Annotated in this window: 45 protein-coding genes, 1 tRNA gene and 1 pseudogene (1 of these 47 running past the window's edge); 18 read left to right on the top strand and 29 right to left on the bottom strand. The window is 63.4% G+C overall.

Features of this window, described 5'->3' with window-relative positions; translation table 11 throughout:
• The 5 genes from DM374_RS20195 to DM374_RS20215 all read right to left on the bottom strand — a co-directional run.
• On the bottom strand, positions 1 to 2,088 hold a 2,088-nt coding region (locus tag DM374_RS20195), incomplete at its 3' end, for a TonB-dependent receptor (protein WP_110971490.1).
• Positions 2,089 to 2,286: 198 nt separating this feature from the next.
• The gene (locus DM374_RS20200; RefSeq protein ID WP_110971491.1) at positions 2,287 to 3,264 is read right to left on the bottom strand and encodes a FecR domain-containing protein; all 978 of its coding nucleotides are present in this window, start codon (positions 3,262 to 3,264) and stop codon (positions 2,287 to 2,289) included.
• The gene (locus DM374_RS20205; protein WP_110971492.1) at positions 3,261 to 3,779 is read right to left on the bottom strand and encodes an RNA polymerase sigma factor; all 519 of its coding nucleotides are present in this window, start codon (positions 3,777 to 3,779) and stop codon (positions 3,261 to 3,263) included. Before DM374_RS20205 ends, DM374_RS20200 begins: the two co-directional genes overlap by 4 nt.
• A gap of 116 nt (positions 3,780 to 3,895) precedes the next feature.
• Entirely contained in the window at positions 3,896 to 4,606 is a 711-nt protein-coding gene (locus tag DM374_RS20210) for a 3'-5' exonuclease (protein ID WP_110971493.1), read from the bottom strand.
• A 10-nt stretch (positions 4,607 to 4,616) separates the two neighbouring features.
• On the bottom strand, positions 4,617 to 6,554 hold the full coding sequence (locus DM374_RS20215) for a DUF294 nucleotidyltransferase-like domain-containing protein (RefSeq protein WP_110971494.1): 1,938 nt from the start codon (positions 6,552 to 6,554) through the stop codon (positions 4,617 to 4,619).
• 199 nt (positions 6,555 to 6,753) lie between these two features.
• Between DM374_RS20215 and DM374_RS20220 the strand changes: the two genes are divergently transcribed.
• Positions 6,754 to 7,203, top strand: a complete 450-nt coding sequence (locus tag DM374_RS20220; RefSeq protein ID WP_110971495.1) for a response regulator — start codon at positions 6,754 to 6,756, stop codon at positions 7,201 to 7,203.
• 120 nt (positions 7,204 to 7,323) lie between these two features.
• Here DM374_RS20220 and DM374_RS20225 read toward each other — a convergent pair whose 3' ends face one another.
• The gene (locus DM374_RS20225; protein ID WP_110971496.1) at positions 7,324 to 9,501 is read right to left on the bottom strand and encodes a malate synthase G; all 2,178 of its coding nucleotides are present in this window, start codon (positions 9,499 to 9,501) and stop codon (positions 7,324 to 7,326) included.
• 442 nt (positions 9,502 to 9,943) lie between these two features.
• Here DM374_RS20225 and DM374_RS20230 point away from each other — a divergent pair, with 442 nt between their 5' ends.
• Positions 9,944 to 10,462, top strand: coding sequence for a glycine cleavage system protein R (locus DM374_RS20230; protein ID WP_110971497.1), 519 nt, complete (start codon positions 9,944 to 9,946; stop codon positions 10,460 to 10,462).
• A gap of 237 nt (positions 10,463 to 10,699) precedes the next feature.
• Here DM374_RS20230 and rarD read toward each other — a convergent pair whose 3' ends face one another.
• From rarD to DM374_RS20255, 5 genes are all read right to left on the bottom strand, one after another.
• A complete protein-coding gene (gene rarD, locus DM374_RS20235) occupies positions 10,700 to 11,587 on the bottom strand; it encodes an EamA family transporter RarD (RefSeq protein WP_110971498.1) in 888 nt (295 codons plus the stop codon).
• 60 nt (positions 11,588 to 11,647) lie between these two features.
• Positions 11,648 to 12,622, bottom strand: coding sequence for a serine/threonine protein kinase (locus tag DM374_RS20240; protein WP_110971499.1), 975 nt, complete (start codon positions 12,620 to 12,622; stop codon positions 11,648 to 11,650).
• 203 nt (positions 12,623 to 12,825) lie between these two features.
• Positions 12,826 to 14,727 (bottom strand): PhoX family protein, encoded by a 1,902-nt coding sequence (locus DM374_RS20245; protein WP_110971500.1) that lies wholly within the window; start codon positions 14,725 to 14,727, stop codon positions 12,826 to 12,828.
• A 64-nt stretch (positions 14,728 to 14,791) separates the two neighbouring features.
• Entirely contained in the window at positions 14,792 to 15,556 is a 765-nt protein-coding gene (locus tag DM374_RS20250; RefSeq protein WP_110971563.1) for a TOBE domain-containing protein, read from the bottom strand.
• Between the two features lie 59 nt (positions 15,557 to 15,615).
• On the bottom strand, positions 15,616 to 16,353 hold the full coding sequence (locus DM374_RS20255) for a ComF family protein (protein WP_110971501.1): 738 nt from the start codon (positions 16,351 to 16,353) through the stop codon (positions 15,616 to 15,618).
• Between the two features lie 90 nt (positions 16,354 to 16,443).
• Here DM374_RS20255 and bioB point away from each other — a divergent pair, with 90 nt between their 5' ends.
• From bioB to DM374_RS20300, 9 genes are all read left to right on the top strand, one after another.
• Entirely contained in the window at positions 16,444 to 17,502 is a 1,059-nt protein-coding gene (gene bioB / locus DM374_RS20260; RefSeq protein ID WP_110971502.1) for a biotin synthase BioB, read from the top strand.
• A 7-nt stretch (positions 17,503 to 17,509) separates the two neighbouring features.
• On the top strand, positions 17,510 to 18,682 hold the full coding sequence (bioF, locus tag DM374_RS20265) for an 8-amino-7-oxononanoate synthase (RefSeq protein WP_110971503.1): 1,173 nt from the start codon (positions 17,510 to 17,512) through the stop codon (positions 18,680 to 18,682).
• Positions 18,675 to 19,406, top strand: a complete 732-nt coding sequence (locus DM374_RS20270) for an alpha/beta fold hydrolase (protein ID WP_110971504.1) — start codon at positions 18,675 to 18,677, stop codon at positions 19,404 to 19,406. The genes bioF and DM374_RS20270 overlap by 8 nt, the downstream gene beginning before the upstream one ends.
• Complete coding sequence (gene bioC / locus DM374_RS20275; RefSeq protein ID WP_110971505.1) at positions 19,399 to 20,223, top strand: malonyl-ACP O-methyltransferase BioC; 825 nt, start codon at positions 19,399 to 19,401, stop codon at positions 20,221 to 20,223. The genes DM374_RS20270 and bioC overlap by 8 nt, the downstream gene beginning before the upstream one ends.
• Position 20,224: 1 nt before the next feature.
• The gene (gene bioD, locus DM374_RS20280; RefSeq protein ID WP_110971506.1) at positions 20,225 to 20,905 is read left to right on the top strand and encodes a dethiobiotin synthase; all 681 of its coding nucleotides are present in this window, start codon (positions 20,225 to 20,227) and stop codon (positions 20,903 to 20,905) included.
• 150 nt (positions 20,906 to 21,055) lie between these two features.
• Positions 21,056 to 21,352 carry a pyrroloquinoline quinone biosynthesis protein PqqE gene (locus tag DM374_RS20285; protein ID WP_110971507.1) on the top strand — a complete coding sequence of 99 codons (297 nt, stop codon included), beginning with the start codon at positions 21,056 to 21,058 and terminating at the stop codon, positions 21,350 to 21,352.
• Positions 21,353 to 21,626: 274 nt separating this feature from the next.
• Positions 21,627 to 23,432 (top strand): phenylacyl-CoA dehydrogenase, encoded by a 1,806-nt coding sequence (locus DM374_RS20290; RefSeq protein WP_110971508.1) that lies wholly within the window; start codon positions 21,627 to 21,629, stop codon positions 23,430 to 23,432.
• Between the two features lie 301 nt (positions 23,433 to 23,733).
• Positions 23,734 to 25,017 (top strand): GGDEF domain-containing protein, encoded by a 1,284-nt coding sequence (locus DM374_RS20295; protein ID WP_110971509.1) that lies wholly within the window; start codon positions 23,734 to 23,736, stop codon positions 25,015 to 25,017.
• A 130-nt stretch (positions 25,018 to 25,147) separates the two neighbouring features.
• Positions 25,148 to 26,926 carry an acyl-CoA dehydrogenase C-terminal domain-containing protein gene (locus DM374_RS20300; protein ID WP_110971510.1) on the top strand — a complete coding sequence of 593 codons (1,779 nt, stop codon included), beginning with the start codon at positions 25,148 to 25,150 and terminating at the stop codon, positions 26,924 to 26,926.
• 228 nt (positions 26,927 to 27,154) lie between these two features.
• On the opposite strand, the gene DM374_RS20305 is transcribed toward DM374_RS20300, so the two are convergent.
• Entirely contained in the window at positions 27,155 to 28,075 is a 921-nt protein-coding gene (locus DM374_RS20305) for a LysR family transcriptional regulator (RefSeq protein WP_110971511.1), read from the bottom strand.
• A 103-nt stretch (positions 28,076 to 28,178) separates the two neighbouring features.
• Here DM374_RS20305 and DM374_RS20310 point away from each other — a divergent pair, with 103 nt between their 5' ends.
• From DM374_RS20310 to DM374_RS20320, 3 genes are all read left to right on the top strand, one after another.
• The gene (locus DM374_RS20310) at positions 28,179 to 28,877 is read left to right on the top strand and encodes an MOSC domain-containing protein (RefSeq protein ID WP_095156182.1); all 699 of its coding nucleotides are present in this window, start codon (positions 28,179 to 28,181) and stop codon (positions 28,875 to 28,877) included.
• On the top strand, positions 28,874 to 30,154 hold the full coding sequence (locus tag DM374_RS20315) for an aspartate aminotransferase family protein (RefSeq protein ID WP_110971512.1): 1,281 nt from the start codon (positions 28,874 to 28,876) through the stop codon (positions 30,152 to 30,154). The genes DM374_RS20310 and DM374_RS20315 overlap by 4 nt, the downstream gene beginning before the upstream one ends.
• Before the next feature lie 172 nt (positions 30,155 to 30,326).
• Positions 30,327 to 30,485 (top strand): YqaE/Pmp3 family membrane protein, encoded by a 159-nt coding sequence (locus DM374_RS20320; protein WP_003177654.1) that lies wholly within the window; start codon positions 30,327 to 30,329, stop codon positions 30,483 to 30,485.
• A 117-nt stretch (positions 30,486 to 30,602) separates the two neighbouring features.
• Here the strand turns inward: DM374_RS20320 and DM374_RS20325 are convergent, their stop codons facing one another.
• The 12 genes and pseudogenes from DM374_RS20325 to DM374_RS34400 form a co-directional block, all read right to left on the bottom strand.
• The gene (locus DM374_RS20325; RefSeq protein WP_110971513.1) at positions 30,603 to 32,423 is read right to left on the bottom strand and encodes a S9 family peptidase; all 1,821 of its coding nucleotides are present in this window, start codon (positions 32,421 to 32,423) and stop codon (positions 30,603 to 30,605) included.
• Complete coding sequence (pqqE, locus tag DM374_RS20330) at positions 32,389 to 33,549, bottom strand: pyrroloquinoline quinone biosynthesis protein PqqE (protein WP_110971514.1); 1,161 nt, start codon at positions 33,547 to 33,549, stop codon at positions 32,389 to 32,391. Before pqqE ends, DM374_RS20325 begins: the two co-directional genes overlap by 35 nt.
• Entirely contained in the window at positions 33,521 to 33,796 is a 276-nt protein-coding gene (pqqD, locus tag DM374_RS20335) for a pyrroloquinoline quinone biosynthesis peptide chaperone PqqD (protein ID WP_110971515.1), read from the bottom strand. The genes pqqE and pqqD overlap by 29 nt, the downstream gene beginning before the upstream one ends.
• The gene (gene pqqC, locus DM374_RS20340; RefSeq protein ID WP_110971516.1) at positions 33,793 to 34,548 is read right to left on the bottom strand and encodes a pyrroloquinoline-quinone synthase PqqC; all 756 of its coding nucleotides are present in this window, start codon (positions 34,546 to 34,548) and stop codon (positions 33,793 to 33,795) included. Before pqqC ends, pqqD begins: the two co-directional genes overlap by 4 nt.
• A 14-nt stretch (positions 34,549 to 34,562) precedes the next feature.
• Complete coding sequence (gene pqqB / locus DM374_RS20345) at positions 34,563 to 35,474, bottom strand: pyrroloquinoline quinone biosynthesis protein PqqB (RefSeq protein ID WP_095156176.1); 912 nt, start codon at positions 35,472 to 35,474, stop codon at positions 34,563 to 34,565.
• A 139-nt stretch (positions 35,475 to 35,613) separates the two neighbouring features.
• Positions 35,614 to 35,685: a pyrroloquinoline quinone precursor peptide PqqA gene (gene pqqA, locus DM374_RS20350; protein ID WP_003243383.1), complete on the bottom strand. Its 72-nt coding sequence runs from the start codon at positions 35,683 to 35,685 to the stop codon at positions 35,614 to 35,616.
• 161 nt (positions 35,686 to 35,846) lie between these two features.
• Positions 35,847 to 38,057: a pyrroloquinoline quinone biosynthesis protein PqqF gene (pqqF, locus tag DM374_RS20355; protein WP_110971517.1), complete on the bottom strand. Its 2,211-nt coding sequence runs from the start codon at positions 38,055 to 38,057 to the stop codon at positions 35,847 to 35,849.
• A gap of 41 nt (positions 38,058 to 38,098) precedes the next feature.
• A complete protein-coding gene (locus DM374_RS20360; RefSeq protein ID WP_110971518.1) occupies positions 38,099 to 38,899 on the bottom strand; it encodes a carbon-nitrogen hydrolase family protein in 801 nt (266 codons plus the stop codon).
• Between the two features lie 13 nt (positions 38,900 to 38,912).
• Positions 38,913 to 40,595: a flavin monoamine oxidase family protein gene (locus DM374_RS20365; protein ID WP_110971519.1), complete on the bottom strand. Its 1,683-nt coding sequence runs from the start codon at positions 40,593 to 40,595 to the stop codon at positions 38,913 to 38,915.
• A 207-nt stretch (positions 40,596 to 40,802) separates the two neighbouring features.
• On the bottom strand, positions 40,803 to 41,261 hold the full coding sequence (locus DM374_RS20370; protein ID WP_095156172.1) for an Lrp/AsnC family transcriptional regulator: 459 nt from the start codon (positions 41,259 to 41,261) through the stop codon (positions 40,803 to 40,805).
• Positions 41,262 to 41,340: 79 nt separating this feature from the next.
• Positions 41,341 to 42,204 carry a methyl-accepting chemotaxis protein gene (locus DM374_RS34395; RefSeq protein WP_404821350.1) on the bottom strand — a complete coding sequence of 288 codons (864 nt, stop codon included), beginning with the start codon at positions 42,202 to 42,204 and terminating at the stop codon, positions 41,341 to 41,343.
• Positions 42,199 to 42,966, bottom strand: a pseudogene (locus DM374_RS34400) (MCP four helix bundle domain-containing protein); the annotation flags it as partial. The pseudogene DM374_RS34400 and the gene DM374_RS34395, both read right to left, overlap by 6 nt.
• A gap of 256 nt (positions 42,967 to 43,222) precedes the next feature.
• On the opposite strand from DM374_RS34400, the gene kdgD reads away from it, so the two are divergent.
• The 4 genes from kdgD (at position 43,223) to DM374_RS20395 (ending at position 48,914) form a co-directional block, all read left to right on the top strand.
• Positions 43,223 to 44,134 carry a 5-dehydro-4-deoxyglucarate dehydratase gene (gene kdgD / locus DM374_RS20380; protein ID WP_110971521.1) on the top strand — a complete coding sequence of 304 codons (912 nt, stop codon included), beginning with the start codon at positions 43,223 to 43,225 and terminating at the stop codon, positions 44,132 to 44,134.
• Positions 44,135 to 44,231: 97 nt separating this feature from the next.
• Positions 44,232 to 45,599, top strand: a complete 1,368-nt coding sequence (locus DM374_RS20385) for an MFS transporter (protein ID WP_110971522.1) — start codon at positions 44,232 to 44,234, stop codon at positions 45,597 to 45,599.
• A gap of 78 nt (positions 45,600 to 45,677) precedes the next feature.
• On the top strand, positions 45,678 to 47,231 hold the full coding sequence (gene garD / locus DM374_RS20390; protein ID WP_110971523.1) for a galactarate dehydratase: 1,554 nt from the start codon (positions 45,678 to 45,680) through the stop codon (positions 47,229 to 47,231).
• A gap of 99 nt (positions 47,232 to 47,330) precedes the next feature.
• Positions 47,331 to 48,914, top strand: coding sequence for an aldehyde dehydrogenase (NADP(+)) (locus DM374_RS20395; RefSeq protein WP_110971524.1), 1,584 nt, complete (start codon positions 47,331 to 47,333; stop codon positions 48,912 to 48,914).
• 52 nt (positions 48,915 to 48,966) lie between these two features.
• On the opposite strand, the gene DM374_RS20400 is transcribed toward DM374_RS20395, so the two are convergent.
• From DM374_RS20400 to dnaG, 5 genes are all read right to left on the bottom strand, one after another.
• Positions 48,967 to 49,746, bottom strand: a complete 780-nt coding sequence (locus tag DM374_RS20400) for a FadR/GntR family transcriptional regulator (protein WP_110971525.1) — start codon at positions 49,744 to 49,746, stop codon at positions 48,967 to 48,969.
• 200 nt (positions 49,747 to 49,946) lie between these two features.
• A tRNA-Ile gene (locus tag DM374_RS20405) sits at positions 49,947 to 50,023 on the bottom strand.
• A 13-nt stretch (positions 50,024 to 50,036) separates the two neighbouring features.
• Positions 50,037 to 53,780 carry a bifunctional diguanylate cyclase/phosphodiesterase gene (locus tag DM374_RS20410; RefSeq protein WP_110971526.1) on the bottom strand — a complete coding sequence of 1,248 codons (3,744 nt, stop codon included), beginning with the start codon at positions 53,778 to 53,780 and terminating at the stop codon, positions 50,037 to 50,039.
• A 124-nt stretch (positions 53,781 to 53,904) separates the two neighbouring features.
• Positions 53,905 to 55,755: an RNA polymerase sigma factor RpoD gene (gene rpoD / locus DM374_RS20415; RefSeq protein ID WP_110971527.1), complete on the bottom strand. Its 1,851-nt coding sequence runs from the start codon at positions 55,753 to 55,755 to the stop codon at positions 53,905 to 53,907.
• Between the two features lie 67 nt (positions 55,756 to 55,822).
• A protein-coding gene (gene dnaG, locus DM374_RS20420; RefSeq protein WP_110971528.1) for a DNA primase crosses the window boundary here: on the bottom strand, positions 55,823 to 57,671 show its 3' portion. It continues 128 nt past the right edge of the window; 1,849 of the gene's 1,977 nt are visible here — the last part of the coding sequence; the start codon falls outside the window, past its right edge — the gene reads right to left on this strand; the stop codon is at positions 55,823 to 55,825.

Genomic DNA, 57,671 nt, shown 5'->3' on the forward strand with positions numbered 1-57,671 from the left:
CTTGACCTGTGGATCCAGCAGCGTGATACCGCCGACCACGGTCAGCTCAGGCATCACTTTGCCGGTCACGCTGAACTCCAGGCCGTTGTTTTCCTGGCGACCGTCCTGGGTGTAGAGCCCGGCGCTGTTCTTGTAGTTGTTCGGCTTGTCGATATTGAAGAAGGCCAGGGTGAGCAGGGTGTCGCCCACGGTCGCCTTCGCGCCGATTTCATACTGTTCGCTGATCTGCGGGGCCAGCGCCTGACCGGCGTTGATCGCATCGCTTGGTGCTACGCCGCCGGCCTGCAGGCCTTCGATGTAGGTGGCGTAGGTGGTCAGCCAAGGCACTGGCTTGTAGATAAGCGAGATGTTTGGCGACGTCTTGCTCTTGTTGTACTTGGTCTCGGTCTCCGGTGTGCCGAAGGCCTTGGCATAGACGAACTCGTTGGTGTAACTCTTGATTTGGGTCTGGGTCACGCCAAGGATGGTCGACCACTGCTCGTTGAAGGTGATGATGTCGCCGAGCAGGAAGTTGTTGGTTTCCGCGCTGTTGGCCAGACGCTGGTCGCCATGACCGATGGACCAGCCAGGCTTGGTCACTTGCGGCTGCTCGCTCAGCGGAATGTCACCTACAGGCGACTTGTACTGCCAGCTCGGGTACGGGATGTGATCTTCGTACTGCTTCACCCGGGTGGTGTTGCCCTGGTAGCCCACGGTCAGTTTGTGATCCAGCGGGCCGGTGGCGAAGGCGGCGTCGAGGAACAGCGAGCCGGATTTTTCTTCGCTTTCGATCGGGGCAAAGGCGTAGATCGGCTGGCTGTAGGTGGTGGCGCTGGTCAGCGTCGGACCGGTGTAGGTGAACTCATCGGTGTACTGCTGGGCCGCAAAGGCCGCACGCACGGTGAAGGTGTCGTTCAGGCGCCAGTTGGCGCGCACGCCGGCCTTGTCGGTTTCGTTGTCGGAGAACGACCATTTCTGGCTGTACAGCTTGTCGTTTTTCAGCGACGAGGCATCAGGTCGCTCGATGCCCGGTGCGACGTACCAATAGCTGCTCAGACCGCGCACCTGATTCTTGCGATGGGACGCATCGAACTGGATCTGCAGGTCGTCGTTGACGTTCCAGTCCAGTGCCGCGCTGATCATCTGGCGACGGTGCTTTTGCAGGTCGATGGCGGTCTCGCCGTCCTGGGTCAGCACGTTCAGGCGATAGGCGAACACGCCGGTGTCGTCGATCTTGCCGCCGAAGTCGCCATGCATGTAGTAGTTTTCGCCGCCGGCGTTGCCGAGAGTGACGCTGTTGTAGCGCTCGTAGGTCGGGCGCTTGAGCACGTAGTTGACCAGGCCGCCGGGCGTGCCCGGGCCATACAGGAAGCCGGTCAGGCCAGTGATGATTTCCAGTTGCTCGGTGTCTTCGATGAAGTTGCCGGCATCGGCGCCGTTGCTGAAGCGCAGGCCGTCGTTGGCGATGTTCATGTTGCCGGAGCCGCTGAAGCCGCGGATCGCGACGGCGCTGGCATAACCGGCGGAGCGTGGCCCGTAGAGCTGGGTCGCGGGGTTGCGCTTGAACACGTCGTCGAGGCTGGTGGTCTGGGTGTTCTTGAGGAATTCCTGGGACACCACGCTCATGGAGTACGGCGTGTCTTGTAGCTTCATGGCGCCGAGGGCGCCGACGTTCTTGACGGTTTCTGCGCGATAGCCGGCGGCGGCGCTGCCGTCAGCGCTGGCGACCTTGGCGTTGATATCGGTGTTGGGCAGGGCGATTGCGTTTTCTTCCACGGCTACCAGGCTGTAAGTCCCGGCACTGCTCTGTTGCAGTTGCAGGCCGCTGCCGCGCAGGGCCTGTTGCAGCGCGCCGACGGCGTCGTACTGGCCTTTGACCGGGGCCGAGGTGCGGCCGCTGGCCAGCGCCGGGTCCAGGGTCAGGGCGATGCCGGCCTGGCTGGCGATCTGGTTCAGGGTGGTGGCCAGTGGCGCGGCCGGCAGGTTGTAGCTGCGCAGGTTGCCGGCCTGTTCGGCGGCGATCAGCGGGGTGCTGGCCAACGGTGCGGCGATGGCAATGGCCACGGCCAGCAGACTTGGACGCAGGAAGCTTTCGATTGAGCGGGTCATGCGGGTCCTCGACGGGATATGTGCTAACTAGCCTCCTTGCCGAGCGAGAATTGAAAAGTGATAGGGCTGGATGAAAATATTTTTGATTTAGATTTCGGGGCCTCAATCGCTGCGGTTCGGCGCCCCGACAAGCCAGCTCCCACAGGTACGGTGGATGCCGACCCTGTGGGAGCTGGCTTGCCAGCAATGAGGACGCGTTTACTTGTCGCCGCGCGCCATCACCGTTACCCACCAAGGCGTCCGTTGCTGTACCTGCACCGGCAGGGTCGGCAACAGCGATTTCAGCGCCAGATCGGTGTCATGCAGCGGGAAGCTGCCGGTGATGCGCAAATCGGCGACTTCGGGTGCAACGCCCAGGTAACCGGCGCGATAACGCCCCAGCTCGCCCAGCAGGTCCGCCAGTCGCACGTTGTCGACCACCAGCATGCCGCGGGTCCAGGCGTCGGCGCCGGGCTTGAGGGTGTTGATGCGACCCAACTGGTCGTGGCTCATCAACACTTCCTGGCCTTCATGCACGATCTGCTCGTCGCCGCTGTCCTGCGGTTTGGCGGCCACGGCCGACTGCAACACGCTCAGGCGCGTGCCATCGCCTTCCAGGCGAACCAGGAAGCGCGTGCCCAACGCCCGCATGCGGCCATCATCGGTGGCGACGACGAACGGACGGGTGTCGTTGGCTTTGTGCCCGGTCTCGATGGAAATCTCGCCGTCGTGCAGCACGATCAGACGTTCGTTCTCGGTAAAGCGGATGTCCACCGCCGAATGGGTGTTCAGGCTGATCAGCGTGCCGTCGTCCAGGCGCAGGCTGCGTTGCTCGCCCGTGGCGGTACGCTGGTCGGCGAGCCAGTAACCCAGCGTCTGATGAGCATTGACCCAACTGAGCAAACCACCCACCAGCAACAGGCTGGCCAGCCCGCTGCCGAGCTTGCGCACGCGCTGGCGCAGGCTGACCCGGGATTGCATCAGGGCCTTGCGCGCCGGGCCTGCCGCGGCGGCGAAGCGCTGGTCGAGCATGCCCAGTTGCAGCCAGGCGCGGGCGTGTTCTTCGCTGGCGGCATGCCAGCGCTCGAAGTCGGCGCGTTCCTGGGCGTTGCCGCTGCCGGCATCCAGGCAGAGTTGCCAGGCAATGGCGGCATCGAGCACACCGGCCGATACCGGTCTGGCGTTAAACGCGCTCATGTCGGTTCGCCGTACAGCGCGATGTAGCACTGGCGCATGCCCTGGGCCAGGTACTGACGCACTCGCGGCACGGAAACGCCGAGCTTTTCGGCGATCTCGGCATGGTTCATGCCGTCCAGGCGGTTGTACAGGAACGCGGCGCGGGCCTTGCTCGACAGTTTGCCGAGCAGGCGGTCAATGGCCTTGAGGTCTTCGAGGATCAGCAGCAATGCTTCGGGAGACGGTTGCTCGGCCTCGGGCACCAGCAGCAGTTCTTCCAGATACGCCTGCTCCAGCGCCGAACGACGGAAATGGTCGAACAGCAGGCCCTTGGCCACGGCCATGAGGAACGCCCGCGGCTGGCGCGGCGCCGGCAATGCGTCGCGACCGAGCAGGCGCACGAAAGTGTCCTGACTCAGGTCTTCGGCGCGCTCTGCGCTGGCAAGGTTGCGGCGCAACCAGGCGAGCAGCCAACTGCGGTGGTCGCGGTACAGCGCACCGACCAGCTCGTGGTGAGGGCTAGGCACGGACGACAAGGCGTTCCCCGGGAAAAAGAATGCGTTAACTAACGAGAATTATTCGCGATTGTGTCAGAGCCAGTGGCAGTGTGCAATTAACGCTCATCGGATTCAGCGCGGTCGGGGAGCAGCGATTACATCCCGTGGCTTTGCTGGCGCTTGCGCCGCCAGCCCTGGAGACGTTGCTCCAGAGCTTTCGGGCTGTCCAGTTGCTGGCGCCGGGCCTGACTGAACAGAATCAGCGCCAGTTCTGCGGTGACCTGGGCGTCGGCGCTGGCGTTATGACGTTCCTCGACCAGCAGCTTGAAGTGCGCCACCCAGTCGTCCAGGCCGGCGTCGCGCATCACCACATCCGGGTTGAGCAGCGGCGCCAGTTCCGCCACGTCCATGAACGGGTGCACGAGCTTGTAGCCGAGGCTGTCCTTGAGCGCGCGGCTGAGCATGCGCTGGTCGAAACCGGCGTGGAAGGCCAGCAGCGGGCTGTCGCCGATGAAGTCCATCAGGTCCAGCAGCGCTTCCACCGGGTCGCAGCCGGCGGCGATGGCGCTGGGCGCCAGGCCGTGGATCAGCACGCTGGGGGCGAGTTTGTGGTCGTGGCGGTGCAGGGTGCGTTCGAACTGCTGGCTGAAATCGATGGCGCCGTCTTCGATCACCACGGCGCCGATGGACAGCACCTGATCGCGGTTGACGTTCAGGCCGCTGGTTTCCAGGTCCAGCACCACCCAGCGCTGCTTGCCCAGCGGCGTCTCGCCAAGCACCGGCGGCGTACCCAGCCCGGCCAGGCGCTGGCGCTGCACGTCGTCGAGGGTGGGTTGGCTGGGACGCAGCCAGGCAAACAAACTCATAGCTGGGAACTCACAATTGGTAACGCAGGGCCAGACTGCTTTGCAGGCGCTGGGCCTGACGCAGCGATTCACGCAGGATGCGCCGGTCCAGGTCGTTGAGGCTGTCCGGGTCGACGCGGTTGGAGTAGGGCAGGTTCTGCCGGGTCTGCAACTGGTGCTGCTGCATGCGGGTCTGCTGGATGAAATGGTAGGCCTCTTCGAAGGCGCCGCCGTCCAGCGGGTCGATGACTTCCTTTTCCACCAGTTGGCGCAGGCGCTCCAGGGTGTTGTTGGCGCTGATGCCGTTGGCCAGGGCCAGCAAGCGCGCGCCGTCGACGAAGGGCGTCAGGCCCTGGACCTTGAGATCGAGGGTGGCGGCCTTGTCGTTGCCGCTGCGGGTCAGGACGAACTCGCGGAAGCGCCCCACAGGCGGTTTCTGGCGCAGCGCGTTGTCCGCCATCATGCGCTGGAACAGGCGATTGTCGGCGACCTGATCGAGGACGCTCTGGCGCAGTTGTTCACAACTGTCGTCATTGCCCCAGACCACCCGCAGGTCGAAATAGATGCTCGATGCCAGCAGGTTTTCCGGGGTCGCCTCACGGATGAAGGCGGAGAAGCGCCGCGCCCATTCGGCCCGCGACAGGCACAGCTCGGGGTTGCCGGCCATGATGTTGCCTTTGCACAGGCTGAAGCCGCATTGCGCCAGGCCCTGGTTGATGTGTTGCGCCAGCGGCAACAGGCGCCCGCGAATCTCCGCGGCTTCGGCCGCGTCGCGGGCGTCGAACAGGATGCCGTTGTCCTGGTCGGTGTGCAGGGTCTGTTCGCGGCGGCCTTCGCTGCCGAAGCAGAGCCAGGTGAACGGTACGCCCGGGTCGCCCTTTTCCTCGATCGCCAGTTCGATCACCCGGCACACGGTGTGGTCGTTGAGCAGGGTGATGATGTGGGTGATCTGGGTCGAGGACGCGCCGTGGGCCAGCATGCGCTCGACAAGCTGGCCGATTTCGCCGCGCATGGCCACCAGGCTTTCCAGGCGCGGGGCGCTGCGGATGGTGCGGGCCAGGTGGACCAGATCGACCCGTTGCAGGGAAAACAGGTCGCGCTCGGAAACTACGCCGCACAGGCGGCGGTCTTCCACCAGGCAGACGTGGGCGATATGCCGCTCGGTCATGGCGATGGCGGCGTCGAAAGCGCTGGCCTGGGGCGTGAGGTAGAACGGCGAGACGGTCATGTGGCCGGACACCGCCGAGTCGAAGTCGGTCTCGGCCCGGGCCACGACCTGGCGCAGGTCGCGCAGGGTGAAGATGCCAACCGGGAAGCGTGCGTCATCGATGATCACGATGCTGCCGACCTGGGTTTCATCCATCAGCCGCACGGCTTCGCGCAGGCTGGTCTGCGGCGTACAGGCCACCGGGTGGCGCATGGCGAGTTCGCCGAGGCGGGTGTTCAGCGAATACTGGTTGCCGAGGGTTTCCACCGCGCGGCGCTGCACCTGCTGGTTGACCTGGTCGAGCAGGCTGCTGACCCCGCGCAGAGCGAAATCGCGGAATACCTCGGAGAGGGCGAACAGGCGGATGAACGCTGCCTTGTTCAGTTGCAGGCAGAAGGTGTCCTCGCCGGCCACGTGCTCGGTACGGGTGGCGCGCTCACCCAACAGGGCAGCCAGCGGGAAGCATTCGCCGCGCGCGATTTCGAAGGTGGTTTCAGTGTCGCCCTTGACCACATGGGTGCGTTCGCCGACCACGCGGCCCTGCTTGACGATATAAAAATGCTCGACCGGGCCGTCGGCGGGCTTGATGATGCTGTCGCCGGCTGCGTAGAAACGCAGTTGGCACTGCTCGACCAGATAGGCCAGATGGGCATTTTCCATCTGATTGAACGGCGGGAAGCGTTGCAGGAACTGCATGGTGCCCTGGATGTTCTGCATGACTGCAGTTTTCCCGGCTTGGGTGAAAGCGTCCATTTTGCTCATCGGCGTGACCGTTCCAGGGTTTCGTCCAGGGAAACCGTTTTGTTGTTATTGCCTTCATGGTCGGCTGCGGGTTACCCGGTGCCCATTGGACGTAAGTCTAAGGGGCTGATGCTCGACGAAATACAGGTTGCACGCACCGCGAATGCGGTCTGAACTTGGTTTACGGGACATTTTGCAGGTCACCGACGATGAGACACCCATGCCCGATCACGATGATTTACTGAGCGACGCCGAGCGTGCGGCGTTGGCGGAGCTTACGGCGCCGCCGCCCAGCCCGCAGAAAGTGCTGATCGTCGACGACGACGACGATGACGCCCGCGCGCTGCTGGCCGAGATCCTCGCGTTTCACGGTGTCGAGTGTGTGACGTTGACGGCGGCTGACGATGCGCTGCAGGTCATTGCGAGCGACCGGCGCATTGGTTTGTTGATCACGGATTTGCGGATGGGGCCGTTTGATGGCCTGGAGCTGATTCGCAAGGTGCGCGAGTCGGAGCGGGCGGCGCTGCCGATCATCATCATTTCTGGCGATGCGGAGGTTCAGGATGTGATTACGGCGATGCATTTGAGCGTGGTGGATTTTCTGCTCAAGCCGATTGATGTGGATAAGTTGATGGAGTTGGTGCGCAGTGAGTTGGGGATTCAGGAATGAGCTGGGGCCGCTTTGCAGCCCATCGCTGGCAAGCCAGCTCCCACAGACATTTCACCGAACCCGTGGGAGCTGGCTTGCCAGCGATGGGCCGCAAGCGGCCCCAGATCTTACCGACGCAAATTACAGGCCGTTACGCGCCTTATACTCACGACGACGACGATGCAGCACCGGCTCGGTGTAGCCGTTCGGCTGCTTGGTGCCTTCAACGACCAGCTCGACAGCCGCCTGGAAGGCGATGTTGTTGTCGAAGTCCGGCGCCAGCGGGCGGTACAGCGGGTCGTTGGCGTTCTGCTTGTCCACCACCGGCGCCATGCGCTTGAGGCTTTCCAGCACCTGCGCTTCGCTCACCACGCCATGACGCAGCCAGTTGGCCAGCAACTGCGCGGAGATACGCAGGGTGGCGCGGTCTTCCATCAGGCCGACATCGTTGATGTCCGGCACTTTCGAGCAACCTACACCCTGGTCGATCCAGCGAACCACGTAGCCGAGGATGCCCTGGGCGTTGTTGTCCAGTTCGTTGCGGATTTCGTCCGCCGACCAGTTGGTGTCCGGCGCCAGCGGGATGGTCAGGATGTCATCGACCGAAGCCGGTGCACGCTTGGCCAGTTCAGCCTGACGGGCGAACACATCGACCTTGTGGTAGTGCAGCACGTGCAGTGCGGCGGCAGTCGGCGACGGCACCCAGGCGGTGTTGGCACCGGCCAGCGGATGAGCGATCTTCTGCTCGAGCATGTCGGCCATCAGGTCCGGCATGGCCCACATGCCTTTGCCGATCTGTGCGCGACCTTGAAGGCCAGCGGCCAGGCCGATATCGACGTTGGAGTTCTCGTAGGCGCCGATCCACTTCTGGGTCTTCATGGCGCCCTTGCGCACCATGGCGCCGGCTTCCATCGAGGTGTGGATTTCGTCACCGGTACGGTCGAGGAAGCCGGTGTTGATGAACACCACGCGCTCGCTGGCAGCCTTGATACAGGCCTTGAGGTTGACCGTGGTGCGGCGCTCCTCGTCCATGATCCCGACTTTCAGGGTGTTGTGCGGCAGGCCCAGCATGTCTTCGATGCGGCCGAACAGCTCGTTGGTGAACGCCGCTTCTTCCGGGCCGTGCATCTTCGGTTTGACGATGTAGACCGAGCCGGTGCGGCTGTTCTTGCGGCTGGCGCTGCCGTTGAGGTTGTGGATCGCCGCGAGGTTGGTGACCAGGCCGTCGAGGATGCCTTCCGGCACTTCGTTACCGTCCTTGTCGAGGATCGCGTCGATGGTCATCAGGTGACCGACGTTACGCACGAACAGCAGCGAACGGCCATGCAGGGTGACGGTGCCACCATTGGGCGCGGTGTATTCGCGGTCCGGGTTCATGGTGCGGGTGAAGGTCTGGCCACCCTTGCTCACGCTTTCCGACAGGTCGCCCTTCATCAGGCCGAGCCAGTTGCGGTAGACCACGACCTTGTCGTCGGCATCGACGGCGGCCACGGAGTCTTCGCAGTCCATGATGGTGGTCAGTGCGGCTTCGATCAGGACGTCCTTCACACCGGCGGCGTCGGTCTGGCCGACTGGAGTGGTTGGGTCGATCTGGATTTCGAAGTGCAGGCCGTTGTGCTTGAGCAGGATGCCGGTTGGCTCGGAAGCCTGGCCCTGGAAGCCGATCAGTTGCGCGTCGTCACGCAGGCCGCTGTTGCTGCCGCCTTTGAGGGCGACGATCAGCTTGCCGCCGTCGATGCTGTAGCGGGTAGCGTCGACATGGGAGCCGGCAGCCAGTGGCGCGGACTCGTCGAGGAAGGCGCGGGCGAAGGCGATGACCTTGTCGCCGCGAACCTTGTTGTAGCCTTTGCCTTTTTCCGCGCCATCGGCTTCGCTGATTACGTCGGTGCCGTAGAGCGCGTCATACAGCGAGCCCCAGCGAGCGTTGGAGGCGTTCAGGGCGAAGCGGGCGTTCATCACCGGGACGACCAGTTGCGGGCCGGCCATGCGGGCGATTTCGTCGTCCACGTTCTGGGTGGAGAGCTGGAAATCCGATGCTTCTGGCAGCAGATAACCAATTTCCTGAAGGAATGCTTTGTAAGCCACGGCGTCGTGGGCCTGGCCTTTGCGCGCCTGGTGCCAGGCATCGATCTGCGCTTGCAGGGTGTCGCGTTTGCTCAGCAGGGCTTTGTTCTTTGGAGCGAGGTCGTGGATGATCTTTTCCGCACCTGCCCAGAACTTCTCGGCGCTGACGCCGGTTCCGGGAATGGCTTCGTTATTCACGAAGTCGAACAGGACTTTGGCGACCTGAAGGCCACCGACTTGAACGTGTTCAGTCATTGCTTGCCTCACTCTGCTCAGCTATTACGCTTTTCTATTTATGCCTTACGCGCTTCTCTAAACACGGCACCAGGACATGCCCTTGCGGGCGACTGGATGCGGCCTTCCAGACGGGCTGGCGGGCGGTTGCGCATTTTCACAGGCGCTTGGCAGACATCGGATCGGAACGTTTTGTAGTCCGCGCTGCGGCATACTACATGATGCGCTGCGCTTGTGAAAATTAGACTAAATACGTCGTTCTGCGACCGTTTGGTCGCATGGGGTCACGCTGGGAAAGCGTATGTTCGCAAAATTTGTGTGGATTGTTCCAGATAAATCTTAAAACAGTACACGATTTGATTTTCGAAGGGCCTGCGGCAGGTTGCCGCGCCTTGCCTATACTTTCTCGGCGCGCCGTTGCCAATGGGCGTTTCCACGGGTTTTCCAGCAGAGGGTCGTCCGCGTGAATCATCTTGTACTCACTGTCATCGCCGCCGACAAGGCCGGCCAGGTGGAGCGTATCGCTCAATGCATCGCCGAGCATAATGGCAATTGGCTGGAAAGCCGCATGTCACGGATGGCCGGGCAGTTCGCCGGGATCCTGCGGGTGGCGGTGCCGGCCGAATCCCACGAAGAACTGGTCGATGCTTTGCAAGCCTTGGGCGAGCGCGGCATTCGCGTGTTGATCGCCGAAAGCGGCATCGAGCCGTCCTGTACCTGGAAGCCCATTGCCATGACCCTGGTGGGCAACGACCGTCCCGGTATCGTCCGCGACATCACCCGCCTGCTGGCCGAGCAGGGCGTCAACGTCGAGCGCTTGAGCACGGATGTACGGCCGGCGCCGATGAGCAGCGAGCCGCTGTTTCACGCCGATGCATTGCTTGCCGTGCCCCTGACCCTGTCGCTGGATGACTTGCAGTCGCGCCTCGAAGCGCTCGCCGACGACCTGATGGTGGATCTGGAACTGCGCCCGGAAGAGTAGTTATCCCCAATTCTCTGCTGTTTCACTTATCCCGTTTTATCGGGGACCCGCCTGTGGATAAGCTGGGGAGTCACGGCGCCAGGCCATACGGACCGTGGCTTTCCGGCGTTTGAGCAAAAAATCACCAGAATTCAGGGGCTTGTGCACAAAGCACGGGGATGAGGGTGTGGATAACCTTGGGAGAGGTTGCTGGAGGCCACGAACGGCGTGGCCTCCGGAGGTTTGTACGTTTTTTGATCAGGCGCGGCGGCGCAAACTCATCCAGGCATCGACGCTGTAGAGCGCCAGACCGGCCCAGATAAACATGAACGCCACCAGCGTGCTGCTGGACAGATGTTCATCGAACAACAGCACCGCCTGTAGCAGCACCAGGGTTGGCGCGAGGTATTGCAGGAAGCCCAGTGTGGTGTACGGCAGGTGCCGCGCGGCGGCGTTGAAACACACCAGCGGGACCAGCGTTACCGGGCCGGCCGCCATCAGCCACAGCGCTTCGCTGCTCATGTAGAACGCCGGTTGGGCGCTGTGTGCGTCCGGGTGCAGCACTAGCCAGCCGAGGGCCAGCGGCACCAGCATCCAGGTTTCCACGACCAGGCCGGGCAGGGCGGCGACCGGCGCCTGTTTGCGGATCAGCCCGTAGAAGCCGAAGGTCAGCGCCAGCGCCAGTGACACCCAGGGCAGGCTGCCCACCTGCCAGACCTGCTGCGCCACGCCCAGCGCCGCAAGGCCCACCGCGACCCATTGCAAGCGCCGCAGTCGCTCGCCAAGCAACAGCATCCCCAGCAGCACGTTCACCAGCGGATTGATGTAGTAGCCGAGGCTGGCTTCGAGCATGCGCCCGTTGTTCACCGACCAGACGTAGGTCAGCCAGTTGGCCGCGATCAGCACGCCGCTGACCGCCAGCACCGCCAGGCGCCGCGGATTCTCGCGCAGCTCGCGCCACCAGCCCGGATGCTTCCAGACCAGCAGCAGCAAGGAGCCGAACAGCGCCGACCAGAGCGCCCGGTGGACGATGATTTCCAGTGACGGAACGCTTTGCAGCGCTTTGAAGTAGAGCGGGAACAAGCCCCAGATGATGTAGGCGGTAAGGCCCAGGATGTACCCGCGGCGCGGGTTTGCGGCAGTCATGCAGGTTCCTTGCTTAGCTAGCTAAATACGCCGCCATTGTAGACAGAGCGCTAGACACATTTAGAACAATTTCAGCGGCGCTTCGTCCAGCGCGGCGCATTGTTCGCGAAGGGCGAGAATTTGGTCGCCCCAGTAACGCTCCTGGCCGAACCAGGGGAAGCTGCGCGGGAACGCCGGGTCGTCCCAGCGCCGCGCCAGCCAGGCGCTGTAGTGCAACAGGCGCAGGCCGCGCAGTGGCTCGATCAGGGCCAGTTCACGCGGGTCGAAGTCGTGGAATTCGTTGTAGCCGTCCATCAGCTCGGCCAACTGGCCCAGGCGTTCTTCGCGGTTGCCGGCCAGCATCATCCACAGGTCTTGCACGGCCGGGCCCATGCGGCAGTCATCGAGGTCGACGATATGGAATACGTCGTCGCGGCACATCATGTTGCCGGGGTGGCAGTCGCCGTGCAGGCGGGTGAGCTTGTGCGGGGTGCGGGCGTAGATGGCCTCGATGCGCTTGAGCAGATCGCGGGCTACGGATTCGAAGGCCGGCAGCAGGCTCTTCGGCACGAATCCGCCGTCGAGCAGGGTGGCCAGCGAGGCGTGGCCGAAGTTATCCACTGCAAGGTGTTCCCGGTGGGCGAATGGACGGGTGGCGCCCACCGCGTGCAGGCGACCGAGCAACTGGCCGAGGCGGTAGAGCTGATCCAGGTTGCCCGGCTCCGGCGCCCGGCCACCACGGCGCGGGAACAGCGCGAAGCGGAAGCCGGCGTGCTCGAACAGGGTCTTGCCGTTGTGCTCCAGCGGCGCGACGACCGGCACTTCGCAATCGGCCAGTTCGGCGGTGAAGGCATGTTCTTCAAGAATTGCGGCGTCGGTCCAGCGGTCAGGCCGGTAGAACTTGGCGATCACCGGCTCGGCGTCTTCGATGCCGACCTGATAGACGCGGTTCTCATAGCTGTTCAGCGCCAGCACCCGGGCGTCGCTGAGCAGGTCCTGGCTTTCGATGGCATCCAGGACCAGATCGGGAGTGAGGGTATTGAAGGGATGAGACATGCGCGACTCCGGCTGTGCGGCAGGTGAGCGGCCGCATCGATTCGGCATGGTAACTCAGGGGGCAAAACCTTGTGGGCGCATGGCTGCACTGAACCACTGTGGGAGCTGGCTTGCCAGCGATTGCGGTTGACCGAGCAACGCTGTTGTCAGGTCGGACCTCATCGCTGGCAAGCCAGCTCCCACAGGGATTTTTTGTGGCGGGTTCAGGCGCCGATCACCCCGCCATCCTCGCGGACAATCGCCATCACTGATGAGCGCGGTTTGCCGTTCGGCAAGTGCTCGGGGAAGGTCGAGCCGCCGGTTTCACCCGGGTGCTGGATGCCGACGAACAAGGTCTTCTGGTCCGGCGCGAAGGCGATGCCAGTCACTTCACAAGCAACCGGGCCGACCATGAAACGACGGATCTCGCCAGTCGTCGGGTCGGCGCAGAGCATCTGGTTGTTGCCCATACCTGCGAAATCTCCGGCGTTGCTGTAGTCGCCATCCGTGAGGATCCACAGCCGGCCATCCGCATCGAAACCCAGCCCGTCGGGGCTGTTGAACATGTTCTGCGCGGTGACGTTGGTCGAGCCGCCCTTGGCCGCACCCGGATGAACCTCGGGATTGCCGGCGACCACGAACAGGTCCCAGTCGAATGTCATCGAGGCGTGGTCGTCAGTCGTTTCGCGCCAGCGCAGGATCTGTCCGTAGACGTTCTTCTCGCGCGGGTTGGGCCCACCCACCGGCTGGCCTTCTTCGCCACGTTTGACGTTGTTGGTCAGGGTGCAATAGACCTGGCCGTCCTTGGGGCTGACCACGATCCACTCGGGACGGTCCATGCGCGTGGCCTTGAGCAGGCTGGCGGCCAGGCGTGCATGGATCAGCACCTGCGCCTGGTTGGCAAAGCCCGCAGCGGCATTGAGGCCGTTCTTGCCGTGGCTCAGCTCCAGCCACTGGCCCTTGCCTTTCGGGTGTCCCGGATTGCCGTCGCCTTCATCGAAGCGCGCCACGTACAGGGTGCCGTGGTCGAGCAGGTTGCGGTTGGCGGTGGGGTTCTTGTGGTCGATGCGGTCGCGGCTGATGAACTTGTAGATGAACTCGCCCCGTTCGTCGTCGCCCATGTACACCACCGCGCGGCCATCGCGGGTTTCGCCGAGGGCGGCGTTTTCGTGCTTGAAGCGGCCCAGGGCGGTGCGTTTGATCGGCGTGGACTTCGGATCGAACGGGTCGATCTCCACCACCCAGCCGTGGCGGTTCAGTTCGTTGGGGTTCTTCGCCAGGTCGAAGCGCGGGTCGTGCTGATGCCAGCCGACTTCCTTGCCCGTCACCGAGGCGCCGTAGCGTTTTTGCGCAGCATCGAACGCCTGCTGTGGGTCGCTGCTGCCGAAGCAATCGGTGAAGTTTTCTTCGCAGGTCAGATAGGTGCCCCACGGCGTCTTGCCGTTGGCGCAGTTCTGGAAGGTGCCGAGCACCTTGGTTGCGCTGTTGTCGGCGGCGGTGCGCAGCCAGGCATCACCGGCAGCCGGGCCGCTCAGGCGGATTGGCGTATTGCCGTGGATGCGACGGTTGTAGTGCGAGTCCTGGACGAACTGCCACTGGCCGTCCTTGCGCCGCACTTCGATCACCGAGACGCCTTCGGCAGCCTGGGCCTTGTGCACGTCTTCGGCGTTGGCGGGCTGGCCACCGTGGTCGAACAGGTAGCGGTAGTTGGTGTATTCGTTGTTGATCGCCATCAGCGCCCGGTTTTCATCGCCGGGGAAGGGGAACAGGCTCATGCCGTCGTTGTTGTCGCCGAACTGGATTTCCTGGGCCTTGGCCGTGCCCTTGCCGGACGGGTCAAAGGCCGGCGCAGCGGCGTTCAACGGCTGGCCCCAACTGATCAGCACCGAGGCTTTGTAGCCTGGCGGCAGGCTGATGCCATCGGCGGTGGAAGCGGGAATGCCGGCGAAGCCGAGCAGGCTGCTGCTGGCAGCGCTGACGCTGTCGGCCAGCACGCTGCGGCTGAGGAGGTTGCCACCGAGAAACAACGCTGCACCACACAAGGCACCGGCGCCGATGAAGCGGCGACGGCTGAGACCGACCAGTTGCTCAAGGTCGGTCAGTTGATTTTCTTCTAATAGGTTCATGACAGGCTTCCTGCGGTTTAGGCAGTCACCTTAATCAGCCGTTATGACAGTTATATGGCGAATTTTAGACCGGTGTTCCGAGAAGAACGTAGGTCGGAAGGAAGCGAACCTGTACGACGTTTCCGACGCCAAGGTCGTGGGTCCGCAGCCATTCCGGCTCGGCGAACGCGCAGAGAATCTGCCCGCTGCTCAGGGTCAGGCGCAGCTCACTGGGGCCCTGTGGATCGTCGAGCAACTCTTCGATTTCCGCGTTCAGGCTGTTGCTGCCTGCGGGCACCGGTTCGTCGAGGGTGGCCAGTTCCAGCCAGCCAGCCTTGATCAGCGCGACCACTGCGGTGCCGATCTCCAGTTCCAGGCGATGGGTGCTGTCATGGGTGATCTGCGCTTCGATGCGCAGGCCGCCGGCGAGGGTCAGTTCGATGGTGTCGTTGCGCCCTTGCGGATGGATCGCGCTGACCCGGCCATGCAACTGGTTGCGCGCGCTGGTGCGCAGCATCAGGCGACCGAGCAGGTCGAGGTCGCTGCTGTCCTCGGCTTCTTCGAGGATCTGCGCTTGCAGGATCTGCAGGCGTTGGTAGAGGCGCAGTACCCGGCGTCCTTCATCCGACAGGCGGGCGCCGCCGCCGCCGCGACCACCGGTGCTGCGTTCCACCAACGGGCGGGCGGCGAGGTTGTTCAGTTCGTCGATGGCGTCCCACGCGGCCTTGTAGCTCATGCCGGCGGCTTTTGCGGCACGGGTGATCGAGCCTTGCTCATCAATGTGCTGCAACAGGCCGATACGTTGCGGACGGCGGACGATGTGCTGGGTCAGGGGCGCGGGCAAGGGCATAGGATGGGTACGAAAGCTGACGATGATCGGCAGGAAAGTGCCCGCCTGCCTGCTGCAAGTCAAGCGTCGCCGGGTCGCGGGGTACGCGTCAGGCAGTAGACATCGACCCGTTTCGCCCCGGCATCGCGCAGCAGGCGCGCCAGTGCCTGGGCTGTGGCACCGGTGGTCAGGACGTCGTCGACCAGCGCCAGATGGCGGCCCAGGATGTTCTCGCTGGCCGCGAGGGCGAAGGCGCCAGTGAGGTTGCGCTTGCGTGCGCGGGCGTTCAGGTCCTGTTGCGCCGGGGTGTCCCGCAAGCGCTCCAGCAATTGTGCGTTGCAGGGAATCTTCAGTTGCCCGCTGATCCATTCAGCGAGCATCTGCGCCTGGTTGTAGCCGCGCTGGCGCAGGCGCCGGGTAGCCATGGGCACTGGCAACAGCAGATCCGGACGCGGCAGGTCTTCGTCGAAGCGATGGCTGAGCCAGTTGCCGAGCATCTGCGCCAGCAGCCGGCCCAGCGGCCATTGGCGCTGGTGCTTGAAGCGGGTGATCAGCGCATCCACGGGAAAGCCGTAATGCCAGGGCGCTTCGACTTGCTGGAACGCCGGACGCCGCCGCGCGCACTGGCCGCACAGGAGGCCGCGCATCGGCAGCGGCAGGGCGCAGATCCGGCAGTGTTCATCGAGCCAGGGCAGTTCGCTTTCACAGGGCACACAAATCGGGTGCGGCTGCTCTGACGCTTCGTCGCACAACAAACAGGGCTGGTTGTTATTTGTACAGATGTAAACCGACGCTTCTTGGTGTGGTTGACAGCGCATGAGGCTTCCTTAACTATGCGGGCTATCCGTGATGCGCTGGCGGGGCATTCCTGTTCCGGCGCCAGTACAAGCCTAAACAAGGAAACGCCCATGAGCGCCAGCGCAACTGCAACGCTTCGTCACGACTGGTCCCTGGCCGAAGTCAAAGCCCTGTTCCAACAGCCGTTCAATGACCTGCTGTTCCAGGCGCAGAGCGTGCACCGGGCGCATTTCGACCCCAATCGCGTACAGGTCTCGACGCTGCTGTCGATCAAGACCGGCGCCTGCCCGGAAGATTGCAAATATTGTCCGCAGTCCGGTCACTACAACACCGGGCTGGAAAAACAGAAGCTGATGGAAGTGCAGAAGGTGCTGGAAGAGGCCGCCCGGGCCAAGGCCATCGGCTCCACCCGTTTCTGCATGGGCGCGGCGTGGAAGCATCCGTCGGCGAAGGACATGCCCTACGTCCTGCAGATGGTCAAAGGGGTCAAGGCCCTGGGCCTGGAAACCTGCATGACCCTGGGCAAGCTCGACCAGGAGCAGACCGTCGCCCTGGCCGATGCCGGGCTGGATTACTACAACCACAACCTTGATACCTCGCCGGAGTTCTACGGCAGCATCATCACCACCCGTACCTACAGCGAGCGCCTGCAGACGCTGGCCTATGTGCGTGACGCCGGGATGAAGATCTGCTCGGGCGGGATCCTCGGCATGGGCGAGTCGCTGGACGATCGCGCTGGCCTGCTGATCCAGTTGGCCAACCTGCCGGAGCACCCGGAATCGGTGCCGATCAACATGCTGGTGAAAGTCGCCGGCACGCCGCTGGAAAACGCCGAGGAGGTCGATCCGTTCGATTTCATTCGCATGCTGGCGGTCGCCCGTATTCTCATGCCGCAGTCCCATGTCCGGCTGTCTGCCGGCCGCGAAGCGATGAACGAGCAGATGCAGGCGCTGGCCTTCATGGGCGGGGCCAACTCGATCTTCTACGGCGAGAAACTGCTGACCACCGCCAACCCGCAGGCCGACAAGGACATGCAGCTTTTCGCACGCCTGGGCATCAAGCCCGAAGCCCGCGAAGAGCACGCCGACGAAGTGCATCAGGCCGCCATCGAGCAGGCATTGATCGAGCAGAAGAGCAGCGAGCTGTTCTACAACGCCGCGTCGGCCTGAGGCAGCCATGAGCTTCGATCTCCGTGCGCGCCTCGAACAGCGGCGCGCCGCTGACCTGTACCGTCAGCGCCCGCTGCTGCAAAGCCCGCAGGGGCCGCAGGTAGTGGTGGACGGCCAGCCGCTGCTGGCCTTCTGCAGCAATGACTACCTCGGCCTGGCCAACCACCCCGACGTGATCGCCGCCTGGCGTGCCGGCGCCGAGCGCTGGGGTGTGGGCGGCGGCGCGTCGCACCTGGTGGTCGGCCACAGCACGCCGCACCATGAACTGGAAGAAGCCCTGGCCGAGTTCACCGGGCGCCCGCGGGCGCTGTTGTTCACCACCGGCTACATGGCCAACCTCGGCGCCATTACCGCGCTGGTGGGGCAGGGCGACATCGTTCTGCAAGATCGCCTCAATCATGCCTCGCTGCTCGATGCCGGGCTGCTCAGCGGCGCGCGCTTCAATCGCTATTTGCACAACGACGGCGACAGCCTCGATAACCGCCTCGACAAGGCCGAAGGCAACACCCTGGTGGTCACCGATGGCGTGTTCAGCATGGACGGCGATGTCGCCGACCTGCCGGAACTGGTCAACCGCAGCCGCGAAAAAGGCGCCTGGCTGATGGTGGACGACGCCCACGGCTTCGGCACCCTGGGCCGTCGTGGCGGCGGCGTGGCCGAGCACTTTGGCCTGAGCCTGGAAGAGCTGCCGGTGCTGGTCGGCACTTTGGGCAAGGCGTTCGGTACGGCGGGTGCGTTCGTGGCCGGCAGCGAAGAACTGATCGAGTGTCTGATCCAGTTCGCCCGTCCGTACATCTACACCACCAGTCAGCCACCGGCGCTGGCCTGCGCCACGCTGAAAAGCCTCAGTCTGCTGCGCGACGAGTACTGGCGGCGCGAGCATCTGGCAGCGCTGATCGCCCAATTCCGCGGCGGCGCCGAAGCGATCGGCCTGCAACTGATGGACAGCTTCACGCCGATCCAGCCGATCCTGATCGGCGATGCGGGACGCGCCCTCGCGCTGTCGCGGATGCTGCGCGAGCGCGGCCTGCTGGTGACGGCGATTCGCCCGCCCACCGTGCCCGCCGGCAGCGCCCGCCTGCGGGTGACCCTGACCGCCGCGCACAGCCCGGCGCAGGTGCAGCTATTGTTGAATGCATTGGCCGAGTGCTATCCGCTGTTGGAGCCTGTCGATGCGTAACCATCTGATTCTGCTGTCGGGCTGGGGCTTGGGCAGTGCCGCGCTGGAGCCACTGGCGGCCAGCCTTCGGGCGCAGGACGCCGGCCTTCAGGTCGAGCTGGTGGCGTTGCCGGAATGGGTCACTGATGACCCGAACGTCTGGCTCGACAAGCTAGATCGACACTTGTCCAAGGACACCTGGCTGGGCGGCTGGTCGCTGGGCGGGATGCTTGCCGCCGAGTTGGCGGCGCGGCGCGGTGACCGTTGCTGCGGGCTGCTGACCCTGGCCAGCAACCTCAGCTTCGTCGCCCGTCCCGACTGGCCGGATGGTATGGCAGCGGACACTTTCGAGGCGTTTGTCGATGGTTGTCGGGGTCATACCTCGGTCACCCTCAAGCGCTTCAAGTCGCTGTGCAGCAAGGGCGCGCAGGAACAGAAAAGCATCCTGCGCCAACTGGAAGTCGGCGTGCCGGACACCGATCCTGTGCTGCTGGTGAATGGCCTGAAAATCCTCGGCCAACTGGACACTCGCGCGGCCCTGCAAGCCTACGGCGGACCGCAACTTCACCTGTTCGCCGGTGCCGATGAACTGGTGCCGGCCAAGGCCGCCCGGGCCCTCAGCGACTTGCTCCCGGATGTGGAAGTGGGGCTGGTGGAGGACGCCTCCCACGCCTTCATCCTCGAATACCCGCAAGACCTGGCCGCGGCCATCAAGACCTTCCTGCATGAGAGTGGCGATGACTGATCTATCCCTGCCGGGTTTGCCCGGCGCCTTGCCCGACAAGCGCCAGGTGGCCGCGTCGTTTTCCCGGGCCGCCGCCAGCTACGACAGCGTCGCCGAATTGCAGCGCGCGGTGGGTGGTCACTTGCAAGGGCTGCTGCCGAAGGACCTGCAGCCGCAGTGCTGGGTTGACCTGGGCAGCGGCACCGGTCATTTCAGCCGTCAGTTGCAGGTGCGTTATCCACAGGGGCTGGGTGTCGCCGTCGATATCGCCGAAGGCATGCTGCGCCATGCCCGTGAGGCGGGCGGCGCGCATTTTCATGTGGCCGGTGACGCCGAGCGGCTACCGCTGAGGGACGGTTGCGCGGGCCTGATGTTCTCCAGCCTGGCGGTGCAGTGGTGCGCGGACTTTCGCGCGGTGCTGAGCGAGGCGCGGCGCGTGTTGCAGCCGGGCGGCGTGCTGGCGTTCTCCAGCCTGTGCGTCGGCACACTGCATGAGCTGCGGGCAAGCTGGGAGGCGGTGGATGGGCTGGTGCATGTCAATCGCTTCCGCCGGCTCGAGGACTATCAGCGCCTGTGCGGCGAAAGCGGCCTTGAGGTGCTTGGGCTGCATGCACAACCGCATGTCTTGCACTACCCTGATGTGCGCAGTCTGACCCATGAATTGAAAGCGCTCGGCGCGCACAATCTCAACCCCGGTCGACCCACCGGGCTGATCGGACGGGCGCGGATGCAGGGACTGTTGCGTGCTTACGAGCAGTTCCGCCAGCCGCAAGGCCTGCCGGCCACCTACCAGGTGGTGTACGGGGTTTTGCACAAGCCGCTGACAGAAGGGGAGTGACATGGCCGCGGCCTATTTCATCGCCGGAACCGATACCGATGTCGGCAAGACCACCGTCGCCGCCGGCCTCTTGCACGCGGCGCAACTGGCCGGCCTCAGCACCCTCGGCGCCAAGCCGGTGGCCTCGGGCTGCGAAGTGACGCCCAAGGGCCTGCGCAACGCCGACGCCTTGGCACTGATCGCGCAGAGTTCGCTCAAGTTGCCCTACGAACAGATCAACCCCTTTGCCTTCGAGCCAGCCATCGCGCCGCACCTTGCCGCCCGCGAAGCCGATATCGAACTCAGCGTGCAGGGCCTGCTCGGGCCGATGCGTGACATCCTTGCTCAACAGGCGGATTTCACCCTGATCGAAGGTGCAGGCGGCTGGCGCGTGCCGCTGTCGCATCACGCCAACCTGTCCGACCTGGCGGTGGCGCTGAAGCTGCCGGTGATTCTGGTGGTCGGCGTGCGGCTGGGCTGCATCAATCACGCGCTGCTCAGCGCCGAGGCGATTGCCCGCGATGGCCTGCAACTGGCGGGCTGGGTGGCCAACATCATTGATTCGCGCACCTCGCGGCTCGAAGAAAACCTCGCCAGCCTCGCCGAGCGGCTGCCCGCACCCTGTCTGGGACGGATACCACGGCTCAAGCCGGCGAGCGCGGAAGCAGTGGCGGAGCATCTGCAGATCGACCTGCTGGACTGACGTGACCGTGCAGAAACTGGCCGGTCGCTAGCGGTTCTCTATTGCAGGGCAGGGTGCCATTAGTGTTTTTGACGGGCCTTTTGTGCCGACCTCTGCTTCAATAGCCATTGTATTGCCACTCTCGCCTTCAAGCTTTTTGGAGTATTTGAAATGGAAATCTCGGGCAGTTCCGCATTCTATGCCGGCCTGGGCGCCATTCAGGCCGGTCAGCACCGCGTCGATCAGGCAGCCAGCCAGATCGCCAACACGACCGTCGAGCGTGCCGTCACCAGCCAGTCCAGCGACTACCAGGCCGAGCGCCTGCGTTCGGTCGATCGCAGCCAGCAATTGGACCTGGCCACCAACACTGTTGAACAGGCCTTGGGCAAGCAACAGGTCGAACTCGGTGTCAAAGTGGCCAAAGCGTCGGACGAAATGCTCGGCACGTTGATCGATACCTACGCCTGAGGCCCGCCGCTTCAGGCTTCATCTTTTCCCGATACCCTTTATTCATCAGCGCCTTGGCAATTGTGCCGGGCGTTCGGCTGCGTGTTTTCTACACTTTCTTGCAGGGTTTCATGCAAACGGAGGATGACAAAAGCGCCACCGGCAGGGTGCTTGACAAGCTTTCGGCGTAAACGTATGTTTCAAACAACTGTTTGACCGAAAGCCGCCAAGAGCTGGTCGGTGTGTCGCGGTCTCTCCCACCCCATCCAGGATTCATCAGCAGAGGTTCATCGCTATGCCTGAATACAAAGCCCCCTTGCGTGATATTCGTTTCGTCCGTGATGAACTGCTCGGCTATGAAGCGCACTATCAGAGCCTGCCGGGTTGCCAGGACGCCACGCCTGACATGGTGGATGCCATCCTCGAGGAAGGCGCCAAGTTCTGTGAACAGGTATTGGCCCCGCTGAACCGCGTTGGTGACCTGGAAGGCTGTACCTGGAGCGAGTCGGGCGTGAAAACCCCAACCGGCTTCAAGGAAGCCTACAAGCAGTTCGTTGAAGGCGGCTGGCCGAGCCTGGCGCATGACGTCGATCACGGCGGCCAGGGCCTGCCCGAGTCGCTGGGCCTGGCGGTCAGCGAAATGGTTGGCGAGTCGAACTGGTCCTGGGGCATGTACCCTGGCCTGTCTCACGGCGCGATGAACACCATCTCCGAGCACGGCACCCCCGAGCAGCAAGAGGCTTACCTGACCAAGCTGGTGTCTGGCGAATGGACCGGCACCATGTGCCTGACCGAGCCGCACTGTGGCACCGACCTGGGCATGCTGCGCACCAAGGCCGAACCTCAGGCCGACGGTTCCTACAAAGTCACCGGCACCAAGATCTTCATTTCCGCTGGTGAACACGACATGGCCGACAACATCGTCCATATCGTCCTGGCCCGCCTGCCCGATGCACCGGCCGGCACCAAAGGCATTTCCCTGTTCATCGTGCCGAAGTTCCTGCCGACTGCCGAAGGCACCATCGGTGAGCGCAACGCTGTTTCCTGCGGTTCCCTCGAACACAAGATGGGTATCCACGGCAACGCCACCTGCGTGATGAACTTCGACGCCGCCACCGGCTACCTGATTGGCCCAGCCAACAAGGGCCTGAACTGCATGTTCACCTTCATGAACACCGCTCGCCTGGGTACCGCGCTGCAAGGCCTGGCCCACGCCGAAGTGGCCTTCCAGGGTGGCTTGAAATACGCTCGCGACCGCCTGCAAATGCGCTCGCTGACCGGCCCTAAAGCGCCGGAAAAGGCGGCTGACCCGATCATCGTCCACCCGGACGTGCGCCGCATGCTGCTGACCATGAAGGCCTTCGCCGAAGGCAACCGCGCCATGGTCTACTTCACTGCCAAGCAAGTGGACATCGTCAAGTACAGCCAGGACGAAGAAGAGAAGAAGAAAGCCGACGCACTGCTGGCCTTCATGACGCCGATCGCCAAGGCCTTCATGACCGAAGTCGGCTTCGAAGCCGCCAACCACGGCGTGCAGATCTACGGTGGCCACGGCTTCATCGCCGAGTGGGGCATGGAGCAGAACGTTCGCGACAGCCGTATTTCGATGCTGTACGAAGGCACCACCGGCATCCAGGCTCTGGACCTGCTGGGCCGTAAAGTGCTGATGACTCAGGGCGAAGCGCTGAAGGGCTTCACCCGCATCGTTCACAAGTTCTGCCAGTCCCAGGAAGGCAACGAAGCCACCAAGGAATTCGTCGAGCCACTGGCCGCGCTGAACAAGGAGTGGGGCGAACTGACCATGAAGGTCGGCATGGCCGCCATGAAGGACCGCGAAGAAGTCGGCGCCGCCTCGGTGGACTACCTGATGTACTCCGGCTACGCCTGCCTGGCCTACTTCTGGGCTGACATCGCCCGCCTGGCCGCCGAGAAACTGGCCGCCGGCACCAGCGAAGAAGCCTTCTACACCGCCAAGCTGCAGACTGCGCGCTTCTACTTCCAGCGCATCCTGCCGCGTACCCGCACTCACGTTGCCACCATGCTGTCCGGTGCGAACAACCTGATGGCGATGGACGAAGCGAACTTCGGCCTGTCTTACTGATTGCTCTGCTGTACCGAAAAACGCCTGCCCTAACCGGCAGGCGTTTTTTTTTGTCTGCTGAAATCCTGTCGCCGCGGTTCGTCGTCCCGACCAGCCGGCTCTCACAAAGTCATCGGCAACCACCACCCTGTGGGAGCCGGCTTGCCGGCGATGAGGCCGGTTTGATCCAACAGATGAGGTTCAAGCTTCAGGCCATTGCTGCCGTTAAAGAAATTGACGTCAAAAATTTATCTATTTATGTGCATTGCCGATACAGTAGAGGCACAATGACATTATCGATCTGCTGGATCGGAGAGTTCTCTTGTTCCGTTTTTCCGCTGTAAAAGTCAGTCACTTCCTTCCCGGCGCCTGCTTGCTGCTGTCCGGGCTCGCGGCCGCCTATGTACGGGACTTGTCGGTGTTCTTCACGTCGCTGTTCAACGTGCTGCCGACCCTGGTGCTGCTGCTCGGCGGCGCTTACTGCGCGGTGTATCGGCGTCAGCGCGAGCTGTTTCTGATGATCACCGTGTACATCGCCTACTACCTGCTCGACACCCAGACTGATTTCTATCGTGACAACGGTCGGGTCCGCGAAGATGCGGCGGTGGTGTTCCACCTCGTCTGCCTGCTGCTGCCGATCCTGTTCGCGCTGTTCGGCGCCTGGCAGGAACGCACTCACCTGTTCCAGGACATGGTGGCCCGCTTCGCCGTGCTGCTGGCGGTGGGCAGTGTGGCGCTGGGCCTGGAGCAGAGTTACCCACAGGCATTGCTGGGCTGGTTGGCGGAGATCCGCTGGCCGGCGTTGCACGGCAAGTGGATGAGCCTGATCCAGTTGTCCTACCCGGTGTTTTTCCTCGCCTTCGTCGTGCTGGTGGTGCAGTACCTGCGTGAGCCGCGGCCCCTGCACGCGGCGCAGATCATTGGCCTGATCGGCATTTTCTGGATGTTGCCGCAGACGTTCATCCTGCCGTTCACCCTGAACATCATGTGCAGCCAGGTGATGCTGATGATCGCCGCCGCGGTATCCCACGAGGCCTACCAGATGGCCTTCCGCGACGAACTTACCGGCTTGCCCGGTCGTCGGGCGCTGAACGAACGCATGCAGCGCCTGGGCCGCAACTATGTGCTGGCGATGACCGACGTCGACCACTTCAAGAAATTCAACGACACCCATGGCCACGATGTCGGGGATCAGGTGCTGCGCCTGGTGGCGAGCAAGCTGTCCAAGGTGACCGGCGGCGGCCGTGCCTATCGCTACGGCGGTGAGGAATTCGCCCTGGTATTTGCCGGCAAGACCATCGAGGAATGCATGCCGCACCTGGAAGCGGTGCGCGAGATGATCGCCAACTACGCCATCCAGTTACGCAACCAGGACAACCGCCCGCAGGACGACCAGCAAGGCCGTCAGCGCCGTGGCACGGCGGGCGCCACCAGCGTTTCGGTGACCGTCAGTATCGGCGCCTGCGAGCGTCAGCCCGAGCACCGCGGCCCGGACGAAGTGCTCAAGTCCGCAGACCAGGCGCTCTATAGCGCCAAAGGCGCGGGGCGTAACTGTGTGATGGCCCATGGACAAAAAGACCGGCGTGGAGCGATGCGCGTGGCGTGACCAGAACTGACTATATGGTCTCTTGATGACCCTATGTGTCGCAAAAGTTGTTGGGTTAGACTTTGGACCTTGGTTCTTAGTACCGGTCCTACAATGGGATCGCCCACGACTCACGGTTTGAGAGGTTGCCATGGCTGACTATAAAGCGCCGCTGCGCGATATGCGCTTCGTCCTCAATGAGGTCTTCGAAGTCTCGAAGTTGTGGGCCGATCTGCCCGCGCTGGCTGAGACGGTAGACGAAGACACCGCCATGGCGGTGTTGGAAGAAGCCGGCAAGGTCACCGGCAAGAGCATCGCGCCGCTGAGCCGCGCCGCCGACGAAGAAGGCTGTCACTGGGACAACGGCGCGGTACGCACCCCGGCCGGCTTCATCGAGGCTTACCGGACCTACGCCGAAGGCGGTTGGGTCGGTGTTGGCGGTGACCCGGTGTACGGCGGTATGGGCATGCCCAAGGTGGTCTCGGCCCAGGTCGAGGAAATGGTCAACTCCTCCAGCCTGTCCTTCGGTCTGTACCCGATGCTGACTGCCGGCGCCTGCCTGTCGATCAACGCCCACGCCAGCGACGAGCTGAAGGAAAAGTACCTGCCGAACATGTACGCCGGCGCCTGGGCCGGGTCCATGTGCCTGACCGAGCCGCATGCCGGCACCGACCTCGGCATCATCCGCACCCGCGCCGAGCCGCAGGCCGACGGCAGCTACAAGGTCAGCGGGACCAAGATCTTCATCACCGGCGGCGAACACGACCTCACCGAGAACATCATCCACCTGGTGCTGGCCAAGCTGCCGGACGCTCCGGCAGGTCCGAAGGGCATCTCGCTGTTCCTGGTGCCGAAATTCCTGGTCAATGCCGATGGCAGCCTGGGTGCGCGCAACCCGGCCACCTGCGGTTCGATCGAGCACAAGATGGGCATCCAGGCTTCGGCCACCTGCGTGATGAACTTCGATGATGCGGTCGGCTATCTGGTCGGCGAGCCGAACAAAGGCCTGGCGGCCATGTTCACCATGATGAACTACGAGCGCCTGGGCGTTGGTATCCAGGGCCTGGCTTCCGCCGAGCGCTCGTACCAGAACGCTGTCGAGTACGCCCGTGACCGCCTGCAGAGCCGTGCGCCAACTGGCCCGCAGGCCAAGGACAAGGTCGCCGACCCGATCATCGTCCACCCTGACGTACGCCGCATGCTGCTGACCATGAAGGCCCTGAACGAAGGCGGCCGGGCGTTCTCCACCTACGTTGCCATGCAACTGGACACCGCCAAGTTCAGCGTCGATGCCACCGCCCGCAAGCGCGCCGAGGACCTGGTCGCGCTGCTGACGCCGGTGGCCAAGGCCTTCCTCACCGACCTCGGCCTGGAAACTGCCGTACACGGCCAGCAAGTGTTCGGCGGCCACGGCTACATCCGCGAATGGGGCCAGGAGCAACTGGTGCGTGATGTGCGCATCACCCAGATCTACGAAGGCACCAACGGCATCCAGGCGCTGGACTTGGTGGGCCGCAAGATCGTCGGCAGCGGCGGCGCGTTCTACAAGCTGTTCGCCGACGAGATTCGCCATTTCACCGCCACGGCGGGCAGCGAGCTGGCCGAGTTCACCGCGCCGCTCAACGCCGCCCTGAATGACCTCGACGAACTGACCGCCTGGGTTCTGGACCGCGCGAAGGGCAACCCCAACGAGATCGGTGCCGCGTCGGTGGAATACCTGCACGCCTTCGGCTACACCGCCTACGCCTACATGTGGGCCTTGATGGCGCGCACCGCGCTGGCCAAGCAGGGCGAAGACACCTTCTACGCCAGCAAGCTGGGCACCGCGCGCTTCTACTTCGCCCGTCTGCTGCCGCGTCTGCAGTCGCTGTGCGCCTCGGTGAAGGCGGGAAGCGAGTCGCTGTACCTGCTCGACGCAGAGCAGTTCTGACGTGAATGCGCCATGTAAGCATTTACTTACATGGCGTGGTGGTCTTTGGCGTCTTCCGGAATATTGGATCCACAGTTAATCTTTCTCACATGGACGTCGCGCAGGACGCGCAATGAACAACCAGGGATGAACGAAGGATTCTCACCAGGATGGTGGGGCGAAAGGGAAGTCAAAAGGGAAACAGTCTGCAAAACCCCGCTTCGGCGGGGTTTTCTTTTTCCTGTGTTTTTATCCCAGTACATCCAGCGGCGACACGCCCATCGGCCGCGGGGCGATCTCTTCTTCCAGCAGCGTGTGCAGCAACTCCACCGACGCCTGCTGACGCTGAGCATCGCGGAACACCAGCCCGACCTTCAGCGGCACCCGTGGCTCGCTCAACGGCTTCCAGAGCAACTCCGGATCTTCCGACCCCTCCTGCGCCCGCCCCGGCAACACTGTCGCCAGCGAAGTGTGCGCCAGGCTGTCGAGTATCCCACCCATATTGTTCATTTCCGCTTGCACCTGCGGGCGCCGGCCCAGGTTGGCCAGTTGGCCTTGCCAGATCTGCCGCACCTGGAATTCCTCGCCGAGGAGGATCATCGGCAGTTCGGCGGCCTGTTTCAGCGAGACCTTCTTGAACTCGCGCAGCGGGTGCGTGTGCGGAATCACGACTTGTAACTCGTCCTCGTACAGCAGCAGCCCGTGCAGCCCCGCCTGACGCGGCGGCAGGTAGCTGATGCCGATGTCCAGCGTGCCGTTGAGCAGACGCCGTTCGATCTCCATCCCCGACAGTTCGTAGATCTGCACCACCAGGTGCGGCTGGGCCTTGCGCACCCGGTCGAGCAACTGCGGCACCAGGCTCGGCCGTACCGTTTGCAGCACACCGATGGCCAAGGTACGCAGGGCCTGGCCCTTGAAGTTGCGCAGCGCTTCGCGGGCCCGCTGCAGGCCGTCGAGCAGGGGCACGGCGTGGTTGTAGAGAGTGTGCGCGGCCAGGGTTGGCAGCAGGCGCTTGTTGCCGCGCTCGAACAGGCTGACATCAAGGCTGTGCTCGAGCTGGCGGATCTGTTGCGACAGCGCGGGCTGCGACAGCGACAGGCGCTCGGCGGCGCGGCCGACATGGCCTTCTTCATATACCGCGACGAAATAACGCAGTTGGCGAAAATCCATAACTTCTACTTATCGAAAAAGCTCGAAAAACGAAATGGCCGCGATGGCCAGAGACGCCTAGTCTATGCCCGTATTCACAAGGTTTACAGGGCCAGAAGGCGCGATGAACACCGTATATGTGGATGGCGTTTACATAGGCAAGGCAAAGAATCTCGGTCACGGTTTGATGACCGATATCGATAAGGAAGAGGTTGCGCGGCGGCTTTGGTTATGGCCGCAGGGGCTTGGAAGCGATGAACACGGCGACCCACGTTTCCACACCGGCCCGGAACGGGCCCTGCACCACTATCCGGCCGAGCACTACGCCTGGTGGCGGAAACGTTATCCACAGATCGACTGGCGGGCACCGGCGTTTGGCGAAAACCTCTCGACCCACGGCGTCACCGAAGAACAGGTGTGCCTGGGCGACCTGTTCCGCTGGGGCGGGGCGTTGCTGCAAATCAGCCAGCCGCGCTCGCCCTGTTACCGCCTGAGCCACCGCTGGGGACTGTCGGAGCTGCCGCAACAGGCGCAGGACAGTGGCCGCTGCGGCTGGTTCTACCGGGTGCTCAAGCCCGGCTTCGTCAGTGCCGACGAGCCTTTTGAACTGATACAGCGCAGTTATCCCGGACTCACCGTGGCCTGGGCGCTGCACACTTTTTACCGTGAACCTCTGGAGCATGCGGGTTTGAAGAAGCTGGTGGATTGTCCGGCCCTGTCGTCACGCTGGCGCGATATCGCGATCAAGCGTCTGCGCAGCGGCAGGGTCGAAGACTGGAGCGCACGCTTGCTCGGCCTGCCACTGGAAGGACTGCGCGCATGAACCTGTTCAACCTGCGGCGCCAGGCGGCACGTGCCGCTGAAACCGCGCCGGTACCGGCACCGGCCGATCCGGTCGATCCGCTCTCCCGCGAGCACCTGATGCCGGCCATCGAACGTGCCGCGCAGGTCTTCGTCCGTGGCCAGGGCTCCTGGCTGTGGGACAGCGAAGGCCGAGCCTACCTCGACTTCACTCAGGGCAACGCGGTCAACAGCCTCGGCCACAGCCCCAAGGCGCTGGTCCAGGCCCTGAGCGGCCAGGCTCAGGCGCTGATCAATTCTGGCGCGGGCTTTCACAACCGTGGCCAGCTCAAGCTGGTAAACCTGCTGTGCCAGAGTACCGGCAGCGACCAGGCTTACCTGCTCAACAGCGGTGCCGAGGCCTGTGAAGGGGCGATCAAGCTGGCGCGCAAATGGGGCCAGCTTCACCGCAACGGCGCCTATCACATCATCACTGCCAGCCAGGCCACCCATGGCCGCAGCCTCGGGGCGCTGGCCGCTTCCGACCCGCTGCCGTGCAACCGCTGCGAGCCGGGCCTGCCGGGCTTTAGCAAGGTGCCGTTCAACGATCTGCCGGCACTGCATGCGGCAGTGGATTCGCGCACCGTGGCGATCATGCTGGAGCCGATTCAGGGCGAGGCCGGCGTGATCCCGGCGACCCAGCACTACCTCAAAGGTGTGGAGCGGCTGTGCCGCGAGCTGGGCATCCTGCTGATTCTTGATGAAGTGCAGACCGGTGTGGGCCGCTGCGGTGCGCTGCTCGCCGAAGAAACCTACGGCGTGCGCGCCGACATTCTCACCCTAGGCAAGGGCCTCGGTGGCGGCGTACCGATCGCCGCACTACTGGCCCGCGGTACCGCGTGCTGTGCCGAAGCCGGTGAACTGGAAGGCAGCCACCACGGCAACGCGCTGATGAGCGCGGCGGGCCTGGCAGTGCTGGAAACGGTGCTGGACGGCGGTTTCCTGAGCCAGGTGCAAGACGCCGGGCGCCACCTGCGCGACGGCTTGAGCCGGCTGGCCGGACGTTACGGTCAAGGTGAAGTTCGCGGCCAGGGCCTGTTGTGGGGGCTGGAACTGAACGAGCCGCTGGCGGCCGAGGTGGTCAAGGCGGCGTTGCAGGAAGGCCTGCTGCTCAATGCGCCGCAGCCGAATGTGTTGCGCTTCTCACCGGCGCTGACCGTCAGTCACGGCAATATCGACGAAATGCTGCTGCGTCTGGCCCGGGCCTTCTCCCGCGTCCATACCGCACAACTGAGCCGGCGCCGCGAAGCCAACGCCTGACCCGGCCTCAGTCACGAATCAAACGAACCGTCTCGCGTTCCTGCGCGTCGCCCCGGACCTGTTGTTTTTGGTCTGGGGCGTTTTTTTTCCGGCAATGGCGACTGGCTATGCTGTGGGGAACCGCGGCGCAGAGGCCGGGGTCAGAACAGGACATCATTCGAGGAGATGTTTCATGGACTTCATCCGCATCATCATCGCCATCCTCCTGCCGCCGCTGGGGGTGTTTCTGCAGGTGGGGTTCGGCGGGGCGTTCTGGCTGAACATCTTGCTGACGCTGCTGGGGTACATTCCAGGGATCGTGCATGCGGTGTACATCATCGCCAAGCGGTGAATCTTCCGGCCCTAATCGCTGCGGTTCGGCGCCCCGACAAGCCAGCTCCCAAAGGTCCGGTATATGCAGCTTGTGGGAGCTGGCTTGTCGGGGCGCCGAACCGCAGCGATTAGGCCATCAAGACCAACCCAAAACCTTGCAGTAAAACCGCCACTCCTCCTCCAGCGCATGCGCCAGGTTTGCCGCCGTCCTGAACCCATGCCGCTCGGTCGGATAGAAATGCCCCACCGCCTCAATACCATTGGCCTTCAGCGCCGCCAGCATCGAACGGGTCTGTTCCGGCACTACCACCGCGTCCAGTTCGCCCTGGAAGAAAATCACCGGCACCTTGATGTTCCCCGCGTGCAGTAGCGGCGTGCGGGCGTGGTAGCGCTCGGCATCCCGTTGCGGGTCGCCGATCAGCCAGTCCAGATAATCCCCTTCGAACTTGTGCGTGGCCCGGGCCAGCGCCACGGGATCGCTGACCCCATACAGGCTGGCGCCGGCGCGGAATACGTCGTGGAAGGCGAGGGCGCACAAGGTGGTGTAGCCGCCCGCGCTGCCACCACGGATAAATGCCTGGGCCGGATCGATCAAGCCTTCAGCCGCCAGATGCGCGACCGCTGCGCAGGCGTCTTGCACATCCACCTCGCCCCAACGCAAGTGCAGCGCCTGCCGGTAGGCTCGGCCATAGCCGCTGCTGCCGCGGTAATTGAGATCGGCCACGGCGAAGCCGCGCTGTGCCCAGTACTGGATGCGGGGGTCGAGCACCGGATAACAGGCCGAGGTCGGCCCGCCATGGATGAACACGATCAGCGGCGTCGGGCCGCTGCCGTTCATCGCCGGGTAGAAGAAGCCGTGAGCCTCGCCGTCGCCGCTCGGGTAGCTGAAACCACGCGGGCGGCTGATGCCTTCGGCGGGTAACGGCAGTACGCCGCCGGCCAGCACCTGGACGTCATGGCTACGGCGGTCGATGGCGATCACCGCTGGCGGGCTGACCGGTGAGGCGGCGATGGTGTAGATCGATGTGGCGTCCAGATCGAGGCTGCGGAAGCGGCTGTAGTCGCCGCTGAAGTCTTCCAGTTCACCGTTCGCTGTGCGCAGGCCGAGGCGGGCGAAACCGCTTTCGAACCAGCTCGCCAGGTAGCCATCGGCCACCGGCAGCCAGGTGCTGGCGCCCAGTTGCCACGGCGCGCCGGCATGGTCGGCGTTGGCGGCGGGCAGGGGCTGCCACTGACCGTCGATTTCGCCCCAGGGCTGCCAATAGCCGTTGCGGTCGGACAGGCAGCAAAGCCGGCCATCGCGGTCGAAACGCGGCTGTTGCAGTGATTGCGGGGTGTCGTCGCCGGCGATGCAGCGCGGTGCCTGCTGCCCGTCACGGACATAGAGCCGGGTCGCGGTCCAGGGCTGGTCGGGCCGGCTCCATTCGATCCAGGCCAGGCGTTGGCCGTCATCGCTCAAGGTCGGCGCGGCGTAGAAGTCCGCGCCTTCGGCCAGCACGTCCCGTTCACCGTCGGCGGCAATGGCCACCAGCCGATGTTCCACCTGTTCGGGGGCGTGGGTTTCTTCCACCGCCAGCAGCCGTCCGGCGGCCCAGAGCAGGTCGCCATAGCGGCGCTGGCCTTGGGTCAGGGGCTGCGGTGGGCCTCCGTCGAGGGTTTGGCGGTAGAGCTGTTGGTCACTTTCGTTGACGAACACCAGCCCGTCGTCGCTCAGGCAGAACGAGCCGCCGCCGTATTCGTAAACCCGGCTGCGCACGCTGAAGCCGACCGGAGTCAGGCAGCGGGCCAGGCCGTCGCGCCAGTGCCAGATCCGGCAGGCGCCGTCGAGTGGACGGAATTCGTTCCAGAACAGGCCATGGGCACCGACCTTCAGTTCAGCGAAGTCGGTGCCGGCGGCGACGGCCTGGTCGGCGCTGAAGCGCTCAGCCGCGAGCGATGAGTCGGGAGTTTCGATCATTGCGGAAGGTCATCTGGTCGATGGTCAGGCTGGCGGTCTCGGCCTCCTCCCGCGCCGCGAGAATCATGCCGTGGTCCGCCGATTTGGCACACACCGGATCAGCCTTGCTGGCGTCGCCGGTGAGCATGAACGCCTGGCAGCGGCAGCCGCCGAAATCACGTTCTTTCTCATCGCACGAGCGGCACGGCTCAGGCATCCAGTCATAACCACGATAGCGGTTGAAACCGAAGGAGTCGTACCAGATGTGCTGCATGCTGTGCTCGCGCACATTGGGAAACTGTACCGGCAGTTGCCGCGCGCCATGGCAGGGCAGGGCCGTGCCGTCCGGGGTGACGGTGAGGAACACGCTGCCCCAGCCGTTCATGCAGGCTTTGGGGCGTTCTTCGTAGTAGTCCGGGGTGACGAAGATCAGCTTGCACGGATTGCCTTCGGCCTTGAGCCGATCGCGGTATTCGTTGGTGATGCGCTCGGCCCGCTCCAGTTGCGCGCGGGTCGGCAGCAGGCCGACGCGGTTCAGGTGCGCCCAGCCGTAGAACTGGCAGGTGGCGAGCTCGACGAAGTCGGCTTCGAGGGCGATGCACAGCTCGATGATGCGGTCGATGCGGTCGATGTTGTGCCGATGGGTGACGAAGTTCAGCACCATCGGATAGCCCTGGGCCTTCACCGCCCGGGCCATTTCCAGCTTCTGCGCGAAGGCTTTCTTCGAGCCGGCAAGCAGGTTGTTCACCTGTTCGTCGCTGGCCTGAAAGCTGATCTGGATGTGATCGAGCCCGGCCTTCTTGAAGGTGGCGATCTTCTCTTCGGTCAGGCCGATGCCCGAGGTGATCAGGTTGGTGTAGTAGCCCAGTCGCCGGCCTTCGCCGATCAGCTCGGCGAGGTCCTGGCGCACCAGCGGCTCACCGCCGGAAAAGCCCAGTTGCGCCGCGCCCATTTCCCGCGCCTCGGCCATCACCTTGAACCACTGCTCGGTGGTCAGTTCCTGGCCTTGGGCAGCGAAGTCCAGCGGGTTGGAGCAGTACGGGCATTGCAGCGGGCAGCGGTAGGTCAGCTCGGCCAGCAGCCACAACGGCAGGCCGACCTCGGGCTTGCCGGGTTGCTCACTCAAGGGTGATCCAGTGTTCGGCACGGGCCACCTCCATGAATTGCTCGATGTCTTCGGGAAGCTCGGGCACACCGGGGAATTTCTCGTCGAGCAGGGCGATGATCGCGTTGACGTCACGCTCGCCGTCGATCAGCTCGCCGATCAGCGCGGCGCTTTCGTTGAGCTTGATCATGCCCTCGGGATACAGCAGCACGTGGGCTTTCTGTGCCGGCTCGTACTGGAAGCGGTAGCCGGGACGCCAGCGCGGGGTCAGGTGTCGGTCGAAGCTCATAGGGCGATCCCCCGGTGCCAGACCCGCGCGTCGGTGACGCTGTGATAGGGCGGGCGGTTGAGTTCGTAGGCCATGCTCATGGCGTCGAGCATGCTCCAGAGAATATCCAGCTTGAACTGGAGGATCTCCAGCATGCGCTGTTGGCCTTCCACTGTCGTGTAGTACTGCAGGGTGATCGCCAGACCGTGCTCGACGTCACGCCGTGCCTGGCTCAGGCGGTTACGGAAGTAGGTGTAGCCGGTCGGGTCGATCCACGGGTAATGCTGCGGCCAGGTGTCCAGGCGTGACTGGTGGATCTGCGGCGCGAACAGTTCGGTCAGCGAGCTGCTGGCCGCTTCCTGCCAGCAGGCGCGGCGGGCGAAATTGACGTAGGCGTCCACGGCGAAACGCACGCCGGGCAGCACCAGTTCTTGCGACAGCACTTGCTCGCGGTCCAGCCCCACCGACTCGGCCAGGCGCAGCCAGGCTTCGATGCCGCCGTCTTCGCCGGGCGCGCCATCGTGGTCGAGGATGCGTTGCAGCCACTCGCGGCGCACGTCGCGGTCCGGGCAGTTGGCGAGGATCGCCGCGTCCTTCAGGGGGATGTTCACCTGATAGTAGAAGCGGTTGGCGACCCAGCCCTGGATCTGCCCGCGGGTCGCGCGGCCTTCGTACATCGCCACGTGATAAGGGTGATGGATGTGGTAGTAGGCGCCCTTGGCGCGCAGGGCCTGCTCGAATTCGGCGGGGGACAACGGTTTCGCGTCGCTCATTACCTGTCGGCTCCTCAGAGTTCGATGCTCATGCCGTCGAAGGCGACTTCCACGCCACGGCGGTCCAGCTCGGCGCGCTCGGCCGAGTCCTCATCGAGAATCGGGTTGGTGTTGTTGATGTGGATAAGCACCTTGCGCTGCGCGGGGAAGCCTTCCAGCACCTGAAGCATGCCGCCGGCGCCGTTCTGCGGCAGGTGGCCCATCTCGCTGCCAGTGCGGGTGCCGACACCGCGGCGCTGCATTTCGTCGTCGTTCCACAGGGTGCCGTCCACCAGCAGGCAGTCAGCGTCCTGCATGCGTTGCAGCAGGCTGTCGTCGACCTTGCCGAGGCCCGGCGCGTAGAACAGTTTGCCGCCGGTGCTCAGGTCTTCGACCATCAGCCCGAGGTTGTCGCCGGGGTGCGGGTCGAAGCGGTGCGGCGAGTAGGGCGGTGCGGCGCTGCGCAGCGGGAAGGGGCTGAAACGCAGGTTGGGGCAGGCGTCGATGGTGAAGCTGCCGTCCAGTTCGATGCGGTTCCAGGCCAGGCCGCCGTTCCAGTGTTCGAGCATGTTGAACAGCGGGAAGCCGGTGGTGAGGTCCTGATGGACCATCTCGGTGCACCAGACCTGATGCGGGCAGCCTTCGCGCAGGCTGAGCAGGCCGGTGGTGTGATCGATCTGGCTGTCGAGCAGGATGATCGCGTCGATGCCACTGTCGCGCACGGCGCGGGCCGGCTGCATCGGGGCGAACGACTGGAGTTGGGCACGGATATCCGGCGAGGCGTTGCAGAGGATCCAGTGCACGCCGTCGTCGGACAGGGCGATGGACGATTGCGTCCGTGCCTTGGCCCGCAGCGTGCCGTCGCGGTAGCCCTTGCAGTTGGGGCAATTGCAGTTCCACTGCGGGAAACCACCGCCGGCGGCGGAACCTAGAATCTGGACGTACATGGCCTACTCCTGCCCCGTCTGAAAATGAAAACGCCTCGGGCGATTGGGGGTGGAGGCTCATCGCGAGCAAGCTCGCTCCTACATCATCGTGATGTGCTCCAACCTCATTGGCGACCGAGGCGTCGTTCCGCGAATCGACTCAGCGATTGGCGAAATACATGGTCACTTCAAAGCCAATACGCAGGTCAGTGTAAGCAGGTTTGGTCCACATGGGATTACTCCTTCGGGATAGGTCTGATAGGGCACCGCTACTCATTTAGTCCACCCTCTCGGGCAGGCGTTCAACGTGTCGGGGTTGCGCAATCTTACCGAAACAAATTAACTGAACGGTTAAATATTTTTACAGAAAAGCTTTTGCAAAAACCGTAACAGTCAACGCCAGCCGCTCTCCGGCGCCGGTCCGTTGGCCAGCAGCAACCAGCCGTTTTCGCTGCGCAAGCGCTCCCAGGCGCTGTCGATATCTGCCTGTTGGCGCGTGAGGGTGGTCGCGGCCAGATGCTCCAGGGAGAGGCCGTCGTTACCGGCCAGATGGGTTTGCCACGCCCGTTCGGCGACGTCGGCATTGGCCATGGCCGGTTCAGCAAGCTGCGCGGCGAGGGCTTCGCGAGCGCTGCCAAGCTGAGGCGCGGGCCGGGCCAGGAACGTGCGGATATGGGCGAGGATTTCCTCATGACTGGCGTTCGGCGATTGCACGCCGAACATCAGTCCGTTGTGTCCCTGGATCTGCCGGAAGGCGCTGAACACCGCGTAACCCAGTTGCAGTTCGCTGCGCAAGCGCTGGTAGAACTGGCCCTGGATCAGTTGCGCGAGCAGCCGCCCGCTGGCTTCGTCAGGGGTCGGGCAGAACATTAGCAAGGCAGCTTCGCCGCTGGCCTCGGCGTGGTGATGCCATTGGCGGGCCGGCGGTGTAGGCGGCTGCAGTGTTATCGGGTTGCCGGGGAGGTTGGTCAGCAACAGGTTGAGAGCATTCTGCGCGACCTCGTCAAACCCGATGGACAGCGCGGTCCAACCCGGCGCGGCGGGAGCGAGCAAGTGGTGTGGCAACTCCCGAATCAGCGCTCGGATCGGGATCAGCGGCGGCTCCGCGCCCGGCTCGGCGAGGCTGGCTTCGCCCAGTTGCGATAGCGCTTGTTCGATCACCGCCAGCACTGGCGCGGGCGCACCGGTACAGCGCAGTTGCCAGGTGTTGGCCGTGCGGGTCCATTGCAGTTCAACCGCAGCGCGGCTGGCGCGTTCGATGAGCGGTTTGAGCACATCGCGAAGGTGCTCGGCGTGATCTTCGAATTGCAGGCGCAGGTACAGCGCGGCGTACTGGCGAGTCGTGGGCAGGGCGGGGCTGACGGTCAATCCGGCGGGTACGGGCGAGGCTCCAACTTCGGCAACCGTGGCGGCGAGCAGCGGTTCAGGCTCGGGTAATTGCCATGGATGACGGGACACTCCGGCGTCCGCCAGCAACACCCGCAGTGCCGCTTGACCCTGCTGATCCAGCGCCGTGAACGGCCGCTCACGACGCGCCTGTTCCAGCGCGCTGGCGCCGGCTTCGCGGCACGCTTGCAGGCGCTGATACTCCAGCAACAAGGCGCTGTGATCAACCTCGCGAAAGAATGCCAGCCAGTCGTGCAATAACGCTTCGGCCTCGACCGCATCGGCGCTCGGGCTCAATTTCAATCGGGCATGCAACAGCGCCTGACCACCGAACCGGTACAGCGCGGTGAAGCTGAAATCTTCCAGCCAGTTACGCCGCCGCAACTCGGCCGGCAGCCCGCCAGGGCGCGTGTCGGTGATCCAGGTGGTGAGGTAATCGATGGCTTCGTCGGCGCCGTCCGGCAGGTGCTCATGGGCGAACAGCAGGTCCAGTTGGCCGTCGATTGGCGGCACATGCAGGGGGCCGTCGAGCAAGGCCGGTGGCGCGGTTTGCTTGATCCGTGTTCCCGTCGCGAGCAGCGTGCCGAACACGTGCGCGATCTGTTCCAGCTCATCCAGTGGTTGCGGCCCGCTCAGGCTCAGGGTCATTTGTCCGGCCTGATAAAAGCGCTGATGGAAGGCAGCCAGCGCCTGCTGAAACGCCGGCTCATCGATCGGCAGGCTGTCGCGATTGCCCGCATGAAAACCGCTCAGCGGATGCTTCGCCGACACGCTGCGCAACAGTGCGTACTGGCGCTGCGCCTCGGTATTGCCCGACCAGGCAACCCACTCGGCTTGGATCACTTCACGCTCGGCGCGCTGGCGTTCCAGCGTCAGCAGTGGATTCGCGAGCATCTCGCACAACCGCTCCAGCGCATCGGGGAAAGCCGCTGGCGGCACTTCGAAAAAGAACTCGGTGGTGCGCTCGCGGGTGCTCGCATTGAGCTGCCCGCCCTGGCGCTGGACGAAGCGCATCAGCCCGTCCGCCACCGGAAAACGCGTGGTGCCGAGAAAGAACAGGTGCTCAAGAAAATGCGCCAGACCGGGGTATTCGGTGGGCGCGTCATGGCTGCCGGCATGTACCCGCACTGCCGCTGCGCAGCGCTTGAGGTACGGCGCATGGCGCAGATTGACCCGCAGGCCATTACTCAGGATGAGGTGCAGGAGGGTGCTGGACATGACGGCTCCGAAACGCGCGAGCCATCATGCTAGCGGATAAATCAGTTGCTGCGCGGCTCGCGGTGCAGCTCGCTGCGGAGGTCTTGCAGGTAGGGCGTGTGGGCGCGGCCTTCGTGGACCCGACGCAGTTCCAGGTCGGCCGATAGCAGCACGCTGTCGCGTCCGGCCATGGCGAGGATGCCGCCGTCGGGGCCGATGATGCTGCTTTGGCCGCAGTAGTGGATCTCGCCCTCGACGCCGCAGTAGTTGGCGTAGACCAGGTAGCACTGGTTCTCGTGGGCACGGGAGCGCACGGTCACCTGGCAGATGAAATCATAGGGTTCCATGTTCGCCGTCGGCACCAGGATCAGCTCGGCGCCGGCCATGGCCAGGCGGCGGGCGTTCTCCGGGAACTCGATGTCGTAGCAGATCAGCATGCCGACCTTCCAGCCGTTGAGTTCCACCACCGGGAAGTGATTGTCGCCGGGGCTGAACATCGCCCGGTCGAGGCCGCCGAACAGGTGGGTCTTGCGGTAGTTGCCGAGGCTGCTGCCGTGGGCGTCGATCAACTGCACGCTGTTGAAGATCCGCCCATCGTCGCCCAGCTCCGGGTAGCCATAGACGATGGCGATACGGTTGGCCTGGGCAATTTCCACCACGCGCATCGCCGAGGCGCCGTCCTCGGCTTCGGCCAGGCGGGCGACGGCATCGCTGCCGATGTTGTAGCCGGTAAGGAACATCTCCGGGCACACCAGCAACTCGGCCCCGCGCGAGGCGGCAACCTGCGCCTGCTGTTGCAGACGCTCAAGGTTGCCGGCGACGTCCAGCGGCTGCGGCGAGCCCTGGTAGAGGGCGATACGCATGTTGAATCTCCTGTCAGTCGGCCAGGGCGATCGGGCCTATTTCGTTGAATACATCGCCCGGGCCTGGGTTGTCGGCGTGGGTGCGACCGCCGAAGTGATTCATGATGCCCCAAACCGCGTTGAGCGAGGTCTGCACCGCACCCTCGACCCAGGCCGGGGTCCAGGATACATCGTCACCGGCGATGAAAATGCCGCGCTGTTCGGCGGGCATGTCCTGCTGCATGAAGTGCGCGTACATGCGCTGGTTGTAGCGGTAATGACCCGGCAGGGCACCCTTGAAGGCGCCGAGGAAATAGGGGTCGGCTTCCCATGACACGGTGATCGGATCGCCGATGATATGCCCGGCGATATCCACCTTCGGGTAGATCTTCTTCAGCGCGTCCAGTGCCAGCTTGACCCGCTTTTCCACCGGGTGCGGCAGCATCTTCAGCGCGTCGCTCATCCACGAATAGGACAGGCAGATTACCCCCGGCTTGTCGTCGCCGTTGTCGAACAGGTAGGTGCCGCGGGTCAGGCGATCGGTGAGGGTCATGCTCATCAGGTCGCGGCCGGTTTCCGGGTCCTTGTCCTTCCAGAAGGGGCGGTCGACCATCACGAAGGTCTTCGACGACTGCATGTAGCGGGTGCGGTCCAGGGCCATCCACATCTTCTGCGAGAACAGCGATTCTTCGCACTCGATCTGGGTGGTCAGCAGCCAGCTCTGGCAGGTGGTCAGCACGGCCGCGTAGGTGCGCGTGTCGCCCCAGTTATCGGTGACCGCCACGCTGCCGTCGGCATTGCGGGCGATGCGCTTGACCCCCGGCCGCGGCGCGCCCCGGTGCAGCGATGCCAGGCTGGTGCCGGCGGGCCAATGGTCGCAGCGCTCGGGCACGTGCTTCCAGATACCCAGCGGCACCTGCTCGACACCGCCGACAATCAGATGCTGGTGGTCGTCGCAGTTGGTCATCACCACGCGGAAGATTTCCAGCATCGAGTTGGGGAAGTCCGAGTCCCAGCCGCCGGTGCCGAAACCGACCTGACCGAACACTTCGCGGTGCAGGAAGCTCAGCTTGGCGAAGGCTTTCGAGGTGGCGACGAAGTCGTAGAACGTGCGGTCGTCCCACAGCGGAACCAGCGTGTTCCACAGTTCTTTCAGACGCGGCACATCGCGGTCACGGATCGCCTGCTGGATATCGCCGAAGCGCGAGCCGTCCTCCAGGGCGTCGGCCCAGGCGTCGGCGACTTCCTGGAACAGGGCCGGCAGGTCGCTGATCTTTTCCGCGTAGTGGGTCTGGCCTTCGAGGTCGATCACCGTGCTACCCGAGGCGGGCGTCAGCGGGTTGGGGAAGGGCCTGGTTTCGAGGCCGAGCTTGTCGACGTAGTGATAGAAGGCCGTGGACGACACCGGAAAGCGCATGCCGCCCAGCTCGGCGACGATGCCCTCGGTCCCGGCGAAGGCTTGCGAACGCAGGCGCCCGCCCATCTTCGAGGCCTCGTAGACCACCGGCTTGAGGCCCAGCTTCATCAGCTCATAGGCCGCCACCAGCCCGGCGATACCGGCACCGACGATCGCTACTTCCTCACCATGACGTTCGGCGGGAATGCTGCCCAGGCCGGCCGGGTGTTCGATCCAGTCATCGAAGGCGAAAGGGAAGTCGGGACCGAAGATGGTGACGGGCTTCTTGCCGTCGGCGGGGTGGCGGTTGTTCTTGTTCATGATTGACCTTGCCAGGGGCTGCGCGGGGTGCGGAGCCTGAGTATAGGAAATGCCTGGGGTCAATTTTAGGGAGTGGAGTGTTCGTAATTAAGATGCAGAGTGTCGTCGTTTTGTGGTGTTTTTGGTCGATATGACGGGTTGTGTTTGCAGAATGACAGTTGCGCTGGTTTTCGCGAGCGAGCTCGCTCCTACAGATCATGCCGCCAGCTAAACCGGCTGCCCTCGATCCACCTTGCTACTCAGAATGATCGACGTGGTGGTCTTCTCCACCCCTTCCAGGCTGCCAATCTGATCCAGCAACTGATCGAGTTGTTCCGGCGACTCACTGCGCAGCCACGCCACATAGTCGAACTCGCCACTCACCGCGCAAAGCTGCTGCACCTGCCCCATGGCGCTCAACCGCCGAACCACCTCCCGCCCGGAGCGTGGTTGCACAGTAATGCCCACGTAGGCCTGCAACCCGCCATCGATCACCCGCTGACCAAGGCGCACGCCGTAGCCGCTGATCACCTTGGTCTTCTCCAGCCGCGCCAGTCGCGAGGTCACCGTGGTGCGGGCGATGCCCAGTTGGCGGGCGAGGGTGGCGACGCTTTCGCGGGCGTTGATCTGCAAGGCGGCGATAAGCTGGCGGTCGATTTCATCGAGGGCGGTGCGGCTGTCGGACATGGGATTCCCGGGTGCAACGGTGAAGGTCGGCCCAGTGTACAGACGGCGCCGGGCGACTCAACCCGACGCCTTGACGCAATCAGATCCGGAAGCGTGCGACGACTTGGCTCAAGTCTTCAGCCAGGCGTGACAGTTCATTACTCGATGCGCTGATCTGGTTGGCGCCCTGGGTAGACTCCATCGACAAGTCGCGGATATTGACGATGTTGCGGTCCACTTCCCGTGCAACCTGCGCCTGTTCCTCGGCGGCGCTGGCGATCACCAGGTTGCGGTCGGAAATCTGGCTGACCGAATCGGTGATTTCCAGCAGTGAGTCGCCGGCGTCATTGGCCATCTTCAAGGTGGCGTCGGCCCGCTCGCAACTGCTGAGCATGGCGTTCAGCGCCTGTGACGAGCCGCCGCGGATGGCCGTGACGATGCCGTCGATTTCCAGGGTCGATTGCTGGGTGCGGTGGGCGAGGGCGCGCACTTCGTCGGCGACCACGGCGAAACCGCGGCCGGACTCACCAGCCCGGGCTGCTTCGATGGCTGCGTTCAGGGCCAGCAGGTTGGTCTGTTCGGCGATGGCACGGATCACGTCCAGCACCTTGCCAATGTCCTGGGACTGGTCCACCAGACTGCGCACCAGGGTGGCGGTGTCTTGCACGTCGCCGGCAAGGGTCTGAATGGACTGGACGGTCTCCAGGACCCGCGCCTGTCCCGCCTTCGCGCAGTTGCTGGAGTGATTGGATGCGTCGCTGGTGGACGCGGCATTGCGCGCGACTTCTTCAACCGCCGAGGTCATCTCGTTGACCGCCGTGGCGGCCTGTTCGATCTCGGCGTTTTGTTGATGCAGGCCACGGTAGCTGTGTTCGGTGACCGAGTTCAGCTCGGTGGCAGCGGAGGCCAGTTGAGTGGCGGAGTCGCGGATATGACCCATGGCCGAACGCAGGTTGTTCTGCATCTGCTGAAGGGCCCGTTGCAGGCGGGTAACCTCGTCCTCGCCTTCGACCTGGATCTCATCGGTCAGGTTACCGGCCGCCACCTGTTCAGCGGCCTGCACGGCGCGCTCCAGTGGTCGCACGATGCCGCGGGTCAGCCACAAGGCCAGCGCGATGGTGGCGAGGGCTGCCATCACCACGAAGACGATGATGATCTGCAACGACCGCTCGTACTGCGCTTCGGCGGCCTTGCCTTCGGCGTCGATCTGCTTGCCGTAGAGGTCGCCGAGGTCTGCCAGGGCTTTGCCCGAGGCATCCACCACCTGCTTCATGTCGACCAGCAGCAGCTTGTTCAGGCCTGCCAGGTCTTTCTGCCGGGCGAGGTCGAAGGAGCGATCCAGGCCACTGCGGTATTCCGTGAGACTGGTGTTGAAACTCTGGGCCAGGGTCTTTTCTTCCGGGCTGTCGATGAATCCATCAAGCACTGCGAGCTTGCTGTCCAGGTCCTTCAGGCGGGTGTCCATCTGGCCTTGATAGGTGGCGGTGTTGGCGGGGTCCTGGTCCAGTGCCATACGCAGGGAGATGGTGCGGATCCGCAGCATGATTTCACGGACATCACTGATGACCCGCAGGCTGGGTACCCAGTTGGTCTCGACGGCCACTTCGCTCTGCCGGATGTTTTGCATCTGCACCACCGCGAACCACCCAAGCAATGCGACCAGCAGGGAAATAAGGGTGAAGCCCAGGCCCGCGCGGCGGGCGATAGTCAAGTGGCGTAGGTTCATGGCAGAGGTCCGTCGCAAGATCAGAGTGCTATAGTTGTATGATAACCAAGGCACTATGTCGGCATCCAAGCGCTTTCCTTGAGGATGGTCACGCCAGTTATCGGTCGTTTTCAGGTGAACAAGTTGACGAACGGTTGTAGAGATCAGACGACTGGTGGAAATATCTCCCCATAAGGGGGTTTTCAGTGCATATCTTGTACGATAACCTACGTCCAATAACGATCATCCACTCCCGCGCCACAGGATGCCTACAACAATGACTCCTCAAGAACTGCAATCCATTCTTTCCCACGGTCTGCTCTCGTTTCCTGTCACCGACTTCGATGCTCAGGGCGACTTCAACCCGGCGGGCTACATCAAGCGTCTGGAGTGGCTGGCGCCTTACGGTGCCAGCGCCCTGTTTGCCGCAGGCGGTACCGGTGAGTTCTTCTCGCTTGCCGCAAGTGAATACAGCCAGGTGATCAAGACTGCAGTCGACACCTGCGCGGGTTCGGTGCCTATCCTCGCCGGTGTAGGCGGTGCAACTCGCCAGGCCATCGAATATGCACAGGAAGCCGAGCGTCTCGGTGCCAAGGGCCTGCTGTTGCTGCCGCACTACCTGACCGAAGCCAGCCAGGACGGTGTTGCCGCCCACGTCGAAGCCGTGTGCAAATCGGTGAAGATCGGTGTGGTGGTGTACAACCGTAATGTCTGCCGCCTGAACGCCGTGCAACTGGAACGTCTGGCCGAACGCTGCCCGAACCTGATCGGCTACAAGGACGGCCTGGGTGACATCGAGTTGATGGTGTCGATCCGTCGCCGCCTGGGCGATCGTTTCAGCTACCTGGGTGGCTTGCCCACCGCTGAAGTCTATGCCGCGGCCTACAAAGCGCTGGGTGTACCGGTCTACTCGTCGGCGGTATTCAACTTCGTGCCCAAGACTGCGATGGACTTCTACAACGCCATTGCCCGCGACGACCACGCCACTGTCGGCAAGCTGATCGATGATTTCTTCCTGCCGTACCTGGATTTGCGCAATCGCAAGGCCGGCTACGCCGTGAGTATCGTCAAGGCCGGTGCGAAAATCGCGGGCTACGACGCAGGCCCGGTTCGCACGCCACTCACCGACCTGACCGCCGAAGAAGTCGACCTGCTCGCCGCGTTGATGGACAAGATGGGCCCGCAGTAAGCGTCGCCCGCGGCCTGCCAGATGCCGCATCCCGGAACGGAAACACCGTTCCGGTTACATGACCCAGCACAAAAATAAATAATGGGAGTAATTTCAGATGCAAGCGACTAAAAAGACGCGTGTCCGCTATCTGATCCTGTTCATGTTGTTCCTCGTGACCACGATCAACTACGCCGACCGCGCGACTATCTCCATTGCCGGATCGAGCCTGCAAAAAGACCTGGGCATCGACGCTGTCACCCTCGGTTATATCTTCTCCGCCTTTGGCTGGGCCTACGTGCTCGGGCAGATTCCTGGCGGCTGGCTGCTGGACCGCTTCGGCTCGAAGAAGGTCTATGCGTTCAGTATCTTCACGTGGTCGTTGTTCACCGTGTTGCAGGGCTTCGTTGGCTACATGCCGGTGGCCAACGCAATCGTCGCATTGTTCATGCTGCGCTTCATGGTCGGTTTCGCTGAAGCGCCATCGTTCCCCGGCAATGCCCGCATCGTTGCGGCCTGGTTCCCCACCGCCGAGCGCGGTACGGCTTCGGCGATCTTCAACTCGGCTCAGTACTTCGCTACCGTGCTGTTCGCTCCGCTGATGGGCTGGATCGTTCACGCCTGGGGCTGGGAGCACGTGTTCATCGTGATGGGCGTGCTCGGTATCGGCTTCTCGGCGGTGTGGCTGAAGCTGGTCTACAACCCGAAGGAACACCCGATGATCGGTGCCCAGGAGCTGGAGTACATCGAGAAGAACGGTGGCCTGGTGGACATGGACAAGCCGCGCGCCGCGGGCGTTGCCAGCGGCCCGAAATGGGGCTACATCAAGCAACTGCTGTCCAGCCGCATGATGCTGGGCGTGTACCTCGGCCAGTACTGCATCAACGCCATCACTTACTTCTTCCTGACCTGGTTCCCGGTGTACCTGGTTCAGGAGCGCGGCATGTCGATCCTCAAGGCCGGTATCATCGCCTCGTTGCCGGCAATCTGCGGCTTCATCGGCGGCGTGCTGGGCGGTGTGATTTCCGACCACTTGCTGCGCCGTGGCAACTCCCTGACCTTCGCCCGCAAGGCACCGATCGTGATCGGCCTGCTGCTGTCCACCACCATGGTCATTTGCAACTACGTTGATGCTGAGTGGATGGTGGTTGGCATCATGGCCCTGGCGTTCTTCGGCAAAGGCCTCGGCGCGCTGGGCTGGGCGGTGGTGTCCGACACCTCGCCGAAACAGATCGCCGGCCTGTCGGGCGGTATGTTCAATACCTTCGGCAACATCGCCTCGATCACTACGCCAATCATCATCGGCTACATCATCAGTGCCACCGGTTCGTTCAAATGGGCCCTGGTGTACGTGGGTGCCAACGCCCTGGTCGCGGTGTTCAGCTACCTGGTGATTGTCGGCCCGATCAAACGTATCGAGCTGCGTGACGTACCGGCGGATGAAGCTGCGCCGAAGCCGGCAGAACTGGCCAGCTCGCGCCACTGAGACAGACACGCGATGCCCGGCGCTTGCCGGGCGTTCGCGGATGAATAAAGCCTGGGAAACAACAAGAAGGGCACCATCATGCAGTTGATCGAAACTTCCGACTCGCCCCGCTACGTCCGCCTGCACGACGACGACAATGTCGTCGTCGTCGTCAACGATGGCGGGCTAGGTGAAGGCGCCTGCTTCGCCGACGGTCTGACCTTGGTCGAAGGCGTGCCGCAAAGCCACAAGGTTGCCACCCTCGACATCGCCAAGGGTGAGCCGGTGCGACGCTATGGACAGATCATCGGCTATGCCCTGGAAGACTTGCGTCGTGGCAGTTGGGTAAAAGAGAGTCAGCTGGCAATGCCAGCGGCGCCGGAACTGGACAGCCTGCCCCGTTGCGACGCGATTCCCGCTGCGCTGCCGCCACTTGAGGGCTTCACCTTCGAGGGCTACCGCAATGCCGATGGCACTGTGGGTACCCGCAACATCCTCGGCATCACCACTACCGTGCAATGCGTGACCGGCGTCCTCAATCACGCGGTCAAGCGCATTCGCGAAGAGCTGCTGCCCAAGTATCCCAACGTCGATGACGTGATCGCCCTGACCCACAGTTACGGCTGTGGCGTTGCGATCAGCGCCCGCGATGCCTACATCCCGATTCGCACGGTGCGCAACCTGGCCCGCAACCCCAACCTGGGCGGCGAGGCGCTGGTCATCAGCCTGGGTTGTGAAAAGCTCCAGGCCGGCCAGGTGATGCACGACAACGACCCGTCGGTGGACCTCCGCGAGCCGTGGCTCTACAAACTGCAGGACGCCACCCTCGGCTTCGTCGAGATGATCGAACAGATCATGGAACTGGCTGAAGCGCGCCTGATCAAGCTCGACCAGCGTCGCCGTGAGACCGTACCGGCCAGCGAGCTGATTCTTGGCATGCAGTGCGGTGGTAGCGATGCGTTCTCCGGCATTACCGCCAACCCGGCGCTGGGTTATGCCGCCGATCTGCTGGTTCGCGCGGGCGCCACGGTAATGTTCTCGGAAGTCACCGAAGTACGTGATGCCATCTACATGCTCACCTCTCGCGCCGAAACGCCGGAAGTGGCCGAGGCACTGATACGCGAGATGGACTGGTACGATCGCTATCTGCAAAGCGGTGAAGCGGATCGCAGCGCCAACACCACGCCGGGCAACAAGAAGGGCGGCCTGTCGAACATCGTCGAGAAGTCCCTCGGCTCCATCGTCAAGTCTGGCAGCGGCGCTATCCAGGGTGTGGTTGGTCCTGGCGAGCGGGTCGATCGCAAAGGCCTGATCTTCTGCGCCACCCCGGCCAGCGACTTCGTTTGCGGCACCCTGCAACTGGCGGCCGGGATGAACCTGCACGTCTTCACCACCGGGCGCGGTACCCCGTACGGCCTGGCCATGGCGCCTGTGGTCAAGGTCTGCACCCGCAGCGAACTGGCTCAGCGCTGGCCGGATCTCATCGATATCGATGCCGGCCGTATTGCCACCGGCCGTTCGACTATCGAGGAACTGGGCTGGGAGCTGTTCCACTACTACCTCGACGTCGCCAGCGGGCGTAAACAGACCTGGGCCGAGCAGCACAAGCTGCACAACGACATCACGCTGTTCAATCCGGCGCCCATTACCTGATCGAACCCCATCCCCCAGTGGGAGCGTTGCTGCCGGTGATGACCGTAGTGCAGCCGGCACTGCTCCCGCTGCCTCACCTTCAATCACCGGAGTCCCGAAATGTCTGAAATTCTCGGCCACAACTTCATCGCCGGCCAGCGCAGCGCTGCCGGCGAGCAACGCCTGCAGAGCCTGGACGCTACCACCGGAGAGCCGCTGCCGTACAACTTTGCTCAGGCCACCGAAGCCGAAGTGGACCAGGCTGCCCTGGCTGCCGCCGCTGCCTTCAGCGAATTCCGCCAGTTGTCCCCGGCCCGACGTGCCGACTTCCTCGATGCCATCGCCGCCGAGCTGGATGAACTGGACGACGCCTTTGTCGCCATCGTCTCTCGTGAGACCGCCTTGCCCGCGGCCCGCATCCAGGGTGAGCGTGGCCGCACCAGTGGCCAGATGCGTCTGTTTGCCCAGGTGCTTCGCCGTGGCGATTTTCTCGGCGCCCGTATCGACCTGGCACTGCCCGAGCGCCAGCCGCTGCCGCGAGTCGATATTCGTCAGATGCGGATTGGCGTCGGTCCGGTGGCCGTATTTGGTGCCAGCAACTTCCCCCTGGCCTTCTCCACCGCCGGCGGCGATACCGCTGCCGCACTGGCGGCTGGCTGCCCGGTGGTGTTCAAGGCCCATAGCGGTCACATGGCTACCGCAGACCTGGTCGGTTGCGCCATTCAGCGCGCGGCCGAGCGCACGGGGATGCCCCGCGGCGTGTTCAATATGGTCTTTGGCGGCGGCGTGGGTGAATGGCTGGTCAAGCACCCGGCGATCCAGGCGGTCGGCTTCACCGGCTCGCTGAAAGGTGGCGATGCCCTTTGCCGTATGGCGGCCGAGCGCCCTCAGCCAATCCCGGTGTTCGCCGAGATGTCCAGCATCAACCCGGTGATCATCCTGCCGGGCGCCCTGGCCCGGCGCGGGGACGCCATTGCCCGCGAGCTGGCCGGCTCGGTGACCCTCGGCTGTGGCCAGTTCTGTACCAACCCGGGCCTGGTGATCGGCCTGCAATCTGCCGGGTTCAGTCGCCTCCTTGCCGACCTCGGCCAGCATCTCGACCAGCAGGCAGGGCAGACCATGCTCAATGCGGGCGGTTTGCGCAGCTATGCCGGTGGTTTGCAGCACCTGCATGACCACGAAGGCATCCAGCACCTGGCCGGTCAGCCGCAGCAAGGTAATCAGGCGCGTGCACAATTGTTCAAGGCCGATGCCCGCTTGCTGGTAGAGGCTGACCCACTATTGCAGGAAGAAGTATTCGGTCCGACTACCGTAGCCGTTGAAGTGGATGGCCATGAGCAGTTGCGTGATGCCCTGTTGGGGCTGCGTGGTCAACTGACCGCCACCCTGATCGGCGAGCCGGAAGACCTGGAGGCTTTTGCCTGGCTGGTGCCGCTGCTGGAGGAGAAGGTTGGGCGAATCCTGCTCAATGGCTATCCGACCGGTGTCGAAGTCTGTGATGCCATGGTGCACGGCGGTCCGTATCCTGCGACGTCCGATGCCCGTGGGACCTCGGTGGGCACCCTTGCCATCGATCGCTTCCTGCGGCCGGTGTGCTACCAGAACTATCCGCAATCGCTGCTGCCGGAAGCGCTGCGCGATGCCAACCCGCTGGGCTTGCGGCGATTGGTGAATGGGCAGTGGAACGAAGGTGTGATCGGTTGACCGATTGCAAAAAATAGCCCCGCATTCGCGGGGCTTTTTTTGGGGCGTCTGGTCAGGCCTGGGTGATTCCCGGCACTTGTGTCCGGCTTTCCTGTTCCTCGGCGTCCTCATGGGCCTGGCGCAGTCGTTCCCGGCTATTGCTCAGGTGCATGCGCATTGCCATCTTCGCCCCTTCGCCATCGCGTCGAGCGATGGCCTCGTAGATCGCCTCATGCTCGTGGGCCAGTCGGCTCATGTAGTGCGGTTGATCATCGTGGGCGAGGTGGGCCGAGTTCACTCGGGTACGCGGGATGATGCTGGTGCCCAGATGATTGATGATGTCGGCAAAGTAGTGATTGCCGCTGGCCTGGGCGATCTGCAGGTGAAACTGGAAGTCTGCGGACACCGCATCCGACGAGTGGGCAACCCCTTCATTCAGGTCATCCAGTGCCGCCCGCATCCCGGCCAGCGCTGCGTCACTGCGTCGCTGCGCTGCCAGCCCTGCCGATTCCACTTCCAGAGCGATCCGCAGCTCCAGCACCGCCAGTACTTCGCGAAGGGTGACGATGGTCGCTGGATCAATACGAAAGCCAGTGCCGCTCGGCTGGTCGAGCACGAAGGTGCCGATGCCGTGGCGGGTTTCCACCTGGCCCGCCGCCTGCAGCCGCGAAATCGCTTCGCGCACCACGGTCCGGCTCACGCCTTCTTCGGCCATGATCTGCGATTCCGTGGGGAGCTTGTCGCCGCGCTTGAGCTGGCCGCTACGGATGCGCTCGGTCAGCACCGTTACCAGTTCCTGGGTCAGGCTACGCGGCTTACGCCGGCCCCGTACCTGTAACTGCTGCTCTGTCATACCTTGCCGTTCATGTAGGAAAAACAACGGTCATGATAGCCCATGCGGTTGTACTATCACATCGCCGGGTTTGGAATCGTGGAGGAAAAAAGGCCTCGTCCCTGGCCGGGATAGCCTGCTTGCAGGCGAACGAAATCAAGCCTTGTGGCGCTTATGGATAGGCAGAAATGCGAAAGCCGCGCAGAGCGCGGCTTTCAATCTGGTGGGCCCACACGGACTCGAACCGTGGACCAAAGGATTATGAGTCCTCTGCTCTAACCGACTGAGCTATAGGCCCCAGAGGTCGCGGATTATATCGAGGGATTCCAGGCAGTGCCATCCGAAAGATCCGAAAGTACTATGCGTAAAAACGACTCGGCAAAGGCGTGCGGCGGCAGAGGCAGGCTGACGATGTAGCCTTGGATCTGTTCGCAGCCTTCAGCGGCGAGGAATTCTTGCTGGGCCTGGGTCTCGACGCCCTCGGCAATGATGGTCAGTTGCATGCTGCGGCCCAGGGCAATGATGGCGCGGGCGATGGCGGCATCGTTGGGGTCGTCGGGCAGGCCGCGTATAAACGACTGGTCGATCTTGAGGATGTCCAGCGGCAGGCGCTTGAGGTAACTGAGGGACGAATAACCGGTGCCGAAGTCGTCGATCGCCAGTTGCACACCCAGGTGCTTGAGCTGGTGAAGGATCGCCAGGCCTTCCTCGGCCTGGCTCATGATGAAGTTCTCGGTGATCTCCAGTTGCAGGTCGCCGGCCTTGAGCTGGTAGGTCTTGAGCAGTTGCTCGATACGCCGCACCAGCCCCGGCTGGCGCAACTGCGCGCCGGCCAGGTTGACCGAGAGCGGGCCGAAGGCCTGGTAGTGACGTTTCCATTCGTGCATCTGTTGGCAGGCGCGCTCCAGCACCCAGTCGCCGAGCAGGAGGATCATGCCGTTCTCTTCGGCCAGCGGGATGAAGTGCTCCGGCGGGACCTCGCCGAAGGTCGGGTTGGTCCAACGGATCAGGGCTTCGGCGCCGACCAGGGCGTGGTTCTTGAGGCTCAGTTTGGGCTGGAAGTAAAGGCTCAACTCGTTACGCTCGATGGCCCGGCGCAGTTCATGCTCCAGGGCGATGCGCTCGCTGGCCTGGGCGGTGAGGTCGCGGGTGTAGGACTCGACGCGGTTGCGCCCTTTGGCCTTGGATCGGTACATCGCCGCGTCGGCGTTGCGGATCAGCGAGGCGACGTCGGCGCCGTCCTGTGGGTACAGGCTGATGCCGATGCTGGCGCTGGAGAAGAACTCGTGGTCGCCGGCCTGAAACGGCGCGTTGAAGCAGGTCAGCACCTTCTGAGCGATGTGCTCGGCATCGCTGGCCTGGTGCAGGCCGGGCAGCAGGATGATGAATTCATCGCCACCGAGCCGGGCCACGGTGTCGATGTCGCGCACCTGTTCCTTCAGCCGATGGGCGATGGCCTTGAGCAGCAAGTCGCCAACCGGGTGGCCGAGGCTGTCGTTGATGTGCTTGAAACGGTCCAGATCGAGAAACAGCACCGCGCCCTGGCGGCTCGATGCCTGGGTGCAGTGCAGCGCCGCTTGCAGGCGGTTTTCGAACAACGTGCGGTTGGGCAGACCGGTGAGTGGGTCGTGATGGGCCTGGTAGTCGAGCTTGGCCTGCGCGTGCTTGAGGCTGGAGATATCGGCGAACACCGCGACGAAATGCGTAGTGCCCAGCTCCGGGTTGCGCACGGCGCTGATGGTCAGCCAACTGGGGTACAGCTCGCCATTCTTGCGTCGATTGAGGATCTCACCCTGCCAGTGGCCTTCCGCGCTCAGTTGATGCCACATGGCGGCGTAGAAGGCGCTGTCGTGTTGGCCGGAGGCGAGCAGGCGCGGGGTCTGGCCGAGCACTTCGGCTTCGCTGTAGCCGGTGATTTCGCTGAACGCCCGGTTGACCGCGCTGATGTGCTGCTCGGTGTCGGTGATGAGCACACCTTCGGCGGTGTTTTCGAAGACGGTCGCCGCGAGATGCAGCTTTTCCTGCATCTGTTGGCGGTCGGTGATGTCACGGGCGATGGTCAGCATGCAGTCGATGCCGCCGATGGGCAGCGGCCGGGCCGACAGTTCGCACAGGCGTATCTGCCCGTCGCTGCGCCGCAGGTTGCAGGTGAAATCGCGGACAAAGCCGTCCTTCTTCAACAGATCCAGCATCTGCCGGCGTTCGTTCAAATCGACCCAGATGCCCAGGTCGATGGCGGTGTGGTCGAGGGACGAATGGCTGTCGAAGCCGGTCAGGCGGCAGAAACCTTCGTTGACCTCCAGCAGCAGACCATCGCTCTGGCGCGACAGCAGCATGCCGTCCGGCGAGGCGTGGAAAGCCTTGGCGAACTTCTCTTCGGAGATTTGCAGTTGTTGTTGAGTTTCCTTGAGCTGACTGATGTCACGTACCGCCACCACCAGGGCCGGGGTACTTTCCAGGTCGAAGGATTCTGCCGAAATCAGGCCAGTGAACAACTGGCCGTTGCTGCGCCGGAAGCTCATTTCCAGGTTGCGCACGCTGCCCCGCTGCAGGCGTTCCAGCAGGCCGGCACCAATGCCTTCGACGCCCCAGATATTCAATTCGGTGGCGGTCTGGCCAATGACCTGGGAAGGGGTCAGGCCGATCTGTTCCACGAATGTTTCGTTGACCTCCAGCAGGCAGCCGTCGCTGAGTCGGGCGATGACCAGGATGTCGGGGCACTGATGGAAGACTGAAGCGAACTTCTCCTCTGACAGACGCAACGCTTGCTCGGTGTGCTTGGCCTCGCTGATGTCGATCATCAGGCCGCGCATCACCGGGCGATGACCGTGTTCGATCAGGCTGACAATGTCACGGATCCACAGGGTCCGGCCATCGGCACGGATCACCCGGTAATCGAGAATGTGATCGCGTCCGGCGGCGGTTTCCGCGTCGCAGTAGGCCTGCGCCCAGAGTGCGTCCTCGGGGTGCAGGATGGAGCGCCAGAAGCCGGGCTGCAGCCAGTGACTCAAGGGGTAGCCCAGGAGGTCTTCGGCGTGGGGAGACACGTAGTTGTAGGTAAAGTCGTTGGCGTCGGCTTCCCAGGCGATGGCCGACAAGCTCTCGACCAGGCCGCGATAGTGGTATTCGCTGCTGCGCAGTTCCTGCTCCAGCGCGATGCGCCTGGAAATCTCGGAGCTGAGGCGGCGGTTGACGCGGATGACCCCCGCCAGTATCGCCACCATGAACAGCACGCCCGGCAGACCGTAGATCAGCAGGTCGTACCAGAAGGAACGGTGGTCCAGGACATTGCCAACCCAGCGCTGCTGGATGCTGTTGATTTCCTCGGGCGTCATGTCGGCGATGACTTTGTCGAGGATGCCGACCAGCACCTTCTGTTCCTTGGGAACGCCCATGGCCAGTTGATAGCGGTAAGGCGTGTCGCCACTGACATAGAGCCCTTCGAGCTTGAGTTCGCGCAGGCTCCAGACGCTGGAGGCAAGGTCGCCCACTACCGCGTCCACATCATCCGTGGCCAGGGCCTGCAGAGTTGAGCTGACGTTCGGCATCGCCACCAGATTGAGGTCGGGGTGGTGGGTGCGCAGCAGCTCATACGGGGCATAGTTCTCCACCACGGCGATTTTCAGGCCGTAGAGGTCCTTCAGGCCTTTGGGCTGGGGGCCGCCTTCATGGGAAAGGATGACGATAGGGAAATCGAGGTAAGGGCGGGTGAAGGACAGGTAGACCTGGTGCTCTGGGGTAGACATGACACCCGGCAGCAGGTCGAGCTGGTTCTGTCGCGCGCGTTCGAGCACGGCGGTCCAGCTGGTCGGCTCCACCGGTTCGAAGGTGACATTCAGGCGTTCCTGAATTACGGCAATGTAGTCGGCGGCCAATCCCTGGTAGCGGCCTTCCTGGTCCCGATATTCGAACGGTGGCCACGAAGCATCGACGCCCAGCCGCAGTTTGGGGTGCGCACTGAGCCAGGCCTGCTCTTCTTCAGTCAGGGTCAAGGCGCCGGCCGTCGCGCTCCAGGCCAGTAGGAGCGACAACAAAAGGGCCGGCATTCTGGGCATATCGGCCTCATCGATCTAATGGATAGATTCGAGTGTAGACGGGCATTTCGCCCACAGGGACGCGGTCGACAGCAGGATTTTACGGGCGGAAAAGAAAAACCCCGGCGGATGCCGGGGTTTGTCATTACTCGTCGAGGAAGGAGCGCAGATGCTCGCTTCGCGTCGGGTGGCGCAGCTTGCGCAGCGCCTTGGCTTCAATCTGACGGATCCGTTCACGGGTCACGTCGAACTGCTTGCCGACCTCTTCGAGGGTGTGATCGGTGTTCATGTCGATACCGAAACGCATGCGCAGCACCTTGGCTTCGCGTGCGGTCAGGCCCGAGAGCACGTCACGGGTTGCTTCCTTGAGGCTTTCGACAGTGGCGACATCGATTGGCGACTGCATGGTCGAGTCTTCGATGAAGTCACCCAGATGCGAATCTTCGTCGTCGCCGATCGGGGTTTCCATGGAGATCGGCTCTTTGGCGATCTTCAGTACCTTGCGGATCTTGTCCTCAGGCATTTCCATGCGTTCGCCCAGCTCTTCCGGGGTCGGTTCGCGACCCATTTCCTGCAGCATCTGCCGGGAAATGCGGTTGAGCTTGTTGATCGTCTCGATCATGTGCACCGGAATACGGATGGTGCGGGCCTGGTCGGCGATCGAACGGGTGATCGCCTGACGAATCCACCAGGTGGCATACGTCGAGAACTTGTAGCCGCGACGGTATTCGAACTTGTCCACCGCCTTCATCAGGCCGATGTTGCCTTCCTGGATGAGATCGAGGAATTGCAGGCCGCGGTTGGTGTACTTCTTGGCGATCGAGATAACCAGACGCAGGTTGGCCTCGACCATTTCTTTCTTGGCGCGACGAGCCTTGGCTTCACCGATCGACATGCGACGGTTGACGTCCTTGATCTCGGCGATGGTCAGACCGGTTTCGGCTTCGAGGTCGACCAGCTTCTGCTGGCAACGCACGATGTCAGCATCCAGGCGACCCAGGGCTTCAGCCCATTTGGTGCTGCGCTTGGCGAGGTCGCCGCTCCAGGTCATGTCGACTTCGTTGCTCGGGAACAGACGCAGGAAGTCGGCGCGTGGCATGCGGGCGTCACGGACGCACAGTTGCATGATGGCGCGTTCCTGGGCACGCAGACGCTCAAGTGCACCGCGAACACGCTCGACCAGCACTTCGAACTGCTTCGGAACCAGCTTGATAGGCATGAACAGCTCGGCCAGTGCCAGCAGCTCGGCAATGCCTTGCTTGCTGCCGCGACCATGCTTCTTCAGGATCTTGCTGGTAGCTTCCAGTTGTTCGGCGACGGCACCGAAACGCTGGCGCGCGATTTCAGGATCGGGACCGCTTTCGGTCTCTTCCTCTTCCTCGGCACCTTCTTTCTCTTCGTCTTCGTCTTCGTCACCCTCGGCTTTGGCCGGGGCTTTCGGATCGACAGGCGGAGGCACTTCGGCCGGCGGTGCAATACCGTCGTCCGGGTCGATGTAGCCGCTCAGGACGTCGGACAGCCGACCGCCTTCGACGGTAACGCGATCATATTCGCTGAGGATGTATTCGACGGTACCGGGGAAGTGAGCGATAGCGCTCATTACTTCACGGATGCCTTCCTCGATCCGCTTGGCGATTTCGATTTCGCCTTCACGGGTCAGAAGCTCGACGGTACCCATTTCGCGCATGTACATGCGCACTGGGTCGGTGGTGCGACCAATGTCGGTTTCCACAGCCGCCAACGCTGCTGCGGCTTCTTCGGCCGCGGCTTCGTCGGTGTCGGCTTCGGCCAACAAAAGGGCATCCGCATCCGGAGCACTCTCGAATACGTTGATCCCCATGTCGTTGATCATGCGGATGATGTCTTCCACCTGTTCCGGATCTGAAATATCCTCCGGCAGGTGGTCGTTGACCTCCGCGTAAGTCAGGTAGCCCTGCTCACGACCGCGGGTGATCAACTCTTTGATGCGAGACTGCTGTTGCGCTTTTCCGGACATAACACCCTATCCACTGAAGGTCTTGGCGGGCAAAAAACAAGCCGAGGATTATACCCGAGCATGGACCTCACGCGCCAGTTGAGGTCGGGGTTTGTGCGGGAACATTGCGACTCAGTAGGTCGCGCAGCTGATTTTTTTCCTCTGCGCTCAATTCGCTTTGACGTGCTTTTCTGAGCAGATGTTCCAGGCTGCGCTCGCGTTGGCGAGCGGACAAGCTAGTTATAGTGTCGAAAAACTGTTGTTCAAGGTTGTCGGCATCGATCAGCCATTCCTTTTCCGCCAGCGCCCGCAGCAGACGGCCTTGTTCAGTGCCGTGCCAGCGTGCGATCAACTGTAATGAGCGTAGCTCAGGTTTTTTTTGCAGCGCTTCGACCAGTGCTACCAGCAGTTGCGCGTGAAGATGTTCTTCGGCGGCGAAATGACTGGTTTCCTCGACTTTCCTCGCCAACTCCGGGTGATGCAGCAGGGTCCGCAGGGCGATGATGGTCGGTGGTTCGACCGACGTGGGGACCCATGCCGGATGGAATTCCTGGCGTTTGCCATTGCGATCCCATGGTTTGCCCTTCTTGCCCTGGCCGTCCCATTTCTTCTTCTGCTGCTGTCCGCCCTGGTTGGGCGTCCATTGCTGCTGGGGCTGGAAATGCTCCGGCTGGTGGAAGTCGCTGTAGTCTTGGCTGTAGTCGGGAATCGCATCGTAGTCGATGCCCGGGTCGTAGGCCGGCGGCGCCTCGCGCGGCGCGCTCTGGGCCAGTCGCTCGACCTGCTGGTTGTCCAGCCCGGTGATTTCCTTCAGGCGATTGCGCATCAGGGCGCGCAGGTTGGCGCCCGGCACTTTGTCGATCAGCGGTGCGGCGAGGGTGGCCATGTGGGCCTTGCCTTCGAGCGAGCGCGGATCGGCTTCCTCGGTCAGTTGCTGGAAGAAGTAGTCGGCCAGCGGCTGGGCGTGCTGGTTGATGCGGGCTCGGAAGGCATCGGTGCCTTCGGCGCGGACCAGGGTGTCCGGGTCTTCACCTTCAGGCAAGAACAGGAAACGCGCCTTGCGGCCATCCTGCAGGCTCGACAGAGCTGCTTCCAGCGCACGCCAGGCGGCGTTGCGGCCGGCCTGGTCACCGTCGAAGCAGAACAACACGCTTGGCACCACGCGGAACAGGCGCTTGAGGTGTTCCTCACTGGTCGCCGTGCCCAGGGTTGCGACGGCATTGCGCAGGCCTTGTTGGGCGAGGGCGATGACGTCCATGTAACCCTCGACGACGATGATCTCGTCGAGGTTGCGGTTGAATTTGCGCGCCTCGTACAGCCCGTACAGCTCCTGGCCTTTGTGAAAGACCGGGGTTTCCGGGGAGTTGAGGTATTTGGGCTTGTCGTCGCCGAGTACCCGGCCACCGAAGGCGATCACTCTGCCGCGACTGTCGCGGATCGGGAACATGACCCGGTCGCGGAAGCGGTCGTAGCGCTTGCCGGATTCAGCGTTCTCGATGAGCAGGCCAGCGTCGATCATGGCCTTTTGCTGCAGGGTGTCGCTGCCCAGGTGCTTGAACAGGTTGTCCCAGCCGGGCGGAGCGAACCCGAGGCCGAAGTCGCGGGCGATTTCCCCGGACAGGCCGCGGCCCTTGAGGTAGTCCACCGCCGCTTTGCGGGTCGGGTGGCTTTTCAGGGCCTGGCGATAAAACTCGGCGGAAGCCGTGAGCAGCGGGTAGAGCGGCGAATCGGTCGGCTGGCGGGGCTTGTGTCCGCGACCGCTTTCTTCCCGGGGGATTTCCATCCCCGCGGCCTTGGCCAGTTCCTCGACAGCCTGGGGAAAATCCAGGTTGTCGTGGTCCATGATGAAGCCGAGGGCGTTACCGCCGGCGCCGCAGCCGAAGCAGTAATAGAACTGCTTGTCGGGGCTGACGCTGAAGGATGGGGTCTTTTCCTTG

The sequence above is a fragment of the Pseudomonas huaxiensis genome (assembly GCF_003231275.1).
GTDB lineage: Bacteria > Pseudomonadota > Gammaproteobacteria > Pseudomonadales > Pseudomonadaceae > Aquipseudomonas > Aquipseudomonas huaxiensis.

Coding starts and splice junctions, on each gene's coding strand:
- bioD (WP_110971506.1), top strand. CDS start 20,225: ATGGCCGCGGCCTATTTCATCGCCGGAACCGATACCGATGTCGGCAAG.
- DM374_RS20225 (WP_110971496.1), bottom strand. CDS start 9,501: ATGACTGAACACGTTCAAGTCGGTGGCCTTCAGGTCGCCAAAGTCCTG.
- DM374_RS20410 (WP_110971526.1), bottom strand. CDS start 53,780: ATGCCCAGAATGCCGGCCCTTTTGTTGTCGCTCCTACTGGCCTGGAGC.
- DM374_RS20325 (WP_110971513.1), bottom strand. CDS start 32,423: ATGATCGAAACTCCCGACTCATCGCTCGCGGCTGAGCGCTTCAGCGCC.
- DM374_RS20245 (WP_110971500.1), bottom strand. CDS start 14,727: ATGAACCTATTAGAAGAAAATCAACTGACCGACCTTGAGCAACTGGTC.
- rarD (WP_110971498.1), bottom strand. CDS start 11,587: ATGACTGCCGCAAACCCGCGCCGCGGGTACATCCTGGGCCTTACCGCC.
- DM374_RS20370 (WP_095156172.1), bottom strand. CDS start 41,261: ATGTCCGACAGCCGCACCGCCCTCGATGAAATCGACCGCCAGCTTATC.
- garD (WP_110971523.1), top strand. CDS start 45,678: ATGCAGTTGATCGAAACTTCCGACTCGCCCCGCTACGTCCGCCTGCAC.
- bioF (WP_110971503.1), top strand. CDS start 17,510: ATGAGCTTCGATCTCCGTGCGCGCCTCGAACAGCGGCGCGCCGCTGAC.
- DM374_RS20395 (WP_110971524.1), top strand. CDS start 47,331: ATGTCTGAAATTCTCGGCCACAACTTCATCGCCGGCCAGCGCAGCGCT.
- DM374_RS20310 (WP_095156182.1), top strand. CDS start 28,179: ATGAACACCGTATATGTGGATGGCGTTTACATAGGCAAGGCAAAGAAT.
- DM374_RS20285 (WP_110971507.1), top strand. CDS start 21,056: ATGGAAATCTCGGGCAGTTCCGCATTCTATGCCGGCCTGGGCGCCATT.
- DM374_RS20215 (WP_110971494.1), bottom strand. CDS start 6,554: ATGAGCAAAATGGACGCTTTCACCCAAGCCGGGAAAACTGCAGTCATG.
- DM374_RS20320 (WP_003177654.1), top strand. CDS start 30,327: ATGGACTTCATCCGCATCATCATCGCCATCCTCCTGCCGCCGCTGGGG.
- rpoD (WP_110971527.1), bottom strand. CDS start 55,755: ATGTCCGGAAAAGCGCAACAGCAGTCTCGCATCAAAGAGTTGATCACC.
- DM374_RS20200 (WP_110971491.1), bottom strand. CDS start 3,264: ATGAGCGCGTTTAACGCCAGACCGGTATCGGCCGGTGTGCTCGATGCC.
- DM374_RS20305 (WP_110971511.1), bottom strand. CDS start 28,075: ATGGATTTTCGCCAACTGCGTTATTTCGTCGCGGTATATGAAGAAGGC.
- DM374_RS20365 (WP_110971519.1), bottom strand. CDS start 40,595: ATGAACAAGAACAACCGCCACCCCGCCGACGGCAAGAAGCCCGTCACC.
- pqqC (WP_110971516.1), bottom strand. CDS start 34,548: ATGAGCGACGCGAAACCGTTGTCCCCCGCCGAATTCGAGCAGGCCCTG.
- DM374_RS20315 (WP_110971512.1), top strand. CDS start 28,874: ATGAACCTGTTCAACCTGCGGCGCCAGGCGGCACGTGCCGCTGAAACC.
- DM374_RS20300 (WP_110971510.1), top strand. CDS start 25,148: ATGGCTGACTATAAAGCGCCGCTGCGCGATATGCGCTTCGTCCTCAAT.
- bioC (WP_110971505.1), top strand. CDS start 19,399: ATGACTGATCTATCCCTGCCGGGTTTGCCCGGCGCCTTGCCCGACAAG.
- DM374_RS20250 (WP_110971563.1), bottom strand. CDS start 15,556: ATGCCCTTGCCCGCGCCCCTGACCCAGCACATCGTCCGCCGTCCGCAA.
- DM374_RS34395 (WP_404821350.1), bottom strand. CDS start 42,204: ATGCAGAACAACCTGCGTTCGGCCATGGGTCATATCCGCGACTCCGCC.
- DM374_RS20210 (WP_110971493.1), bottom strand. CDS start 4,606: ATGAGTTTGTTTGCCTGGCTGCGTCCCAGCCAACCCACCCTCGACGAC.
- kdgD (WP_110971521.1), top strand. CDS start 43,223: ATGACTCCTCAAGAACTGCAATCCATTCTTTCCCACGGTCTGCTCTCG.
- DM374_RS20385 (WP_110971522.1), top strand. CDS start 44,232: ATGCAAGCGACTAAAAAGACGCGTGTCCGCTATCTGATCCTGTTCATG.
- DM374_RS20240 (WP_110971499.1), bottom strand. CDS start 12,622: ATGTCTCATCCCTTCAATACCCTCACTCCCGATCTGGTCCTGGATGCC.
- pqqD (WP_110971515.1), bottom strand. CDS start 33,796: ATGAGCTTCGACCGACACCTGACCCCGCGCTGGCGTCCCGGCTACCGC.
- pqqF (WP_110971517.1), bottom strand. CDS start 38,057: ATGTCCAGCACCCTCCTGCACCTCATCCTGAGTAATGGCCTGCGGGTC.
- DM374_RS20255 (WP_110971501.1), bottom strand. CDS start 16,353: ATGCGCTGTCAACCACACCAAGAAGCGTCGGTTTACATCTGTACAAAT.
- DM374_RS20270 (WP_110971504.1), top strand. CDS start 18,675: ATGCGTAACCATCTGATTCTGCTGTCGGGCTGGGGCTTGGGCAGTGCC.
- DM374_RS20360 (WP_110971518.1), bottom strand. CDS start 38,899: ATGCGTATCGCCCTCTACCAGGGCTCGCCGCAGCCGCTGGACGTCGCC.
- DM374_RS20220 (WP_110971495.1), top strand. CDS start 6,754: ATGCCCGATCACGATGATTTACTGAGCGACGCCGAGCGTGCGGCGTTG.
- pqqB (WP_095156176.1), bottom strand. CDS start 35,474: ATGTACGTCCAGATTCTAGGTTCCGCCGCCGGCGGTGGTTTCCCGCAG.
- DM374_RS20290 (WP_110971508.1), top strand. CDS start 21,627: ATGCCTGAATACAAAGCCCCCTTGCGTGATATTCGTTTCGTCCGTGAT.
- bioB (WP_110971502.1), top strand. CDS start 16,444: ATGAGCGCCAGCGCAACTGCAACGCTTCGTCACGACTGGTCCCTGGCC.
- DM374_RS20400 (WP_110971525.1), bottom strand. CDS start 49,746: ATGACAGAGCAGCAGTTACAGGTACGGGGCCGGCGTAAGCCGCGTAGC.